Here is a 57,671-nt window from a genome sequence, read left to right on the forward strand (position 1 = left end):
AGTCATGAATAACTCCTCAATAGATGTATTTTCCACCTATCGAGGTGTCCGGGGAAATTAGACCACTGCAGATCGTCCTCAGTCGAACTCCGGTTTTGAAAAGCACAAAGATCGGCCCCCTTTCCCCTTTCCCCTCTACCCTTGGCACTTCCTGAGCCGACCTCAGATTTTGAAAAGCACATAGATCTGCTCCCTTTCCCCCTCTACCCCCTTGGGGAGAGGGTTGGGGTGAGGGGGATGGATCTCAAGCCGACTACAAAACCCAATCCCAGCGCACAAACAAAAAAGCCCTGATCTTTCGATCAGGGCTTTTTCACATCTACGCAAATTTACAGGCCGTTGGCAGCCTTGAACTCGCGACGACGACGGTGCAGCACCGGCTCGGTATAACCGTTCGGCTGTTTGGTGCCTTCGATCACCAGTTCGACCGCCGCCTGGAAGGCGATGTTGCTGTCGAAGTCCGGTGCCAGCGGACGGTACAGCGGGTCGTTGGCGTTCTGACGGTCCACCACCGGCGCCATGCGCTTGAGGCTTTCCATCACTTGCGCTTCGGTGACCACACCGTGGCGCAGCCAGTTGGCGATGTGCTGGCTGGAGATACGCAGCGTGGCACGGTCTTCCATCAGGCCGACGTCATTGATGTCCGGCACTTTCGAGCAGCCCACGCCTTGGTCGATCCAGCGCACCACATAACCGAGAATGCCCTGGGCGTTGTTGTCCAGTTCGTTCTTGATCTGCTCCGGCGTCCAGTTCGGGTTGACCGCCAGCGGAATGGTCAGGATGTCGTCTACCGAAGCGCGAGCACGTTTGGCCAGTTCGGCCTGACGGGCGGACACATCAACCTTGTGGTAGTGCAGCGCGTGCAGCGCAGCCGCAGTCGGCGACGGCACCCAAGCGGTGTTGGCACCGGCCATTGGGTGAGCGATTTTCTGCTCAAGCATCGCGGCCATCAGGTCGGGCATCGCCCACATGCCTTTACCGATTTGCGCGCGACCTTGCAGGCCGGTGCTCAGACCGATATCGACGTTCCAGTTTTCGTAAGCGCCGATCCACTTTTCAGCCTTCATGTCGGCCTTGCGTACCACCGGGCCGGCTTCCATGGAGGTGTGGATTTCGTCGCCAGTGCGGTCGAGGAAACCGGTGTTGATGAACACCACGCGCTCGCTGGCTGCCTTGATGCACGCCTTGAGGTTGACCGTGGTGCGGCGCTCCTCGTCCATGATCCCGACTTTCAGGGTGTTGCGCGCAAGGCCCAGGACGTCTTCGATGCGACCGAACAGCTCGTTGGTGAACGCCGCTTCTTCCGGGCCGTGCATCTTCGGTTTAACGATGTAGACCGAGCCGGTGCGGGTGTTACGACGCGAGGTGTTGCCGTTGAGGTTGTGCATCGCCGCCAGACAAGTGACCAGACCGTCGAGGATGCCTTCCGGCACTTCGTTGCCTTGACTGTCGAGGATCGCGTCGATGGTCATCAGGTGACCGACGTTGCGCACGAACAACAGCGAACGGCCATGCAGAGTTACTTCACCGCCATTCGGCGCGGTGTAGGTGCGATCCGGGTTCATGGTGCGGGTAAAGGTCTGGCCGCCCTTGGACACGGATTCCGAGAGGTCGCCCTTCATCAGGCCGAGCCAGTTGCGGTAAATCACCACTTTGTCGTCGGCATCGACGGCAGCCACGGAGTCTTCGCAGTCCATGATGGTGGTCAGGGCCGCTTCCATCAGGATGTCTTTGACGCCGGCGGCGTCGGTCTGGCCGACCGGGGTGCTGGCGTCGACCTGGATTTCGAAATGCAGGCCGTTGTGTTTCAGCAGGATGGCGATTGGCGCATTGGCGTCGCCCTGGAAACCGATCAGTTGCGCGTCGTCGCGCAGGCCACTGTTGCTGCCGCCCTTGAGGGTGACCAGCAGTTTGCCGTCAGCGATTTTGTAGGCGGTCGAATCGACATGGGAGCCAGCAGCCAATGGCGCAGCTTCGTCGAGGAACGCACGGGCGAAGGCGATGACTTTGTCGCCACGCACCTTGTTGTAGCCTTTGCCTTTTTCCGCGCCACCGTCTTCGCTGATCGCGTCGGTGCCGTAGAGGGCGTCGTACAGCGAACCCCAGCGGGCGTTCGAGGCATTGAGAGCGAAGCGGGCGTTCATCACCGGTACAACAAGTTGTGGGCCGGCGGTGCGAGCGATTTCGTCATCGACGTTTTGCGTCGTTGCCTGGAAATCAGCCGCTTCTGGCAGCAGATAACCGATTTCCTGCAGGAACGCTTTGTAGGCTACGGCGTCGTGCGCCTGACCGGCGCGTTCCTGGTGCCAGGCATCAATGCGAGCCTGGAAGTCATCGCGTTTGGCGAGTAGGGCTTTGTTCTTCGGCGCCAGGTCATGAATGACCTTGTCGGCACCTTCCCAGAATTTGTCGGCGGTGAGGCCGGTACCGGGAATGGCTTCGTTGTTCACGAAGTCGAACAGGACTTTGGCGACCTGCAGGCCACCGACTTGAACGTGTTCAGTCATTGCTTGCCTCACTCTGCTCAGCTATTTCGCTTTTCAGCTCTTCAATTTGACAATGAAGCCTCTGGCCATTTAAACCACAAACCTGCCGACCAGTACATGCCATTGCTGGCGGCTGGGCTGGGACCAATCAACGGCTTGGGGCCTTGCTGACGGGGCTTTCAGGGTTGCGAACAGGCCTTGGGCAGACATCGATTTAGCGTTATGTAGTGCGCGCTGCGGCATACTACATGATGAGTTGCGCTTGTGAAAATCAGACTAATTACGTCGTTCTGCGACCTCATGTCGCATTGCGGTCACATCGCGGAACGGGATGTTCTCAAAAAACCATTGGATTGTTCCAGCTAAATATAAAAAGTTGTACACATAAATGGTATTTGGCTGCTATGGCGCCGGTTTATGTGGGAGCGAGCCTGCTCGCGAAAGCGTCGGTCGCCTCAACGCAAAATCGACCCTTGCCTATACTTGCCCTTCTACAACAAAAGTCATGACAAGAGGGCTGCGCCATGGACCATCTCGTACTCACCGTATTCGCCCCGGACAAACCCGGGCAGGTCGAGCACATCGCCCAATGCATCGCCGAACACGGTGGTAACTGGCTGGAAAGCCGCATGTCGCGGATGGCCGGGCAGTTCGCCGGGATTCTTCGCGTGGGGGTGCCGGCAGAGGCTTACGACGAATTAGTCGATGCCTTACAAGCGCTGTCGGCTCACGGCATCCGCGTGCTGATTGCCGAGAGCGGCATCGAGCAGTCCTGCACCTGGAAACCGATTGCCATGGAATTGGTCGGCAACGATCGGCCCGGCATCGTCCGCGACATCACCCGGCTGTTGAGTGAACAGGGCGTCAACCTTGAGCGGTTGGTGACTGAAGTGCGTCCGGCACCGATGAGCAGCGAGCCGCTGTTTCACGCCGAAGCGATTCTCGCGGTGCCGCTGACCCTGTCGCTGGATGTATTGCAGTCGCGGCTGGAAACCCTGGCCGATGATTTGATGGTCGAACTGGTGTTACGCACAGACGTTTAAGCCCTGAGCGGGTTATCCAGTTTTAACGTGCACCTGCCTGTGGATAACCTGTAGAGACCGGGCGCAGCGCCACGCCGGCCGGGGCTTGTGTGAAACTGATCAAAAAACCGCCAACATTCAGTGACTTGCGCACAAACGGCGGGGATCACGCTGTGGATAACCTTGGGAAGGAACGATGCAGGCCACGAGAACCGTGGCCTGTGAGGGTTTGTGTGTTTTTTGATCAGCTGCGTCGACGCAAACTGATCACCGCATCGACGCTGTAAACGGCCAGACCGGCCCAGATGAAGATGAACGCGATCAACGTGCTCGACGACAAGTGTTCGCCGAACAGCAGCACCGCTTGCAGCAGCACCAGGGTCGGCGCCAGGTATTGCAGGAAACCGATGGTGGTGTAGGGCAGGTGTCGGGTGGCGGCGTTGAAGCACACCAGTGGCACCAGCGTCACCGGGCCGGCCGCTACCAGCCACCAGGCTTGCGAGGTGGTCCAGAACTCGGGCTGCGCACTGGTGGCGGTCTGGTTGAACAGCAGCCAGGCCAGCGCTATCGGCACCAGCATCCAGGTTTCCACCACCAGCCCCGGCAATGCCTTGACCGGCGCCTGCTTGCGGATCAAGCCGTAGAAGCCGAACGTCAGCGCCAGCACCAGCGACACCCACGGCAGACTGCCGACCTGCCACACCTGTTGCGCCACACCAACCGCCGCCAGGCCGACCGCGAGCCACTGCATGCGGCGCAGGCGTTCGCCGAGAATCAACATCCCCAACAGCACGTTTACCAACGGGTTGATGTAGTAACCGAGGCTCGCCTCCAGCATGCGTCCGTTATTCACCGACCATACGTAGGTCAGCCAGTTGGCCGCGATCAATGTGCCGCTCAGGGCCAGAATCGCCAGGCGTTTGGGGTTGTCGAGCAGTTCGCGCAACCAGCCCGGGTGTTTCCACACCATCAGCAACAGCGCACCGAACAGCGCCGACCACAGCACCCGATGGATGATGATTTCGACGGCCGGCACTTCGGCGATGGCTTTGAAGTAGATCGGGAACAGGCCCCAGATGATGTAGGCACTCAGGCCCAGAATGTACCCGCGACGCGGGTTGGCGGCTTGCATGCAGAATCCTTGCTTAGGCAACTAACAAAGGAGGGATTGTAAGGAGGTTGTATAGATGTGTCGTGTCAGAAAGCGAAAAGATCGCAGCCTTCGGCAGCTCCTACAGGGGAATGCGATCCATGCAGGAGCTGCCGAAGGCTGCGATCTTTTGATCTTTAATTCAGAACAACTTCAAAGGTTCTTCGTTAAGCGCTGATAGCTGCTCACGCAACGCCAGCACCTGATCGCCCCAATAACGCTCGGTGCCGAACCACGGAAAGCTGTGCGGGAACGCCGGGTCGTCCCAGCGCCGCGCGAGCCAGGCGCTGTAATGCATCAGGCGCAACGCGCGCAATGGTTCGATCAGCGCCAGTTCGCGCGGGTCGAAGTCATGGAATTCGTTGTAGCCGTCCATCAGTTCCGACAACTGCCCCAGGCATTCCTGACGATCACCGGCGAGCATCATCCAGATGTCCTGCACCGCCGGGCCCATGCGGCAGTCGTCGAGGTCGACGATGTGGAACATCTCGTCGCGGCACATCATGTTGCCGGGGTGGCAGTCGCCGTGCATGCGGATGTTCTGGTGCGGTGTGTTGGCGTAAGCATCTTCCACGCGTTTAAGCAGGTCGCGGGCGACGGACTCGTAGGCCGGCAGCAGGCTTTTCGGAATGAAATTGCCTTCGAGCAAAGTATTCAGCGAAGCGTGGCCGAAGTTCTGCACAGCGAGGGCTTCACGATGTTCGAACGGCTTGGTCGCACCGACCGCGTGAATACGTCCGAGTAACTGACCGAGGCGATACAGTTGATCGAGATTGCCCGGCTCCGGCGCGCGGCCGCCGCGACGCGGGAACAGGGTGAAACGGAAACCGGCGTGTTCGTGCAGGGTTTCGCCGTTGTGGATCAGCGGCGCCACCACCGGGATTTCGACGTCGGCCAGTTCAAAGGTGAATTGGTGTTCTTCGAGTATGGCCTCGTTGGTCCAGCGTTGCGGGCGGTAGAACTTGGCGATCAGCGGTTCGGAGTCTTCGATGCCGACCTGATAGACGCGGTTTTCGTAGCTGTTGAGCGCCAGAATGCGCGCATCACTGAGGAAGCCGATGCTTTCAACGGCATCGAGCACGAGGTCGGGGGTGAGGGTTTCAAACGGGTGGGCCATGCTGACTCCTGCGCGCAGCAGGCTGCCGCGTCCGGCCCAGCATGGTAGCGCAGATGGCAGCGGGGGAGGTGGTTGGTGTCTTCGCTAAAGCCATCGCGAGCAGGCTCACTCCCACATTAGGAAAGCGATCCCCCTGTGGGAGCGAGCCTGCTCGCGAAAGCGGTTTATCAGGCGCCGACGATCCCGCCATCCTCGCGGGTAATCGCCATCACCGAAGATCGCGGCTTGCCATTCGGCAAATGCTCAGGGAAGGTCGAACCACCGTTCTCTCCCGGATGCTGAATCCCGACAAACAGGGTTTTCTGATCCGGCGAGAAGCTGATCCCCGTCACTTCACAACCAATCGGCCCGACCATGAAGCGGCGGATCTCACCGGTCTTCGGATCGGCGCAAAGCATTTGGTTATTGCCCATCCCGGCAAAGTCGCCGGCGTTGCTCGAATCACCGTCAGTGAGAATCCACAGGCGCCCGGCCTTGTCGAAGCCCAGACCATCCGGGCTGTTGAACATGTTCTGCGGGGTGATATTCGACGAGCCGCCCTTCGGCGTCCCGGCATGCACGCCCGGATTGCCGGCGACCACGAACAGGTCCCAGGCAAAGGTCTTCGACGCGTGATCGTCGCGGTCGGTGCGCCAGCGCAGGATCTGCCCGTAGACGTTCTTCTCGCGCGGGTTTGGTCCGCCTACCGGCTGACCGTCTTCGCCGCGCTTGGCATTGTTGGTCAGGGTGCAATAGACCTGGCCGTCTTTAGGACTGACGACGATCCACTCCGGACGGTCCATGCGCGTCGCGCCAACGACGCTGGCGGCGAGGCGCGCATGGATCAGCACTTCGGCCTGATCGGCGAAGCCGCTGCTGGCGTCGATGCCGTTCTTGCCGTGGGTCAGTTCGATCCACTGGCCCTGGCCTTTCGGGTGATCAGGGTTGCCGTCGCCGGCATCGAACCTGGCCACGTACAAGGTGCCGTGATCGAGGATGTCGCGGTTGGCCTTGGCGTTGCGATGGTTGATGCGATCGCGGCTGACGAATTTGTAGATGAACTCGCCACGCTCGTCGTCGCCCATGTACACCACGGCGCGACCGTCGTCGGTCTCGGCGAGGGCGGCGTTCTCATGCTTGAAGCGGCCCAGCGCCGTACGTTTGACCGGGGTCGATTGCGGGTCGAACGGATCGATCTCGACCACCCAGCCGTGACGGTTGAGTTCGTTGGGGTTCTTCGCCATGTCGAAGCGTGGGTCGTACGGGTGCCAGTTGATCTCCCGGCTGGCGACCGAGACGCCGTAGCGCTTTTGCGCCGGGTCGAACTGCTGCTGGGCATTGCTGCTGCCGAAGCAGTCGGTGAAGTTTTCTTCGCAGGTCAGGTAAGTGCCCCACGGGGTTTTGCCGTTGGCGCAGTTCTGGAAGGTGCCGAGGACTTTCTTGCCGTGTTTGTCGGCGGCGGTTTTCATCAAGTCGTGACCGGCCGCCGGGCCGCTGATGCGCAGCGGCGAGTTGCCGTGAATCCGGCGGTTGTAGCGCGAGCCCTGGACGAACTGCCACTGACCGTTCTTGCGCTGCACTTCAATCACCGACACGCCCTCGCAGGCCAGTGCCTTGCGCACGTCTTCGGCCGATTGCGGCATGCCGCCATGCGGGTAGAGGTAGCGGTAGTTGGTGTATTCGTTGTTGATTGCCATCAACGCGCGGTTGCGGTCGTCGGGGAAGGCGAACAGGCTCATGCCGTCGTTGTTGTCGCCGAACTGCACTTCCTGGGCGGCGGCGGTGCCGTTGCCGCTCGGGTCGAAGGCCGGGCCGTTCTTGTGCAGGGGCTGGCCCCAACTGATCAGCACCGAAGACTTGTAGCCTTTGGGCAGGCTGATCACATCAGTGGTCGCCGCCGGAATGCTTTCGAAACCGAGCAGACGGCTGTTGCCGGCGCTGACGCCAGTGGCCAGCGCGCTGCGGCTCAACAGGCTACCGCCGAGGAACATCGCCGCGCCGCACAGCGCGCCGGCGCCGATGAAACCGCGACGGCTGAGGCCGACCATTTTTTCCAGGTCTGTGGATTGGTTTTCTTCTAATAGGCTCACATCAGGCTCCCTGCATGGTTTTGGCAGCCACCTTAATGAGCGTCGATGACGCTTTCGTTGCAGCGCCCGATTACAGCGGTGTGCCGATCAGCACATTGGACGGCGAAAACTGCACCTGCACCGGTTGTGCGACGCCCAGCCCGCGAGTGCGCAGGTCCAGCGGTTCCGCCAGGGCACAGAGGGTATGGCCGTTGGGCAGGGTAATGCGCACTTCGCTCGGGCCATCCTCTGCGTCGAGAATCGCTTCGATGATGCCGCTGAGAAGATTGTGACCAGACGTTGCAGGCTGCTCGTTGCTGAGCAATTCCAGCCAACCGGCCTTGATCAGCGCCACCACTTCGGTGCCGGCTTGCAGCTCCAGGTGCACGGTGCTGTCGTGGGTGATCTGCGCGTCGAGGCACAGCCCTTCGGCCAGTTCGAGGCGGATCAGGTCATTGCGGCCCTGCGCTTTGATCGCCACGACCTTGCCGTGCAACTGATTGCGCGCACTGGTTCTGAGCATCAAACGACCGAGCAGATCGAGGTCGCTGGCGTCTTCCGCTGCCTCCAGCACCTGGGCCTGCAAGGCTTGCAGTTTTTGGTACAAGCGCAACACGCGCTCGCCTTCGCTGGAGAGTTTCGCGCCGCCGCCACCCTTGCCACCGACGGCGCGTTCGACCAATGGTTTTTGCGCCAGGTTGTTCAGCTCATCGATGGCGTCCCACGCCGCTTTGTAGCTCAGACCAGCGCTTTTCGCCGCGCGGGTGATCGAGCCCTGTTCGGCGATGTGTTGCAGCAAGGCGATGCGCTGCGGACGGCGGACGATGTGCTGGGAGAGCAGGGAAGGCATGGACATGGATGGATGCTTTTTTGCTGTGGCGGTGAGGAAGGAAGTTGGCCGCTTGCAACGGGAGAGTCAAGCCTGACGCAGAACCCTGTGGGAGCGAGCCTGCTCGCGAAAGCGCAGTGTCTGCCGACATTAGTGTTGAATGTGCTGGCCTCTTCGCGAGCAGGCTCGCTCCCACATGAGGATCGCGCTGACCTCAGCTACCGGGTTTCGGCGTGCGGGCCAGGCAATAGACATCAACCCGCGCCGCCCCGGCGTTCATCAGCAACCGGGCGATTGCCTCGGCGGTGGCACCCGTAGTCAGCACATCATCGATCAACGCCAGATGCCGGCCTTTCACATCGGAGTCGGGTATCAGGCTGAAGGCATTGCGCAGATTACCTTTACGCGCCTTGGCATCGAGAACCTGCTGGGCGTCGGTATCCTTGGTTCGTCGCAAAAGCTGTTCTTCGCAGGGCAGATCCAGCGACTGACTCAACCAGCGCGCCAACATTGCGGCCTGGTTAAACCCGCGTTGGCGCAGACGTTTGTTCGCCAGCGGCACCGGCAACAACACATCAGGCCTCGGCAAGCCCTCATCGAAGCGATGTTGCAGGTATTGCCCGAGAACGTCGGCGAGCAGGTGGCCAAACGGCCATTTTGCGTTGTGTTTAAAGCGCGTAATCAAACTGTCGACCGGGAAACCATAGCGCCACGGCACTACCACCTGTTCGAACGCCGGCGGCTCTAGCAGGCACTCGCCACAGGTCAGGGCGGCGGCGCAGAGTGGCAGGGCGCAGGTCTGGCAGTGGTCGCCGAGCCACGGCAAATCAGTTTCGCAGGCCACACACATTGGCATTTCTGCTTCTGCCGGCTCATCGCAAAGCAAGCAGCTCTGTACATTATTTAAACAGATGTAAACCTGTCCTTCGTATCGAGGTTGACAGCGCATGACTCTTCCTTAAATATGCGGAACATCCGTGTCGCGCCTGTGGGTATTCCATTCCCGCAGCCGCCAGCCAAGCATAACCAAGGAACTCCCCATGAGCGCGAGCACCACTGCCACCCTGCGTCACGACTGGTCTCTGGCCGAAGTCAAAGCACTCTTCGTACAGCCATTCAACGACTTGCTGTTCCAGGCGCAGACGGTGCACCGCGCACATTTCAACGCCAACCGCGTTCAGGTTTCGACCCTGCTGTCGATCAAGACCGGCGCCTGCCCGGAAGACTGCAAGTACTGCCCGCAGTCCGGTCACTACAACACCGGTCTTGAAAAAGAAAAGCTGATGGAAGTGCAGAAGGTCCTCGAAGAGGCTGCACGCGCCAAGGCCATCGGCTCGACACGTTTCTGCATGGGCGCGGCGTGGAAGCATCCGTCGGCGAAAGACATGCCGTACGTGCTGAAAATGGTTGAAGGCGTAAAGGCCATGGGCCTGGAAACCTGCATGACCCTTGGTCGTCTCGACCAGGATCAGACCGAAGCACTGGCCAAGGCCGGTCTCGATTACTACAACCACAACCTCGACACGTCGCCCGAGTTCTACGGCAGCATCATCACCACCCGTACTTACAGCGAACGTCTGCAAACGCTGGCCTATGTGCGTGAATCGGGGATGAAGATCTGCTCCGGCGGCATCCTTGGCATGGGCGAGTCGCTGGATGACCGCGCCAATCTGCTGATCCAGTTGGCCAATCTGCCGGAGCATCCGGAATCGGTGCCGATCAACATGTTGGTGAAGGTCGCCGGTACGCCTTTGGAAAACGCCGAAGACGTCGACCCGTTCGACTTCATCCGCATGCTCGCCGTGGCCCGCATCCTCATGCCGCAATCCCACGTGCGCCTGTCCGCCGGCCGCGAAGCGATGAACGAGCAGATGCAGGCCCTGGCCTTCTTCGCCGGCGCCAACTCGATTTTCTACGGCGACAAGTTGCTGACCACCGCCAACCCGCAGGCCGACAAGGACATGCAGCTGTTTGCGCGTTTGGGTATTCAACCGGAAGCCCGTGAAGAGCATTCCGATGAGGTGCATCAGGCGGCGATCGAGCAGGCGCTGGTGGAGCAGAAGAGTAGCGAGCAGTTCTATAACGCTGCCGTCTGATCGCCATACGGATTCCATGTAGGAGCTGCCGAAGGCTGCGATCTTTTGATCTTGTCTTTTAAAAAAACAACATCAAAAGATCGCAGCCTTCGGCAGCTCCTACACAGTCATTTTTCAGATGTGAGGCCTGCATGTCTTTCGATCTCGCCGCACGCCTTGCTGCCCGTCGTGCCGAAAACCTCTATCGCCAGCGGCCGCTGCTCGAATCCCCGCAGGGGCCGCAAGTGGTGGTCGACGGCCAACCGTTGCTCGCCTTCTGCAATAACGATTACCTCGGTCTGGCCAATCACCCGCAAGTGATCGAAGCCTGGCGCGCCGGCGCTGAGCGCTGGGGCGTCGGTGGCGGTGCCTCGCATCTGGTGATCGGCCACAGCGGTCCGCATCACGCACTGGAAGAAGCACTGGCTGATCTAACCGGGCGCCCGCGTGCGCTGCTGTTCACCACCGGCTACATGGCCAATCTCGGCGCGGTCACGGCGCTGGTCGGGCAGGGCGACACGGTGCTGGAAGATCGCCTCAACCACGCTTCACTGCTCGACGCAGGGCTGTTGTCCGGCGCGCGTTTCAATCGTTATCTGCACAACGACGCAGTGAGTCTGGGCAAACGTCTGGAGAAAGCTACCGGTAATACACTGGTAGTCACTGACGGTGTGTTCAGCATGGACGGCGATCTCGCTGACCTGCCGGCGCTGGCCCGTGAAGCCAAGGCCAAAGGCGCGTGGTTGATGGTCGATGACGCTCACGGTTTCGGCCCACTGGGTGCGAACGGCGGGGGCATCGTCGAGCATTTCGGTTTGAATCAGGAGGACGTGCCGGTGCTGGTCGGCACCCTCGGCAAAGCGTTTGGCACGGCGGGGGCATTTGTTGCCGGCAGCGAAGAGCTGATCGAGAGCCTGATCCAGTTCGCCCGTCCGTACATCTACACCACCAGCCAGCCACCGGCGCTGGCCTGCGCGACCCTGAGAAGTCTGCAGTTGCTGCGCACTGAACACTGGCGCCGTGAACATCTGCAGACCTTGATTCGCCAATTCCGCCAGGGCGCCGAGCAGATCGGTCTGGAGTTGATGGACAGCTTCACGCCGATCCAGCCGATCATGATCGGCGATGCCGGCCGCGCGGTGCGGTTGTCGCAAATGTTGCGCGAGCGCGGGCTGATGGTCACCGCGATTCGTCCGCCGACCGTGCCCGCCGGCAGCGCGCGCTTGCGTGTGACCCTGACCGCCGCCCACAGCGAGGCGCAGGTGCAGCTATTGTTAGAGGGACTGGCCGATTGCTTTGCCCAACTGTCGTCGGAGCCAAGCCATGCGTAATCGCCTGATTCTGCTGCCCGGCTGGGGCCTCGGCGTGTCGCCGATGGAACCTCTGGCCGCCGCTTTGCAAGGACTCGACGAACATCTGAAGGTTGAAATCGAGCCATTGCCAGAGCTGGATTCCAGCGACCTGCAAGACTGGCTGGATGAACTCGATGAACGCATTCCTCAAGACGTCTGGCTGGGTGGCTGGTCCCTGGGCGGCATGCTCGCGTCCGAATTGGCGGCGCGCCGTGGTGAGCGTTGCTGCGGTTTGCTGACACTGGCGAGCAATCCTTCCTTCGTTGCCCATGAGCAGTGGCCGAACGCGATGCTGGGCGAGACCTTCGATGCATTTCTCGCCGGTTGTCAGGCCGATCCACGGATGACCCTCAAACGGTTTTCGCTGCTCTGTGCTCAAGGTGCGCAGGACCCGCGCGGGTTGTCGCGGTTGATGGCGGGCGGCGCGCCGAATACCGCGCCGTCGGCGTTGATGGCGGGATTGGAATTGCTTGCGCAAATGGACACTCGCGAAGCGCTGCAGGCTTTTCGTGGCCCGCAGTTTCATTTGTTCGCCGGACAGGACGCTCTGGTCCCGGCGGAAGCGGCGGGGGCGTTGTTCGCCCTGTTGCCGGATATCGAAATTGGCCTGATCGAACAGGCCAGCCATGCCTTTCTTCTGGAAGACCCCCACGGACTGGCGGGCGCTATCCAGGCTTTTCTCCATGAGTGCGGTGATGACTGATTTGTCTCTAGTGCTGCCTGGCGGCTTGCCTGACAAGCGTCAGGTCGCGGCCTCTTTTTCTCGCGCGGCGGCCAGTTACGACAGCGTCGCCGAGTTGCAACGTGATGTTGGTACACAGTTGGTTGAGCGTTTGCCGCAGGAATTTGTGCCTGCGCGTTGGCTGGATCTGGGTTGTGGCACGGGATATTTCACCCGCGCGTTGGCTTCGCGGTTTGCCGAGGGTCACGGTCTGGCGCTGGACATTGCCGAGGGCATGCTGACTCACGCACGGCCACTGGGCGGCGCCGAACATTTCATCGCCGGTGATGCGGAGCGGCTGCCGTTGCAGGATTCGACCTGCGACCTGATTTTCTCCAGCCTCGCCGTGCAGTGGTGCGCGGACTTCGACACGGTGCTCAGCGAAGCCTTTCGCGTACTGAAACCGGGTGGGATTCTTGCGTTTGCTAGTCTTTGTGTCGGGACGTTGTTCGAGTTGCGCGACAGCTGGCGGCAGGTCGACGGGCTGGTGCACGTCAACCGCTTCCGCGAGTTCGCCCGTTATGAGCAACTGTGTGCGGCCAGTGGCTTGCGTACGTTGAGCCTGGAGAATCAGCCTCACGTGTTGCATTACCCGGATGTGCGCAGCCTGACCCATGAATTGAAGGCCTTGGGTGCGCACAATCTGAATCCCGGGCGGCCGGGCGGTTTGACCGGGCGCGCGCGGATTCTCGGGCTGGTCGATGCTTACGAGCAGTTCCGTGAGGCGTCGGGGTTGCCGGCGACTTATCAGGTGGTCTACGCCGTGTTGGAGAAACCCGTATGAGCACAGCCTATTTCATCACCGGCACGGACACCGATGTCGGCAAGACCACGGTGGCCGCCGGGCTGCTGCATGCGGCGCGTTCGGCGGGGCTGAGTACTGCGGCGGGCAAACCGGTGGCGTCCGGATGTGACGTCACGCCCAAGGGGTTGCGCAATGCCGATGCGCTGGCGCTTTTGGCTGAGTGTTCTTTGCCGCTGACTTATCAACAGGTCAATCCGGTGGCGTTCGAGCCGGCGATTGCTCCGCATCTGGCGGCGCGCGAAGCGGGTGTGGCGCTGACCGTACAATCGTTGCTGGCGCCGATGCGCGAGATTCTGGCGATGAATGCCGATTTCACCTTGATCGAAGGCGCGGGTGGCTGGCGCGTGCCGTTGGCGGATCAGGACAATCTGTCGGATCTGGCAATTGCGTTGAAGCTGCCGGTGATTCTGGTGGTGGGCGTGCGGCTGGGATGTATCAGTCATGCCTTGCTGACGGCCGAGGCGATTGCCCGTGATGGGCTGCAACTGGCCGGGTGGGTGGCGAATATCATCGATCCGAAGACTTCGCGGCTGGAGGAGAACCTCGCCACATTGGCCGAGCGGATTCCGGCGCCGTGCCTGGGGCGCGTGCCGAAGCTCAAGGCCTTGACCGCAGAGGCGGTGGCGGATCATTTACAGCTGGATCTGCTCGACTAAGCTTTTCTCTATGGGCAGGCACTGTGCCATTAGTGTTTTTGACGGGTGTTTTTCTGGCGCCTCTGGTTCAATGGCGCCATTGATCCTTCCCAAGGATGAGAACTGTTATGGAAATCTCCGGTAACACAGCTTTTTATGCAGGTCTGAGCTCGATTCAGAGCGGGCAGAACCGCGTCGATCAGGCCGCCAGCCAGATTGCCAACAACACCATTGAGCGTTCGGTCACCAGCCAATCTTCGGAAGCGCAGGTTGATCGTCTGCGCGGCGTTGACCGCAGCCAGCAAATGGATCTGGGCAGCGACATGGTTCAAATGGCTCAAGGCAAATTTCAAGTGGAACTGGGCGTGAAAGTCGCCAAAGCTTCCGACGAAATGCTCGGTACGATCATCGACACCTTCGCCTGATTTTTCGCCAACTGCATTCTGAACGCCGCGCTTTGTCGCGGCGTTTTTCGTTGTAAGTCCTTCTCCCTCAACTAATCTTTTTTCAGCGCCCGTGGCTCGTTCGAGCGCATGGCGGTTTGCTGTGTCCGACGTTTGAAAATTCTGATGACGAACGGCAAAAGATCGACGCTTGACAAGATTTCAGCGTAAACGTATGTTTCAAACAACTGTTTGACCGTCACAACAAATCAACACGGTCGTTCATTCCCGGTTACATCAGCAGAGGTTTATCGCTATGCCTGACTACAAGGCCCCCTTGCGTGATATTCGCTTCGTTCGTGACGAACTGCTCGGCTACGAAGCGCACTATCAGAGCCTTCCGGCTTGCGCAGACGCAACTCCGGACATGGTTGACGCCATTCTCGAAGAAGGCGCCAAGTTTTGTGAGCAGGTACTGGCGCCGCTGAACCGCGTGGGCGACCTCGAAGGTTGCACCTGGAGCGAGTCCGGCGTGAAAACCCCGACCGGCTTCAAAGAGGCTTACAAGCAATTCGTTGAAGGTGGCTGGCCAAGCCTCGCTCACGACGTTGAGCACGGCGGCCAAGGCTTGCCTGAATCGCTGGGTCTGGCAGTGAGCGAAATGGTTGGCGAAGCCAACTGGTCGTGGGGCATGTACCCAGGCCTGTCGCACGGCGCGATGAACACCATCTCCGAGCACGGCACCCCTGAGCAGCAAGAAGCCTATCTGACCAAACTGGTTTCCGGTGAATGGACCGGCACCATGTGCCTGACCGAACCGCACTGCGGCACCGACCTGGGCATGTTGCGCACCAAGGCCGAACCTCAGGCTGATGGTTCCTACAAAGTTTCCGGCACCAAGATCTTCATCTCGGCCGGCGAACACGACATGGCCGATAACATCGTCCACATCGTGCTGGCACGCCTGCCGGATGCACCGGCTGGCACCAAAGGCATCTCGCTGTTCATCGTTCCAAAGTTCCTGCCGAACGCCGATGGCACCGTCGGTGCACGCAACGCAGTGAGCTGCGGTTCGCTGGAACACAAGATGGGCATCCACGGCAACGCCACCTGCGTGATGAACTTCGACGGCGCTACCGGTTTCCTGATCGGCCCGGCGAACAAAGGCCTGAACTGCATGTTCACCTTTATGAACACCGCTCGCCTGGGTACCGCGCTGCAAGGTCTGGCCCACGCCGAAATCGGGTTCCAGGGTGGCCTGAAATACGCTCGCGATCGTCTGCAGATGCGCTCCCTGACTGGCCCGAAAGCGCCGGACAAAGCCGCTGACCCGATCATCGTGCACCCAGACGTACGCCGCATGCTGTTGACCATGAAGGCGTTCGCCGAAGGTAACCGTGCGATGGTGTACTTCACCGCCAAACAGGTCGACATCGTCAAATACGGCGTCGATGAAGAAGAGAAAAAGAAAGCCGACGCACTGCTGGCCTTCATGACTCCGATCGCCAAGGCGTTCATGACCGAAGTCGGTTTCGAAGCCGCCAACCACGGCGTACAGATCTACGGCGGTCATGGTTTCATCGCCGAATGGGGCATGGAACAGAACGTTCGCGACAGCCGCATTTCGATGCTGTACGAAGGCACCACCGGTATCCAGGCTCTCGACCTGCTCGGCCGTAAAGTGTTGATGACGCAAGGCGAGGCTCTGAAAGGCTTCACCAAGATTGTCCACAAGTTCTGCCAGAACAACGAAGGCAACGAAGCGGTTAAAGAGTTCGTCGCACCGCTGGCTGCCATCAACAAGGAATGGGGCGAGCTGACCATGAAGGTTGGTATGGCTGCCATGAAAGATCGCGAAGAAGTCGGCGCGGCCTCCGTGGACTACCTGATGTACTCCGGTTATGCCTGCCTGGCTTACTTCTGGGCCGACATGGCACGTCTGGCAGCTGAAAAGCTGGCAGAAGGCACTGGCGACGCAGCGTTCTACACCGCCAAGCTGCAAACCGCGCGCTTCTACTTCCAGCGCATCCTGCCACGTACTCGTACCCACGTGGCCACCATGCTGTCGGGCGCCAACAACCTGATGGACATGAAAGAAGAAGACTTCGCACTGGGCTACTAAGCTTTAGCGCCGTCTCATGAAAACCGCTGCTCCTGTTAGGGGGCAGCGGTTTTTTTGTTGGTGAATCGCTCAGATAGTCGGGCTTCCGGCCGTTAAAGAGACAGTGTGTGATCTGGATCACATTGTGTGGGCTTGGTCGCACTTTGCGGGCACAATGCCATCTCTTTGCTATGACGGGTCGGAGCTTTACCCTTGCCGCGTTCTTCCGCTGTACGTTTCAGCCATTTCCTGCCATCACTGCTGTTGTTACTTGCGGGGTTGGCGGCTGCGTACGTCAAAGACCTCAGTGTGTTCTTCACTTCGCTGTTCAACGTGTTGCCGACGTTGGTGCTGTTGTTGGGCGGTGCGTATTGCGCGGTTTACCGACGTCAGCGCGAACTGTTTCTGATGCTCACGGTGTACATCGCCTACTTTCTGCTCGACACCCAGACCGACTATTACCGCGACAACGGCAAGGTCCGCGAAGACGCTGCGGTGGTGTTTCATCTCGTGTGTCTGCTGTTGCCGTTATTGTTCGGCCTGTTCGCCGCATGGCAGGAGCGCACCCACCTGTTTCAGGACATGGTCGCGCGGTTTGCTGTGTTGCTGGCCTTCGGCAGCGTGGCGTTGGGGCTTGAGCAAAGTTACCCCCAGGCATTGCTGATCTGGCTGTCGGAGATCCGCTGGCCGGCGCTGCACGGCGCGTGGATGAGTTTGATTCAGTTGTCCTATCCGGTGTTTATCTCGGCGTTCCTGCTCTTGGCCTGGCAGTACTGGCGCAACCCGCGCCCGCTGCACGCGGCGCAGCTGGTCGGCCTGCTCGGCGTGTTCTGGATGCTGCCGAAAACCTTCATTCTGCCGTTCACACTCAACATCATGTGCAGCCAGGTGATGTTGATGATCGCCGCGGCGGTTGCGCACGAGGCTTATCAAATGGCCTTCCGCGATGAGCTCACTGGTCTGCCGGGCCGTCGCGCGCTCAATGAACGCATGCAGCGCTTGGGTCGCAACTATGTATTGGCGATGAGCGACGTCGATCACTTCAAGAAATTCAACGACACCCATGGTCACGATGTCGGTGACCAGGTGTTGCGTTTGGTCGCCAGCAAGCTGTCGAAAATCGGCGGCGGCGGTAGGGCATATCGCTATGGCGGTGAGGAATTCGCTTTGGTGTTTGCAGGCAAAACCCTTGAGGAGTGCATGCCGCACCTTGAGGTGATCCGCGAATCGATTGCTTCCTACAACATTCAACTGCGCAATCAGGAAAATCGCCCGCAGGATGACCAACAAGGTCGGCAGCGCCGCGCCGGCTCCGGTGCCTCCAGCGTTTCCGTCACGGTGAGCATTGGCGTTGCCGAACGAGTGGAGCAGCGCAACCCGGAACAAGTGCTCAAGTCTGCCGACGAGGCGCTCTACGCCGCGAAAGGCGCGGGGCGTAACTGCGTGATGGCGTACGGACAAAACCGCCGTGGCGCGGTGCGCATGGACGCTGCCGCAGGTTGAGTGATAACGGCGCATTCAGCGTCTGCACAATGATTGTGGGGTGTGGTGTCCGGCAGTAGGTTGAAGAAATCTGCTGACGGAGAAGCCACCATGCCTGAGTACAAAGCTCCCCTGCGCGACATGCGCTTTCTGATCGACCACGTTTTCGACTTCCACAGCAACTACGCCGCCCTCGGCGCGCACGACGCCAGCCCGGACATGATCAACGCGATCCTCGAAGAGGGCGCGAAGTTCTGCGAGAACGTTCTGGCGCCACTCAATCGCAGCGGTGACGAAGAGGGCTGCCATTTCGACAACGGTGTGGTGACAACGCCTACAGGCTTCAAGCAAGCCTTCGCACAATACGTCGAAGGCGGCTGGCACGGTCTGGCGGCAGATCCGACTTACGGCGGCCAAGGCCTGCCCAGTTCGCTGGGGCTGGTGATCAGCGAGATGGTTGGCTCGAGCAATACGTCCTGGGGCATGTACCCAGGCCTGACCCACGGCGCGATGTCGGCGATCCATGCCCATGGCAGCGCCGAGCAGAAAGACACCTACCTGAGCAAACTCACTGCCGGCCAATGGACCGGCACCATGTGCCTGACCGAAGCCCATTGCGGCACTGACCTGGGGATCATCAAGACCCGCGCCGTGCCCCAGGCCGACGGCAGTTATGCGGTCACCGGCAGCAAGATTTTCATTTCTGCCGGCGAGCACGACATGAGCGACAACATCATCCATCTGGTGCTGGCCAAACTGCCGGATGCGCCGGCCGGGACCAAAGGCATTTCGCTGTTTATCGTGCCGAAGTTCCTGCCGGACGCTGCCGGTGAGGCGGGCGTGCGCAACGATGTGTCCTGCGGTTCGATCGAACACAAAATGGGCATCAAGGCCTCGGCCACCTGCGTGCTCAATTTCGACGGTGCCAAGGGCTACCTGATCGGCGAGCCGAACAAGGGCCTCAACTGCATGTTCACCATGATGAACCACGCACGCCTCGGCACCGGCATGCAGGGTTTGTGTCTGGGCGAAGCGAGCTTCCAGGGCGCGATCAAATACGCCAACGACCGCCTGCAGATGCGCGCGCTGACCGGCGCCAAAGCCCCGGATAAACCTGCCGATCCGATCATCGTCCACCCGGACGTGCGGCGCATGCTGCTGACCATGAAGGCCTTCAACGAGGGCAACCGTGCGCTGACCTATTTCACCGCACAATTGCTCGATGTCGCGCATCTGAGCAGCGATGCCGAGGCGCGTCAGGAGGCCGACGACCTGTTGGCGTTCCTCACGCCGATCTGCAAGGCGTTCATGACCGACACCGGCCTGGAAGTGACCAACCACGGCATGCAGGTGTTCGGTGGCCACGGCTTCATTCGTGAATGGGGCATGGAGCAACTGGTTCGCGATTGCCGGATTGCGCCGATCTACGAAGGCACCAACGGCATTCAGGCGCTGGACCTGTTAGGTCGCAAGGTTCTCGGCAGTCAGGGCAAGTTGTTGCGCGGCTTCACCAAAATCGTCCATAAGTTCTGCGCGGCCAACGCCGAACACCCGCAACTGGGCAGTTTCGTTGCGCAGCTCAACGAGCTCAATCAGCAGTGGGGCGACCTGACCATGAAGGTCGGCATGGCGGCGATGAAAAACCCGGATGAAGTGGGCGCGGCATCGGTGGATTATCTGATGTACAGCGGTTACATCATCCTTGGCTATCTCTGGCTGCGCATGGCACTGGTGGCGCAGACGCAACTGGAGGCGGGCGAGGGTGAGGCGGATTACCTGCGGGGTAAATTGGCGACGTGCGAATTTTACTTCAAGCGCCTGTTGCCGCGTACGGCAGCGCATCGGGCGGCGATTGAGGCAGGTAGTGATTGCCTGATGAGACTGCCTGCCGAAATGTTTGCGCTTTAAGGAAGATCAAAAGATCGCAGCCTGCGACAGCTCCTGCACGGGATCGAGTTTTACCTGTAGGCGCTGGCGAAGGCTGCGATCTTTTTCTGGTGACTAAAAATAACAAATCGGTCACCGGTTGACCCTATGTGTCGCAAAAGTTGTTGAGGTACACTCAGGCTCAACGAAAACATCATTCCACGAATCACCTGTTTAGATCTTGCGAGGTTTGCCATGGCTGACTACAAAGCGCCGCTGCGCGATATGCGCTTCGTCCTCAATGAAGTGTTCGAGGTCGCCAAACTCTGGGCTGAACTGCCAGCACTGGCCGAGACTGTCGACGCCGAAACCGTTGAAGCCATTCTCGAAGAGGCCGGCAAGGTCACCAGCAAAAGCATCGCGCCACTGAGCCGTGCCGCTGACGAGGAAGGCTGCCACTGGGCAGACGGTGCCGTGACTACCCCGGCCGGTTTCCCACAGGCTTATCAGACTTACGCTGAAGGCGGTTGGGTCGGTGTCGGCGGTGATCCGGCCTACGGCGGCATGGGCATGCCCAAAGCCGTATCGGCGCAGGTTGAAGAAATGGTCAACTCCGCCAGCCTGTCCTTCGGTCTGTACCCGATGCTGACCGCCGGCGCCTGCCTGTCGATCAACGCTCACGCCAGCGAAGAGCTGAAAGCTGCGTACCTGCCGAACATGTACGCCGGTGTCTGGGCAGGCTCCATGTGCCTGACCGAGCCGCACGCCGGTACTGACCTGGGGATTATCCGTACCAAGGCCGAGCCTCAGGCCGACGGTTCCTACAAGGTAAGCGGCACCAAGATCTTCATCACCGGTGGCGAGCACGACCTGACCGAAAACATCATTCACCTGGTATTGGCCAAACTGCCGGACGCCCCAGCAGGCCCGAAAGGCATTTCGCTGTTCCTGGTGCCAAAGTTCATGGTCAATGCCGACGGCACCCTGGGCGCGCGCAACCCGGCGAACTGCGGTTCGATCGAACACAAAATGGGCATCCAGGCGTCCGCGACCTGCGTGATGAACTTCGACGAAGCCGTGGGTTATCTGGTCGGCGAGCCGAACAAAGGCCTGGCCGCGATGTTTACCATGATGAACTACGAGCGTTTGGGCGTGGGCATCCAAGGTCTGGCCACCGGCGAGCGCTCCTACCAGAACGCCATCGAGTACGCCCGTGACCGTCTGCAAAGCCGTTCGCCAACCGGCGCACAGAACAAAGACAAAGCCGCTGACCCGATCATCGTCCACCCGGACGTACGGCGCATGCTGTTGACCATGAAAGCCTCGAACGAGGGCGGCCGTGCGTTCTCCACCTACGTGGCGATGCAACTCGACACCGCCAAGTTCAGCGAAGACGCCACCACCCGCAAGCGTGCGGAAGACCTGGTCGCGTTGCTGACACCTGTGGCCAAAGCGTTCCTCACCGACCTGGGTCTGGAAACCACCGTACACGGCCAGCAAATTTTCGGCGGCCATGGCTACATCCGCGAGTGGGGCCAGGAGCAACTGGTGCGTGACGTGCGCATCACCCAGATCTACGAAGGCACCAACGGCATTCAGGCGCTGGATCTGGTCGGTCGCAAGATCGTCGGCAGCGGTGGCGCGTTCTACAAGCTGTTTGCCGACGAGATCCGCCATTTCACCGCGACGGCCAGCGCCGATCTGGGTGAATTCACCAAGCCGCTGAACGCCGCCGTCGACACCCTCGATGAGCTGACCTCATGGTTGCTGGACCGGGCGAAAACCAATCCGAACGAAATCGGCGCGGCGTCGGTCGAATATTTGCAAGCATTCGGATACACGGCGTATGCCTACATGTGGGCATTGATGGCCAGAGCTTCGCTGGGCAAAGAAGCGCAAGACGATTTCTATGCCAGCAAGCTGGGCACCGCGCGCTTCTACTTCGCCCGTTTGCTGCCGCGTATTCACTCGTTGAGTGCGTCGGTGAAGGCCGGTAGCGAGTCGCTGTTCCTGCTGGATGCGGCGCAGTTCTGATGCGATGACGTCATGTAAGCATTCTCTTACGTGACGTGCTGCTGTTCTCCCATAGGCGTAGATTGGATCCACAGCTAATCTACATTTCATGGACGTCGCGCAGGAAGCGCAAAGCAACAACACGGACACGTAGGATTCTGCCAGGGTGGCGGAGTGAAATGGATGTCAGGGAAACAGTCTGCAAAGCCCCGCTTCGGCGGGGTTTTCTTTTGCCTGAAGAAAAGTGTTCAGGCCAGTGGATCCAGCGCCGGTCTCACCTCACGCTCCATCACTTCTTCGAGCAGCGTCCGCAGTAACGCCAAAGACGCCTGCTGGCGTTGCACATCACGACACACAAGACCCACCTTCAGCGGCACCCGTGGTTCGCTCAGCGGTTTCCACAGCAGATCCTGATCGTCGTACTCCTTTTGCGAACGCCCCGGTAGCACCGTCGCCAGTTTGGTATGCGGCAGGCTGTCGAGAATCCCCACCATATTGTTCAACTCGGCCTGCACCTGCGGACGTCGTCCGAGGTTTGTCAGTTGCGCCTGCCAGATCTGGCGGATCTGAAACTCCTCGCCCAGCAGTAACATCGGCAGCTCGGCAGCCTGGCGCATCGAGACTTTCTTGAATTCACGCAGCGGATGATCCGCCGGGATGACCAGCGTCAGCTCGTCTTCGTAGAGCATCACGCCGTGCAGGCCGGGTTGGCGCGGCGGCAGGTAACTGATGCCAATGTCCAAAGAACCATTGAGCAGCCGCCGTTCGATCTCAAGTCCGGTCAATTCATAGATCTGCACCACCAGATGTGGCTGTGCCTTGCGCACCCGCTCAAGCATTTGCGGCACCAGACTGGTGTGAACCGTTTGCAGCACGCCGATCGCCAGCGTGCGCAAGGCCTGGCCCTTGAAGTTGCCCAACGCCTCACGCGCCCGCTGCAATCCGTCGAGCAGCGGCAGGGCGTGGTTGTACAAGGTGTGCGCGGCGAGGGTCGGCAGCAGGCGCTTGCTGCTGCGTTCGAACAGGGTGACATCGAGGTTCTGCTCGAGTTGGCGGATCTGCTGCGACAGTGCCGGTTGCGAGATCGACAGCCGTTCAGCGGCGCGCCCGACATGGCCTTCTTCGTAGACCGCGACGAAATAACGCAGTTGTTTGAAATCCATAAGTAACGCTTATCGAAAATGCTGGGAAATCGAAATGGCCCGCAAGCCTCCATCAGCCTAGTCTAACCGCATTCACAAGGCTTACAGGGCCAGAAAGCGCGATGAATAGCGTTCGCTTCGACAGTGTTTGCATAGGCAGTTCAAAACACCTTCAACGAGGTGTTTTTCAATGAATCTGTTCAGTCTGCGGCGTCAGGCGCCGAGTCTTGATGACCTCGCCTTTGAGGTTGATCCTTCTGATATCAACGAAAATCTGGGCACCGAACGCCTGATGCCCAGCGTCGAACGGCCGCAACAGGTGTTCGTGCGTGGTCAGGGCTCCTGGTTGTGGGACAGCAATGACCGCGCGTACCTCGACTTTTCCCAGGCCGGTGGCGCCAACAGCCTTGGGCACAGCCCTTCGGCATTGGTCAAAGTCATCAGCAGTCAGGCACAGGCACTGATCAATCCCGGTTTCAATCTGCACAATCGCGGCATGCTCAGCCTCGCCGAACGTCTGTGTGCCAGCACCTCCAGCGATCAGGCCTATCTGCTTAACAGCGGCAGCGAAGCCTGTGAGGCGGCGATCAAACTGGCGCGCAAATGGGGCCAAATGCATCGTGGCGGCGCTTCGCGCATCATTGTGGCGAAGCAGGGTTGCCATGGCCGCAGTCTGGCGACGATTTCCGCGTCGGACAGTTGCAATCTGCACAACCGTTTCGCGCCGTTGCTGCCGGGTTTCGATCTGGTGCCGTTCAATGACTTGCCGGCGCTCCACGCGACGGTCGATGCGCAAACCGTGGCGATCATGCTTGAGCCGATCCAGAGCGACGCCGGGGTGGTGCCGGCGACCGAGCATTACCTCAAAGGTGTTGAGCGGTTGTGCCGTGAATTGGGCATTTTGCTGATTCTGGACGAAGTACAAACCGGCATCGGCCGTTGTGGCACTTTGCTTGCCGAACAGTCCTACGGCGTACGCGCCGATATCGTTGTGCTCGGCAAAGGCCTCGGCGGCGGCGTGCCCTTGGCGGCGCTGCTGGCGCGGGGCAAGGCGTGTTGTTTCGACGCGGGTGAACTGGGCGGCACGCATCACGGCAATGCGCTGATGACAGCGGCTGGCCTGGTGGTGCTCGACAGCGTGTACGACCGCAGCTTCCTGCAGCAGGTCAACGATAATGGCCAGCATCTGCGCGAAGGCCTGGCACGATTGGCGCACCGCTACGACCACGGCGAACTGCGCGGCCAAGGCCTGTTCTACGGACTGACCCTGTCGGACGATTCCGCCGAGGCCGTGGTCCACGCCGCCCTGCACGAAGGCCTGCTGCTCAACGCCCCGCAAGCCAACTGTCTGCGCTTCACCCCGGCGCTGACCGTCAGCAAAACCAATATCGACGAAATGCTCCTGCGCCTGGGCCGCGCATTCTCGCGAGTGCGCACCGCGCAACTGCAATGCCGCAAAGGGATTGCCGTCTGAGCTGAAGTTTCCTACCCGTTTTCCAGAACCGTCTCGCGGTATAACGCACGCCCTACGCCTGATTTTTTTGGCGTAGGGCGTTTTTTTGTGAGGTGGTGGCGATCAAATGGCAGTTGCACTGAACCCTGACGAACGGTGCGGGTCGATTAGCTTGTATGGCTCATGTGAGCCAACCCCCATTCAGGAGCTGACCTATGGACTTCATTCGCATCATCATCGCCATTCTGTTGCCGCCGCTGGGTGTGTTTCTGCAGGTCGGGTTTGGCGGGGCGTTCTGGTTGAACATTCTGCTGACGCTGTGCGGGTACATTCCGGGGATCGTGCATGCGGTGTATATCATTGCCAAGCGCTGAGTGTGGCTGTGCTCTATAAATAGCCTTCGCGAGCAGGCTCGCTCCCACATTTGATCGTGTTATCAACACAAAAAACCTGTGGGAGCTAGCCTGCTAGCGAATCGGGCGCCGCAGATTTCAGTCTGCGAGCCCCATCACTCGTCGATAGAATTTCCATTCCTGTTCCAGCGCATGCGCCTGATTGGCGGCGCGGCGGAAGCCGTGGCGTTCGTCGGGGTAGTAATGTGCTTCGACAGCGATGCCGTTCTGCTCCAGCGCCGTGACCATGTCGCGGGTCTGTTGCGGCACGACCACGGCGTCCAGTTCACCCTGAAAGAAGATCACCGGCACGCGGATGTTGCTCGCGTGCAGCAAGGGGGTGCGGGCGGCGTAGCGTTCGGCGTCTTGCTCGGGATCGCCGATCAGCCAGTCCAGATAATCACCCTCGAATTTATGTGTTGCCCGAGCCAATGCAACCGGGTCGCTGACGCCGTACAAACTCGCTCCAGCGCGGAAGACTTGCTTGAACGCCAGCGCACATAACGTGGTGTAGCCACCTGCGCTGCCGCCACGAATGAATGCGCGATCACCGTCGATCAAACCCTGGCCGGCGAGATGACTCACCACGGCGCAAGCATCCTCGACATCCACCTCGCCCCAGCTCAGATGCAAGGCCTGCCGATATTCGCGGCCATAACCGCTGCTGCCGCGATAGTTGAGATCGGCGACGGCAAAGCCGCGTTGCGTCCAGTACTGGATGCGTGGATCGAGCATCGGGTAGCAGGCCGATGTCGGGCCACCGTGGATGAACACCACCAGTGGTGGGTTTGTCTCGCCGCTCATGGCCGGATAAAAGAACCCGTGTGCTTCGCTTGAACCGCTTGGATAACGCAGTGTTTGCGGGCGGCTGATGCGATCTGCGGGCAAGGGCGCTACGCCACCGGCCAGTACGTTCACTTTGCGCGTCGCCCGATCAATGGCGATGACCGCTGCAGGGCTGATCGGCGAGGCGGCAATGCAGTAGATAAATTGTGCATCCAAAGCGAGATGACGGAAGCGGCTGTAGTCGCCGGTGAAGTCTTCATCACCGAGGGTCAGGCGACCAAAACCGCCTTCGCTCCAACTGGCGATAAACGAATCGCCAACCGGTAACCAGGTGCAGCCGCCCAGTTGCCACGGCGCGGGCGCATGATCGGCCGGCGCAGCGGGCATGGGTTTCAAACCGTCGGCAGTCTCTAGCCACGGTTGCCAGAATCCACCGCGATCGGTCAGGCAATACAGGCGACCTTCGGCATCGAAGCGCGGTTGTTGAATGGATTCTTCAAGCTCAGCACCGGCAATGCATCGCGGCGCATTAAAAGCGCCATCATTTGAACGCTTGGCCACCATCAACCGGGTCGACGTCCACGGCTGATGTGGTCGACTCCACTCGATCCACGCCAAGCGCTGGCCATCCGGGCTGAGGGTTGGCGCCGCATAAAAATCCGCGCCCTCAGCCAACAAATGCCGCACACCGTCAGTCAGATCAATCGCTATGAGTCGATGTTGATCCTGTTGTTCTTCCACCGCCAGAACCTGGCCAAAAGCAAAATGGAGATCGCCATAACGGCACTCTCCCGACGTCAGCGCCTCTGGCTCACCACTCAGCGTCTGGTGATACAACTGCTGATCCGCCTCAGCAACGAAAACCACCCCATCGGGCGTCAGACAAAAAGCACCACCGCCATATTCGTACACGCGACTGCGCACGCTGAAGCCATCGGGTGTCAGACACTTCGCCACGCCATCACGCCAATGCCAGATCCGGCACGCGGCATCTTCCGGGCGGTATTCATTCCAGAACAGCCCGTTGGCACCGAGTTGCAGTTCGGCGAAATCCATGCCGGCAGCGACGGCTTGCGAGGCGCTGAAAGGCTCAGCCCTTGGCGATGAGGCGCGAGTTTCGTTCATTGCGGAAGGCCAGTTGTTCGATGGTTTGAGTGGCAGTCTCGGCTTCTTCGCGGGCCTTGAGGATCACGCCGTGATGTTCGGACTTGCTGCACACCGGGTCGGCATTGCTCGCATCACCGGTGAGCATGAACGCCTGACAGCGGCAGCCGCCGAAGTCTTTTTCTTTCTCGTCGCAGGAGCGGCACGGCTCGGGCATCCAGTCGTAACCACGGAAGCGGTTGAAGCCGAACGAGTCGTACCAGATGTGCTGCATGCTGTGATCGCGCACATTGGGGAATTGCACCGGCAACTGTCGGGCGCCATGACAGGGCAGGGCGGTGCCATCCGGGGTGACCGTCAGAAAAATACTGCCCCAGCCGTTCATGCAGGCTTTCGGGCGTTCTTCGTAGTAGTCCGGGGTGACGAAAATCAGTTTGCACGGATGCCCTTCGGCTTCCAGTTTCGCCCGATATTCGTTGGTGACGCGTTCAGCGCGCACCAGTTGTTCCTTGGTCGGCAGCAGGCCGACCCGATTGAGCTGCGCCCAACCGTAAAACTGGCAGGTGGCGAGTTCGACAAAGTCGGCCTCAAGCGCAATGCACAGCTCGATAATGCGGTCGATCTTGTCGATGTTGTGCCGGTGGGTGACGAAGTTCAGCACCATCGGATAGCCGTGGGCCTTTACTGCGCGAGCCATTTCCAGCTTTTGCGCGAAGGCCTTTTTAGAGCCAGCGAGCAGGTTGTTCACTTGCTCGTCGCTGGCCTGGAAGCTGATCTGGATGTGATCCAGGCCGGCCTTCTTGAAGTCGCTGATTTTCTGTTCAGTCAGGCCGATGCCGGAGGTGATCAGGTTGGTGTAGAAACCCAACTGCCGCGCCTCGCGGATCAGCTCGGCCAGGTCCTGACGCACCAGCGGCTCGCCGCCGGAAAAGCCCAGTTGCGCCGCGCCCATCTCCCGCGCTTCGCGGAACACTTTGATCCACTGCTCGGTGCTCAGCTCTTTGCCCTGCTCGGCGAAATCCAGCGGATTGGAGCAGTACGGGCATTGCAGCGGGCAGCGGTAGGTCAGCTCGGCGAGCAGCCACAGAGGCAGGCCAACTTCCGGTTTCGCCGGCAGATCAGGCAAGGGTGATCCAGTGCTGGCCACGGGCAACCTCCATGAATTGCTCGATGTCGTCACCGAGTTCGGGCACGCCGGGGAACTGCTGACCGAGTTCGGCGATGATAGCGGCGACATCACGTTCGCCGTCAATCAAACCGCCGATGAATGCGGCCGTTTTATTGAGCTTGATCATGCCCTCGGGGTACAGCAGCACGTGGCCTTTCTGTGCCGGTTCGAACTGGAAGCGGTAGCCGGGACGCCAGGTTGGGACTTTGCTGCGGTCGAAACTCATAAGGTGATTCCTTTATGCCAGACGCGTTGTTCGGTCACGCTGTGATACGGCGGTCGGTTCAGTTCGTAGGCCATGCTCATGGCATCGAGCATGCTCCAAAGAATGTCCAGTTTGAACTGGAGAATTTCCAGCATGCGCTCCTGGCCTTCGCGGGTCTTGTAGTGCTCAAGCGTGATCGCCAGACCATGCTCGACATCACGCCGCGCCTGACCGAGGCGGGTGCGGAAGTATTCGTAACCGGCCGGGTCAATCCACGGGTAATGCTGCGGCCAACTGTCGAGGCGCGACTGGTGGATCTGCGGCGCGAACAGTTCGGTCAGCGAGCTGCTGGCGGCTTCCTGCCAACTGGCGCGACGGGCGAAGTTGACGTAGGCATCGACAGCGAAACGCACACCAGGCAGCACCAGCTCCTGGGAGCGCAGTTGATCCGGGTCGAGACCGACCGCTTGACCGAGGCGCAGCCAGGCTTCGATACCGCCATCCTCACCGGGAGCGCCGTCGTGGTCGAGCAAGCGTTGAATCCACTCGCGGCGGATTTCCCGGTCGGGGCAGTTGGCGAGGATCGCTGAGTCCTTCAGGGGGATGTTCACCTGATAGTAGAAGCGGTTGGCGACCCAGCCCTGAATCTGCTCACGGGTGGCGCGGCCTTCGTACATCGCCACGTGGTAGGGGTGGTAGATGTGGTAGTACGCGCCTTTGGCGCGCAGGGCCGCTTCGAATTCGGCGGGGGACAGCGGTTGGTCGGTCATTGCGGTTCTCCGGGGAACAACCGTTGAAATCTTTGGTGTCTATTCGGACGTCATCGCTGGCAAGCCCCCCACAGTTTTTGTGTACGCCACAGAACCCTGTGGGAGCTGGCTTGCCAGCGATGGGGCCATCAGTTACAGCACAATACTCATGCCATCGAACGCCACTTCAACATTACGCCGCGCCAGTTCCGCGCGCTCCGGCGAATCCTCATCAAGAATCGGATTGGTGTTGTTGATGTGGATAAGTACTTTGCGCTGCTCAGGCAGTTGCTCCAGCACTTCGAGCATGCCGCCAGGCCCGTTCTGCGCCAGGTGGCCCATCTCGCGACCGGTGCGGGTGCCGACGCCACGACGCTGCATTTCATCGTCATCCCACATCGTGCCGTCCACCAGCAGGCAATCGCTGCCGGCCATGATCTCCAGCAATGGTGCATCGACCTTGCCCAGGCCCGGCGCGTAGAACAATTTGCCGCCGGTGTTCAGGTCTTCAACAATCAAACCGATGTTGTCGCCCGGGTGCGGGTCGAAGCGGTGCGGCGAGTACGGCGGTGCGGCGCTGCGCAAGGGCAGCGGGGTGAAACGCAGGTTCGGGCACGCGGCCACGGTGAAGCTTTGGTCGAGTTCGATTCGGTTCCAGTTCAAACCGCCATTCCAGTGGGTGAGCATCTTGAACAGCGGGAAACCGGTGCTGAGGTCTTGGTGAACCATGTCCGTGCACCAGACCTGATGCGGGCAGCCTTCGCGCAGGCTGAGCAGGCCGGTGGTGTGGTCGATCTGGCTGTCCATCAGGATGATCGCGCTGATGCCGGTATCACGCAGAGCGCGGCCCGGTTGCATCGGGGCGAAGCTTTGCAGCTGCGCGCGAATGTCTGGCGAGGCGTTGCACAGCACCCAGTTCACGCCGTCATCGGAAATCGCGATGGACGATTGGGTGCGGGCCTTGGCATTCAGGCTGCCGTCGCGAAAACCTGCGCAATTGACGCAGTTGCAGTTCCACTGCGGAAAACCGCCACCGGCGGCCGAACCCAGAATCTGGACGAACATGAACGCTCCATCATTTCAACGCGGAAAATAAAACGCCCCGGCGAGCCGAGGCGTTGCACTGCAATTCTACGTAAGCAGAACTCAGCGGCTGGCGAAGTACATGGTGACTTCGAAGCCGATACGCAGGTCGGTGTAAGCCGGTTTAGTCCAGGACATAGGGTGTCTCCTCAGGTTGGGTGGGATAGCGCTGTCCATAGGTATAGTCCACGGCAGCGCGAAGATGTTCCAAGTAGTTAGGCGGCTATGTTACTCAAAATTTCACAGGGTTTGCCCGTGAATATTCGAGAAAGCTCCTTGCAGCCTCGGTAATGATCAATTTGTCGTTTGCCATGGGGTGCCGGGCGCGGGGTCGCTGGCGAGACAGAGCCAGCCACCTTCGGCGTTGATCAAGCGCTGCGCAGCGTTATACAAAGCCTGGCGCTGGAGTTGGCCGATGGCGGCGAGCAATCGCTCAAGATAATCCGACGAGTGGCCAGCGAGTCTTGCCTGCCAGAGCAGTTCGGCAGCGTCTTTGCTGGACAGATTGGCAACGTCGAATTGATCCGCGAGGTTTTGCCGCTGCTGGTTGAGGCTGGCCTCATCAAGCCGTTCGATCAGCGTGGGCATACCGTTGAAGTACTGTTGAATGTGCTCAAACAACTCCGCAGTTCTGGCACCCGGGGATTGCACGCCAAACAGAAGAGCGGTTTGGCCATTCATCTGGCGAAGCGCACTGAAAACCGCATAGCCCAATTGCAATTCGACGCGCAGGCGCTGGTAGAACGGCGTCTGGCACACCTGCGCCAACAGTCGCCACGCTGCTTCGTCGGCGATGTCGTGACTGGCGGCCGGACAGAACAGCAGCACGGCGTGTTCGCTGGAGGCGGTATCGACATGGCGCCAGTGTTTTTGCGCGGTGATCGTCGCCGCTACTGCCAGCTGGTTGTCCGGGATTCCGGGAACCCGGCTCAGGGCCAGGCCCATGGCGGATTGAGTCTGTTGGTTCAGTCCCAACGCGAGGCCGTCCCAGTGCGAAGTTGTCCACAGGCGTTTGGCGTCGTCGCTGGTTTTAGATGATTCCTGCGTCTGTTCCGGCAGCGCTTTAAGCAACTGGCGAATGGGAATCAGCGGCTGTTCCTGCTCACTACGCGGCGAATTGGCGTCAACGTGCGTCAGGCATTTCAGCGCATGCTCAAGGACGCTGGGCATTGGCTCCTGCAGGCCGGTGAGCTTGAGCAGCCATTGATTGTTGGCAGCATTGAACGACAATTCGACCCCGGCCTCACGGGCATCTTGCTGCGTTTGCCGAAGGCTGCGTTGCAGGCGCGATTGCAGATCAGCACTGGCGGCGGCCTCGACCTGCCAACGCAGGTAAATCGCACCGTCTTCGCCGTTGTCCGGCAGCGCCTGACTGAACTGCATCGGCGATCGTTCGCGCCGGCCGCGCGAACGATCCTGAGCAAACGTGCGCAGGCCGCGGTGAGCGCTGGTCTGGCCACGGATCAGGCCCGCATTGGCAAGCGGTTCGCTGGCGCGCAGGAATGGATTGGCAGCGGGTAAGCGCCAGTGGGCGCTGAAGTTATCCACAACGCCAATTTCACGGAGCAAATGTTGGAGGGCGCAGACGCCGCTATCGGACAGACCCCTCTCTTGTTGCTCGCAGTCGAGTCTTGCCAGTTGCAGAGCGCCGCTGACTTGCTGCAGGCGCTGAAGCAGGGCTGCGTATTGCGCACGCAGCGGCGTCCAGTCCTGTTGCGCGAAGAAGCTCAGCCAATCCGAAACGTGCTCGCCAATCGCGCTCATTGATTTGGCGGGAGCGGTGAACTGCAGATGCAGCAAGGCTTGTCCGGCAAAGCAATACAGCGGTGCGGCTTTCAGATCATCCGCCAGATGCTGTTCCTGCAGATGTGCCAGCAACCCACCGGGCTTGGCGCTGTTCAGCCAATGGCAGAGGAATGTCATTGCCTCACCGGAAGACTCCGGCAAATCTTCAAAAGCAAATAACAGATTGCAGTGTCGCTCACCGACCTGTTGATAACTTTTCACCGCTAACGGCGGGGGCGCAGCCTGCGTAATTTTATCCCCAACCGGCAACGTCGCTGCGAACTGCTCGGCCAGCGCGTGCAGCTCTTCAAGGCTCTGCGGCCCCACCAGGCTCAGGGTCATTTGCCCGGTTTGATAGAACTGCTGGTGGAAATCCTTCAACGCCTGTTGAAACACCGGCGACTCCACTTTCAGGCTGTCCCGATTCCCCGCATGAAATCCGCGCAACGGGTGCTCTGCCGGTAGACCCTCATACAACGCAAACTGTTGCTGAGCCGCAGGATCCTGTGACCAAGCGACAAATTCCGCCTGCAGCACTTCCCGTTCCCGCAATTGATCGTCCGGATTCATACGCGGCCTGGTGAGCATGTCTGACAGACGCTGCAGCCCGGCGCTGAACGAACACGTCGGCAGTTCGAAGAAAAAGTCAGTGGTGCGTTCGCGAGTGCTGGCATTCACCTGGCCACCGTGCCGCTGTACGTAGGCCATCAACCCTTCGTCCGCTGGAAAACGCTCAGTGCCGAGAAACAGCAAATGCTCAAGGAAATGCGCCAGCCCCGGCCACGCCAATGGCACGTCATGGCTACCGGCAGCCACCCGCAGGGCAGCGGCACTGCGCTTGAGGCCTGGCGCATGACGCAGGGTCACGCACAAGCCATTGGCCAGGGTTTCGGTATAAGGGCGGGGGTGAGTCGGCGCAGGCATGGGCACTTCCAGAACAGTGAAGTGCCCATGCTAGCGGATTAGCGCTTGTTCAGCGCGCCGTAAAGCTCCGGGCGGCGGTCGCTGAGGTAGCGATTGGCCGCGCGTGAATCGATCATCAACTGCCGATCCAGTTCGCCGACAATCAACGCTTCGTCCAGACCCGCCTGGGCGATGCGGCTGCCGTCCGGCGCGGCGATGCTGCTTTGCCCACAGTAATGGATCTCGCCTTCATGGCCGCAGTAGTTGGCGTAGGCCACGTAGCACTGGTTTTCGAAAGCCCGGGAACGCACGGTGACGTCGGCGACGAAATCAAATGGAATCATGTTCGCCGTCGGCACCAGAATCAGCTCGGCGCCGTCGAGGGCCAGGCGTCGGGTGTTTTCCGGGAATTCCAGGTCGTAGCAGATCAGGAAACCGAGTTTCCAGCCGTTCAATTCAACCACCGGAAAATCGCCTTCGCCGGGGCTGAACATCGAGCGGTCAAGATCACCGAACAGATGCGTCTTGCGGTAGTTGCACAGGCGTTCACCGTTGGCGTCGATCAACTGCACGGCGTTGTAGATCTGCCCGTCCGCCGTCCGTTCTGGATAGCCATAGACAATCGCCAGACCGGCTGATTTGGCGATGCGGCCGATCTGTTGCGCCCATTCCCCGTTGTAGACCTCGGCCAAGGTGCTGACCGCTTCGGCGCCAATGTTGTAGCCGGTCATGAACATCTCCGGCAGCACCAGCAGATCGGCGCCCTTGGCCTCCATCGCCACTTGATGCAGGCGTTGCAGGTTGGCGGCGGGGTCCAGGGGCAGCGGTGGACATTGATAAAGGGCTACACGCATCAGGGATTCCTCTTACTCGGGCAGGGCGATAGGGCCGATGTCTTTGAACACATCACCCGGGCCCGGGTTCGCTTTATGTGTCGAACCGCCGAAATGCTTCATGATCCCCCACACCGCGTTGAGCGACGTCTGCACCGCGCCTTCAACCCACGCGGGTGTCCACGACACATCGTCACCGGCGATGAAAATCCCGCGCTGCTCGGCGGGCATCTCGTCCTGCATGAAGTGCGCGTACATGCGCTGGTTGTAGCGGTAGTGGCCGGGCAGGGCGCCCTTGAACGCACCGAGGAAGTACGGATCGGCTTCCCACGACACGGTGATCGGATCGCCGATGATGCGCGCGGCGATGTCGACTTTCGGGTAGATCTTTTTCAACGCGTTCAACGCCAGCTCAACGCGCTTTTCCACCGGGTGCGGGAGCATCTTCAGCGCGTCGCTCATCCACGAGTACGACAGGCAGATCACCCCCGGTTTGTCGTCGCCGTTGTCGAACAGATAGGTGCCACGGGTCAGGCGATCAGTGAGGGTCATGCTCATCAGGTCGCGGCCGGTTTCCGGGTCTTTGTCTTTCCAGAATGGCCGGTCGACCATCACGAAAGTCTTCGACGACTGCATGTAGCGGGTGCGGTCGAGGGCCATCCACATCTTCTGCGAGAACAGGGTTTCGTCACATTCGATCTGGGTAGTCAGCAGCCAGCTCTGGCAAGTGGTCAGCACCGCGGCGTATTCGCGGGTGTCGCCGTTATTGTCGGTGACCGCGAAACGGCCATCCGGCGCGTGAGCAATCTTCTTCACGCCGGAACGCGGCGCGCCACGGTGCAGCGATTTCAGGCTGGTGCCTTCAGGCCAGTGCACACAGCGTTCCGGCACATGCCGCCAGATGCCTTGCGGCACTTGCTCGACGCCGCCGACTACAAGGTGCTGGTGATCGTCGCAGTTGGTCATCACCACGCGGAAGATTTCCAGCATCGAGTTGGGGAAGTCCGAATCCCAGCCGCCGGTGCCGAAACCGACCTGCCCGAACACTTCGCGGTGATGGAACGACAGTTTGGCGAAGGCCTCGGACGTGGCGACGAAGTCGTAAAAGGTGCGGTCGTCCCACAGCGGCACCAAGGTATTCCACAGCTCTTTCAGGCGTGGCACATCGCGATCGCGGATGGCTTGCTGGATATCGGCGAACTGCGAGCCGGCTTCCAGTGCGTCCGCCCAGGCGTCAGCCACTTCCTGAAACAGTGCAGGAAGATCCTTCAGGCTTTGTGCGTAATGGGTTTTGCCTTCCAGGTCGATCACGGTGCTGCCGGAGGCCGGCGTCAGCGGGTTCGGGAAAGGTTTGGTTTCCAGGCCGAGCTTGTCGACGTAGTGATAGAACGCGGTGGAGGACACCGGGAAACGCATGCCACCCAGTTCCGCGACGATGCCGTCAGTGCCGTTGAACGCCTGCGAACGCAGACGCCCGCCAAGCTTCGAAGCCTCGTAAACCACCGGTTTCAGGCCGAGCTTCATCAGCTCGTAAGCCGCTACCAAGCCGGCGATGCCAGCGCCGACGATCGCCACTTCGGCGCCGTGATTGTGCTCAGGAATGCTGCCGAGGCCGGCCGGGTGTTCAATCCAGTCGTCGAACGCGAACGGAAAGTCCGGACCGAAAATGGTGACTGGTTTCTTACCGTCTGCAGGATGGCGATTGTTCTTGTTCATGGCGGACCTTGCTGGCGACCCGACGCAGGATGCGCGTCTGAGTATAGGAAAAGATGCCAGCCATTCTAGGGAGCGTAGAACACGTTAATAAGACGCAAAGTGCCGTCGTTTTGCCAAATTAGCGATCAATATGACGAGCGGATACTGCATACCGATCAGAATGTGGGAGCGAGCCTGCTCGCGAAGAGGCCCTGAAACTCGCCCGAGAAGCCCGATCAAAACCTTAAACCGGCTGCCCCCGATCAATCTTGCTGCTCAAAATAATCGACGTGGTCGTCTTCTCCACCCCGTCCACACTGCCAATCTGATCGAGCAACTGGTCCAGTTGCTCCGGCGAATCCGTACGCAACCACGCCACATAATCAAATTCGCCACTCACCGCACACAACTGCTGCACCTGTGCCATTGCACTCAACCGACGCAACACCTCTTTGCCCGAGCGCGGCTGCACCTTGATCCCGACATACGCCTGCAACCCACCATCGACCACTCGCTGGCCGAGACGCACGCCATAACCGGTGATCACTTTGGCTTTTTCCAGCCGCGCCAGACGCGACGTCACGGTGGTGCGCGCAATGCCCAATTGCCGGGCGAGCATGGCCACGCTCTCACGGGCATTGATCTGCAGGGCTGCGATCAGCTGACGGTCGATTTCATCAAGCACGGGCGGGCGGATGTCTGGCAAGGGTGGCTCCATTGGCGCGGATCGGTGGTTGGCGAATGTTACAGGCTCAATCGTGGGGACGCTTGCAGGCGATGATTGGATTCTCACCTGAGTGTCGACGTTATTGTTCTGCTGAAATCTGGCCGTTCATTCGCGCCTGTGTTGCCTACGCCAATACCTCGGCAAACGCCTCTCGGAACCGGCGCATGTCATCGTCCGTGCCGACACTCACCCGAACCCAGGTCGGCCATTCTTTCCATACGCGACCGACATGCACACGACGCTCGGCGAGTGCCTTGACCACTTCACTCGCCGGGCGTCTGACGTCGATCATGAAGCAATTGGCCTGGGACGCCGTGCAGCGAAAACCGCGCGCATCCAGCCACGCGACGGTTTCCTCGCGCAGGCGCGTATTGTTGTGTTTCCGTTGGCTCAACAGCGACGCGTCTTCAAGGCTGGCAATTGCTCCCAACAGGGACGATGCGGCCGGGACGTTGTAGTTGCCGAACACCTCCAGTTGTTCCAACAGGGCTGGGTTGCCCACGGCGATCCCGAGCCTTGCGCCGGCCATGCCGTAGATTTTCGAAAAGGTACGCAGCACCAGCAGGTCGGGGTGATCCTTGACCAGGGGAATGCACGTCGTGGCCTGTGAGAAGTCGATGTAAGCCTCATCGACCAACAGAATCGAGCCTTTGGGTTTGTCTTTCAGAGCACGTTCGATATCGCGGCGGGCCGTGAGAGTGCCGGTCGGATTGTTCGGGTTGCAGATGTAGATCAAACCGGGCCGAGGGTCGGCAGCCAGCATGCGCGACAGGTCGTGGGCGTGCTCGGCGTTCAGTGGCACTTCGTGGACGGTGACTTTCCTGCCATGAGCCGTCTGGGCGGGATCTTCGTAGGACGGCGCGGCGACCACCAGGCTGCCCTGCTGCGTGAAGGCATGCACGGCATGCTGCAAGGCCTGTTTGGAGCCGCAATACGTCTGGACGAAATCCTCGGAAATGCCTTGCTGGCGGGCAAACAGTGCATTGAGTCGGTACTGGATCTTGTAGGGATAACGCCCCGACAGGGCGATACCTTCCTGCATCGCGAGCCGGGCTGCCGCTGAGGGGCCCCAAGGACTTTCGTTGAAGTTGATCAGCACGTCATCAGAAGTTGCCGTTGTCGAGGCGGTTTCAATGTGAGCCTGTGCCCATGGGTTGTGAGCCAGCAGGGGCAGGGTCGCGGCGAATCCAACGAATGAGCGTCGAGTAACATCAACCATGAAAACTCCCTTTTCGGATCATCAGATTCACCACGGCGGTGTGGCCCGGATACTGAGGTAACGAACTGGTTAATGGTTGATTTACCGTTGTGCAGTCCCACCACGGTATGCCCTGTTCGGTCCTGAAAGAGGAGTGAGCCTGTTTTCGGGCACAAGGCCTTGTCAGCTGGGCTTTTCAGGGCGTAGTGGCTTTTTCAAGAGAGACGGGTAAAGGCTTTATTATCCGGTGAGCAAACTGCATCACACGACGTTCAATGAGTTGATAACTGATGAACGATACGAGAATGACTGCACTATACGACAGGGTCCAGAACAGTACGGCACTCCACGTACCTGCACTGGCGTAACCGAGCATGCTCCAGACGCGACCGCAGACACTTAGCGTGAGAATGTGCGAGAGATACATTGAATAGGAGATGTCGCCGAAAAACGCGAGCATCCGGGGGGCGCGTTTTCTGCTTATGAATTCTTGCAAGGCACAAGCCAGCAATAAGAGCGCATAGCCACCACCCACTAGAAAAGCTCTTTCCAGCGATATCGCCTGAATGACATCCGCACTGCCCACTGTTTCACCGAGAAAAGCGTAAAGCAGACTGGTAATTCCCGAAGCTGCCAGTAATACCGGCAATAGCTTTTTCAAGGCGGGACGATGCACAACCTTCAGATAAGCGATAGCCGCCAGCGCGCCGAGAATGAACTCTATGGAAAATTCGTGAGTGATAATCCGCAGGTAAGGTGCGCCAGTCGCGGGAATGAAAAAAGACGCGAAGACAATCGCAAGTAACCAGGCCATCAACGAAACCGAAACATATTTTATTTGCAGCTGCAGTATTAAGGCGAACACCAGATAAAACCATAATTCATGCGTCAGCGACCAGGCAACCATCACCAGGGGCGCTGATTCTTCTGGTAGTAATAGAAAGGAAGAAAGGAGATTTGAATCGCCGTTCTGAGAGTTATTTACCATCTCGGGCTTGATAGTGAAAACGAGTAGTACTGCAAAAAAATAAACCCAATAAGTTGGGTAGATTCGGAAAAAACGCCCCTTGAGAAAGTTTAATGTCTCGCCTCGGAAACCAAACTTGTTGCGGAAGGCGATAATCATCACGAATCCGCTGAGTGCAAAAAAGAGATCAACGCCTGTTTGTCCGTATACAAAAAAATCGGGAGTGATCGAATCGCCTTGAATATATTTTGCATTTATGAACATAGAGTGGAATGCGACAACCAGAAGAGCAGCCAAGCCCCTGGCAGCCTGTAGCGAAGAAAGTTTATGCACGCGATTTCGTTCCTTGATCGGGAGGTACATCCTGTTCCGGCATTTGGTATTAATGCATCCTTTGATGCAAGCACGATGTGCAGGCCGGGTCGTTTCTCTATGCGGTAGTTGAAATCTAAAAGCTGCAACGCTACGGCGGATTCTGGGCATAGCGGTTTGAGCTGCTCCCGCGCCAGAAACGCGAAAGCCGCGCATTGCGCGGCTTTCAATTTGGTGGGCCCACACGGACTTGAACCGTGGACCAAAGGATTATGAGTCCTCTGCTCTAACCAACTGAGCTATAGGCCCTCAGTAGGTCGCGGATTATAGCGACGGTTTCTCGGCTGTGCTATCCGAAAAATCCGATACGGTTACATGAAGAAACGTTGCCGCAAATTCTTCCGGCGGCAGCGGCAGGCTGACGATGTAGCCCTGGATCTGTTCACAGCCCTCGGCGGCGAGAAATTGTTGTTGCGCCTGGGTTTCCACACCCTCGGCGATAACCGTGAATTGCATGCTCCGGCCCAGCGCGATGATGGCCCGCACAATGGCTGCATCGTGGGGGTCGTCGGGCAGTCCGCGGACAAACGACTGGTCGATTTTGAGGATGTCCAGTGGCAGGCGTTTGAGGTAACTGAGCGAAGAGTATCCGGTGCCGAAGTCATCGATCGCCAATTGAACGCCGAGGTGTTTGAGTTGGTGCAGCACCGCCAGCGCCTCTTCGGCCTGACTCATGATGAAATTCTCGGTAATTTCCAGTTGCAGTAAATCCGGCTGCAGGCGGTTGTCGTTGAGCAACTGCTCAATGCGTACGAGCAGATTCGGCTGCCGCAGTTGCGCGCCGGCGAGGTTTACTGACAGCGGACCGAGGCTGTCATAGACCTGACTCCATTCGAACATTTGCCGGCACGCCGTTTCGAGCACCCAGTCACCGATCTGCAGGATCATGCCGTTCTCTTCGGCCAGCGGAATGAAGTGCTCAGGCGGCACGTCGCCGAAGGTCGGGTGACGCCAGCGGATCAGCGCTTCGGCTCCGACCAGACGATGATCGTCGAGGCTGATTTTCGGTTGGTAGTAGAGGAACAGTTCATCGCGCTCGATGGCCCGGCGCAGTTCGTGCTCAAGCGCAATACGCTCGCTGGCCTGGGCGGTGAGGTCGCGAGTGTAGCTCTCGACGCGGTTTCGGCCTTTGGCCTTGGAACGGTACATCGCCGCGTCGGCGTTTTTCACCAGCGTGGCGACATCGCAGCCGTCCCTCGGATAGAGACTGGTGCCGATGCTGGCGCTGATGAAGAACTCATGCTCGCCGGCCTGGAACGGTGCTCCGAAGCAATTGAGCAGTTTGGTGGCGATGTTGTCGGCGTCGCTGGCCTGTTGCAGGCCGGGCAGCAGGATGATGAATTCGTCACCGCCCAGACGCGCCACGGTATCGATGTCGCGCAACTGCTCTTTGAGGCGCACGGCGATGCCCTTGAGCAGCAGGTCGCCGACCGGGTGGCCGAGGCTGTCATTGATGTGTTTGAAACGGTCAAGATCGAGAAACAGCACGGCGCCCTGACCGCCATTTTCCTGCTGACTGTTCAGCGCCATCAGCAAGCGGTTTTCGAACAGCATGCGGTTTGGCAGACCGGTGAGTGGGTCGTGGTGCGCCTGATAGTCGAGCTTGGCTTGCGCGTGCTTGAGGCTGGAGATGTCGGCAAACACCGCGACAAAGTGGGTAATGAACTTGTCGCGGTTGCGCACGGCGCTGATGGTCAGCCAGCTCGGGTATAACTCGCCATTCTTGCGCCGGTTGGAGATCTCGCCTTGCCAGTGGCCCTCGTCGGTCAACTGGTGCCACATTGCCGCGTAAAAGGCGCTGTCATGCAGGCCTGAGGCGAGCAGACGCGGTGTATGCCCGAGCGCTTCGCTTTCGCTATAGCCGGTGATTTCTGTAAAGGCGCGGTTGACCGCACTGATGTGCTGTTGGGTGTCGGTGATCAGTACGCCTTCAGCGGTACTTTCGAACACGGTGGCGGCCTGTTGCAGTTTTTCCTGCATCAGATGCCGCTCGGTGATGTCGCGGGCGATGGTCAGCATGCAGTCTTCTTCGCCGATCGGCAGCGGACGGCTGGACACTTCGCAGAGGCGGATCTGCCCGTCGCTGCGGCGGATATGGCAGGTGAAGTCACGGACGAAGCCGTCACGATGCAAAAGATCGAGCATCTGTTTGCGTTCATTGAGGTTTACCCAGATCCCCAGATCCAGCGCCGAGCGATCCACCGACATGGCGCTATTGAAACCGGTGATACGGCTGAAGCCTTCGTTGACCTCCAGCAGCAGGCCATCGCTCTGGCGTGACAGCAACAAGCCGTCCGGCGAGGCGTGGAAGGCTTTGGCGAACTTCTCTTCGGAGGTTTGCAGTTGCTGTTGGGTTTCCTTGAGCTGGGAGATGTCACGCACTACGACAACCAGCGCGGGGGTGGTGTCGAGGTCAAACGGCTCGGCGGAAATCAGGCCGGTAAACAGCTGACCATTGTTGCGGCGAAAGGGCATTTCCAGATTGCGAATGCTGCCCGCTTGCAAGCGCTGTAGCAGCCCCGGCCCGACGCCGGGAATCCCCCAGATATTCAGATCGGTCGCGGTTTGCCCCAGGACTTCTTCGGCTTTCAGCCCGATCTGCTCTTCAAACGCTTCGTTAACCTCCAGCAGACAGCCATCGGACAGCCGTGCAATCACCAGAATGTCCGGGCATTGCTGGAACACTGAGGCGAATTTTTGCTCCGACAGCCGCAATGCCTCTTCCGTGCGTTTGATTTCGCTGATGTCGATCATCAAGCCACGCATGACTGGTTCATGACCGTGTTCGATCAGGCTGACGATGTCGCGCACCCACAGGCAGCGGCCATCAGCGGTGATCACGCGATAGTCGACGATGTGATCGCGACCCTGGCGAAGCGCTTCTTTGCAGTAACTCTGCGTACGGGTCAGGTCGGCCGGGTGAATGATGTTGTGCCAAAACCCGGGGATCAACCAGTGTGATTGCGGATAGCCAAGCAAGTCTTCGGCGTGGGGTGAGACATAGCTATAGGTGAAGTCGCTCATCCGCGCTTCCCAGGCGATGGCCGACAGGCTCTCGACCAGGCCGCGATAGTGGTATTCGCTGCTGCGCAGTTCCTGTTCGAGGTCGATGCGGCGGGCGATTTCCGAACTGAGGCGGCGGTTGATGCGGATCACCACGGCGAGAATCGCCACCAACAGCAACAGCCCCGGCAGACCGTAGATCAGCAGATCCGACCAGAATGTCCGATGATCAAGGACGTTACCGACCCAATGTTCCTGAATGCTGCTGATTTCATCAGGGCTCATGTCCGCGAGGACTTTGTCGAGAATTCCCACCAGCACCTTGTTGTCACGGGGCACGGCCATCGCCAGTTGGTAGCGATACGGGGTTTCGCCGCTGACGTACAGGCCGTCGAGCTTGAGTTGGCGCAGGCTCCAGACGCTGGACGCGAGGTCGCCGACGACGGCGTCCACTTCGTCGGTCGCCAGCGCCTGCAATGCCGAGCTGACGTTGGGCATGGCCACCAGATTCAGATCGGGATGGTGAGTGCGCAGCAGTTCGTGGGGCGCGTAGTTCTCCACCACGGCGATCTTCAAACCATACAGGTCGTCGAGCTTGCGCGGTTGCGCGCCGCCGATGTGGGCGAGAATGACGATCGGAAAATCAAGATAAGGGCGGGTGAACGACAGGTAGGTCTGGCGCTCGGGGGTGGACATGATGCCGGGCAGAAGGTCGATCTTGCCCTGTTTGACCTGCTCCAGCACCAGCGTCCAGCTCACCGGTTCGATGGGGGTCAGTTTGATCGCCAGGCGTTGGCGAATCACGTCGATATAGTCCGCCGCCAGACCCTGATAACGGTTCTGGTCATCGCGAAACTCAAAGGGCGGCCACGATGCATCGACACCCAGGTGCAAGTCCGGGTGAGCCGCCAGCCAGCTACGTTCTTCATCGGTGAGAGTCAGCGCGTCAGCCGTTGCGGTCCAGATCATCAGTGACAGCAAAAAAAGCACGGACGCCAATCTGGGCATAACGCTCTCGTTATGGCTCGGGGATGATTGTTTCGAGTGTAGACGGGGTATGCGGGGGAGGAGGGCTGCGAAGGATTTAATCTGCCATATAAACAAAACCCCCGGCCTGGGCCGGGGGTTCTGGTATCACTCGTCGAGGAAGGAGCGCAGATGCTCGCTTCGCGTCGGGTGGCGCAGCTTGCGCAGCGCCTTGGCTTCGATCTGACGGATCCGCTCACGCGTTACGTCAAACTGTTTGCCCACTTCTTCGAGCGTATGGTCGGTGTTCATGTCGATACCGAAACGCATGCGCAGTACTTTGGCTTCACGGGCAGTAAGGCCGGACAGCACTTCGCGAGTCGCTTCTTTCAGGCTCTCAACAGTGGCGACATCGATTGGCGACTGCATGGTCGAGTCTTCGATGAAGTCACCCAGATGGGAGTCTTCGTCATCACCGATCGGGGTTTCCATGGAGATCGGCTCTTTAGCGATCTTCAATACCTTGCGGATCTTGTCCTCAGGCATTTCCATGCGTTCGCCCAGCTCTTCCGGGGTCGGTTCGCGACCCATTTCCTGCAACATCTGCCGGGAAATACGGTTGAGCTTGTTGATCGTCTCGATCATGTGCACCGGAATACGGATGGTGCGGGCCTGGTCGGCGATCGAGCGAGTGATCGCCTGACGGATCCACCAGGTGGCATAAGTCGAGAACTTGTAACCGCGACGGTATTCGAACTTGTCCACCGCTTTCATCAGGCCGATGTTGCCTTCCTGGATCAGATCGAGGAATTGCAGGCCGCGGTTGGTGTACTTCTTGGCGATCGAGATCACCAGACGCAGGTTGGCTTCAACCATCTCTTTCTTCGCGCGGCGGGCCTTGGCCTCACCGATCGACATGCGACGGTTGATGTCCTTGATTTCTGCGATGGTCAGACCGGTTTCGGTTTCCAGCGCGATCAGTTTCTGCTGGCAACGAATGATGTCCGGTTGTACGCGACCAATGGCTTCAGCGTATTTGCTTTTGCCTTTGGCCAGGGCGTCGGACCAGCTTTCGTCGACTTCATTGCCCGGGAACTGACGCAGGAAATCGGCGCGTGGCATACGTGCATCCCGTACGCACAGTTGCATGATCGCGCGCTCTTGCTGACGCAGACGATCCAGGGCACTGCGAACACGCTCGACCAGGCCTTCGAATTGCTTCGGTACCAGTTTGATCGGCATGAACAGCTCGGCCAGTGCGAGCAACTCGGCAATCGCTGCCTTGTTGTTGCGACCGTGCTTTTTCAGGGCCTTGCGGGTGATTTCCATCTGGTCAGCCACGGCGCCGAAGCGCTGGGCAGCGATGACCGGATCCGGACCGCTTTCGGCTTCTTCTTCGTCGTCGGAAGATTCGGCTTCATCGTCGTCGGTGTCGTCGTCGGCTTTCGCTGCTTTCGCTTCGATCGGCGGCGGCACTTCGGCAGGCGGCGCAATGCCGTCATCCGGGTCGATATAACCGCTCAGGACGTCGGACAGGCGACCACCTTCGGTGGTGACGCGGGTGTACTCGGAGAGAATGTGGTCAACCGTGCCAGGGAAGTGCGCGATTGCGCTCATCACTTCACGGATGCCCTCTTCGATACGTTTGGCGATTTCGATTTCGCCTTCACGAGTCAGAAGCTCGACCGTACCCATTTCACGCATGTACATGCGCACAGGGTCAGTGGTGCGACCGATATCGGTCTCCACCGCTGCCAACGCAGCGGCTGCTTCTTCCGCAGCGGCCTCGTCGGTATCGGCGTCGGCCAACATAAGGGCGTCCGCATCCGGAGCACTCTCGTGTACGGGGATCCCCATGTCGTTAATCATGCGGATGATGTCTTCCACCTGCTCAGGATCTGAAATATCCTCGGGCAGGTGGTCGTTGACCTCGGCGTAAGTCAGATACTTCTGCTCACGACCCAGTTTGATCAACTCAATAATACGAGACTGCTGTTGCGCTTTTCCGGACATAACACCCTATCCACTGAAGGTCTTGGCGGGCAAAAAACAAGCCGAGGATTATACCTGAGCTATGACCTCACGCGCCAGTTGAGGTCGGGTTTGATGCGGAAACATTGCGACTTAGTAGGTCGCGCAGTTGATTTTTCTCTTCGATACTCAGTTCGCTTTGACGCGCTTTCCTGAGCAACTGTTCCAGATTTCGCTCGCGTTGGCGGGCTGACAAGCTAGTAATGGTGTCGAAAAACTGTTGTTCAAGGTTATCGCCGTCAATCAGCCACTCCTTTTCTGCCAGTGCCTTGAGCAAGCGTCCCTGTTCGGTGCCGTGCCATCGCGCGATCAACTGAAATGAGTTTAGCTTGGGATTCTTCTGTACGGCTTCGAGCAGCGCCACAAGCAACTGGGCGTTGGTCTGATTTTCGTCCGCAATGTGCCCGGCATCTTCGACGCGTTCGGCCAGTTGCGGGTGATGAAGCAGTGTGCGCAGGGCGGTCAGGGTCGGCGACTCTACGCCAATCGGTGTGCGCGGGCGCTGCTGGTCGCGATCACCGCCACGTTTGCCGTTCTTGTCCCAGGGCTTTTTGTCCCACTTCTTGCCGCCAGCGCCGGGCTTCTTCGGTGTCCACTCCTGCTGCGGCACATACATGTCCTGTGCCTGCGGCTGATGGTAGTCGCTGTAGTCCGGCATTGCGTCGTAATCGATGCCCGGATCGTAGGCAGGCGGCGCTTCCTGCGGTGCATTTTGTGCGAGCTGACTGACGGTTTCACTGCTCAGGCCGGTGATTTCGGTCAGGCGCTGACGCATCAGAATCCTCAGGTTGGCACCCGGAACCTTGTCGATCAGCGGTGCGGCGAGGGTGGCCAGATGGGCCTTGCCTTCGAGCGACCGCGGATCGGCCTCTTCGGTCAGTTGCTGGAAGAAATAATCCGCCAGCGGCTGAGCGTGCTGATTGATCCGGGCCTTGAAGGCATCAGTGCCTTCGGCGCGCACCAAGGTATCCGGGTCTTCGCCTTCGGGCAGAAACAGGAAGCGTGCGCGGCGCCCGTCCTGCAGGCTTGAAAGCGTGGCTTCCAAGGCGCGCCAGGCGGCATTACGGCCGGCCTGGTCGCCGTCGAAGCAGAACAATACGTTCGGTACGACGCGGAACAGGCGCTTCATGTGTTCTTCGCTGGTCGCGGTGCCCAGCGTCGCGACGGCGTTCTTCAGCCCCTGCTGAGCGAGGGCGATGACGTCCATGTAGCCTTCGACGACGATGATTTCGTCGAGGTTGCGGTTGTTCTTGCGTGCTTCATAGAGGCCGTAGAGTTCCTGGCCTTTATGGAATACCGGGGTTTCCGGTGAGTTCAGGTATTTCGGCTTGTCGTCGCCGAGCACGCGGCCGCCGAAAGCGATGATGCGCCCACGGGTGTCGCGGATCGGGAACATCACGCGATCGCGGAAGCGGTCATAGCGTTTGCCGGTTTCGGCGTTCTCGATCAGCAGGCCGGCGTCGATCATGGCCTTCTGCTGCAAAGTGTCGCTGCTCAAGTGCTTGAACAGGTTGTCCCAGCCCGGCGGCGCGAAGCCGAGACCGAAATCCCGGGCGATCTCGCCAGTCAAGCCGCGGCCCTTGAGGTAATCCACTGCGGCTTTGCGTGCCGGATGGCTCTTGAGGGCCTGCCGGTAAAAGTCGGCGGCGGCAGTGAGCAGTGGATACAGCGGCGAATCGGTCGGCTGCCGTGGCTTGCGCTCGCGGCCGCTTTCTTCGCGGGGGATTTCCATGCCGGCAGCTTTGGCCAGATCTTCGACAGCCTGGGGGAAATCCAGGTTGTCGTGATCCATGAGAAAGCCGAGGGCATTGCCGCCGGCACCGCAGCCGAAGCAGTAATAGAACTGCTTGTCGGGGCTGACGCTGAAGGACGGGGTTTTCTCTTTGTGAAACGGGCAGCAGGCGGTGTAGTTTTTGCCGGCCTTCTTCAATTGCACGCGCGAACTGACCACGTCGACGATGTCGGTGCGGTTCAGCAGGTCGTCAATGAAGCTCTGGGGAATCAGCCCGGCCATGGCGTTCTCATCGTCTGCGCTGTAATAAGTCCGATGCGAAAGGCTGCCGGACGCGGGTCATTGTTTGAAGCGCGCAAAATGTGCGGCTCGACCAGTGTCGTCTGCGTAATCGCTGTCGGGAAGTGTATCTGCCGAAAATCCACTGACGTTAGTACTCATCAGTCGTCGACTATTTGAAAGTGTTGCGCTGAATCCGCTGACGGCCGGTTCAGGGCCTCGGATAGCTCAATAAAGCGGGCACGCATGCAGGTGCCTTGGGCTGATCGTCGTAAGAGGAATCAGTGGGTGTGCTCGTCAGTAGCCTTGAAAGGCTCGTCAGAAAAGACGTGCACCGCTGGCAAAAGAGCCAGGTCTGACGCGTGAAGCAGATTTGTCTCGGTCGCGTGTGCGGCTTCGACGGTGAAGCATCAAGCGTTTTACGCAAATGCCATTAGCCCGGCTGAGAGCCGGGCTTAGGCAAGAAGCTTGCTACGAACGTCTGTATATTAGTACAGACGAACGGCGCGGCGCTGTTCGCGCTGAACTTTCTTGGCGTGACGCTTAACAGCGGCTGCTGCTTTGCGCTTACGCTCAGAAGTTGGCTTCTCGTAAAATTCGCGGCTACGAACTTCAGCCAGTACACCGGCTTTTTCGCAGGAGCGCTTGAAACGACGCAGAGCTACGTCGAAGGGTTCGTTCTCTTTAACTTTGACGGCTGGCATCCAGAGCTACCTTCATTCATTACCGGGGTCAACATCCTCGCGGCAAAAGAGCACTTGAAGACGTCGGTTTTTAAGGGTTGCGGATGTTAACCCCTCATCGCTCGGAATGCAAAGCCTCTGATCGAAAACCGCTGGTCGGGGCATCACGTGGCGACTATTATGCGCGCCTTCGAATTCAGCCTAAACAAGGCGCAAACCCATGCTAGTACTGGGATTAGAAACCTCCTGCGACGAAACCGGTGTCGCATTATATGACAGCGAACGCGGCCTGCTGGCCGATGCACTGTTTAGCCAGATCGACCTGCACCGCGCTTATGGTGGCGTAGTGCCGGAGCTGGCCTCGCGTGACCATGTCAAACGCATGCTGCCCTTGATTCGTCAGGTGTTGGCCGAGGCCGACTGCGTGCCGACCGAGATCGATGCGATCGCCTATACCGCTGGCCCCGGCCTGGTTGGCGCGTTGCTGGTCGGTGCCTCCTGCGCTCAGGCGCTGGCGTTTGCCTGGGGCATTCCGGCGCTCGGCGTGCACCACATGGAAGGCCACTTGCTGGCGCCGATGCTGGAGCCAAAACCACCGGAATTCCCGTTCGTCGCTTTGTTGGTCTCCGGCGGTCATACGCAGTTGGTTCAGGTCGATGGCATCGGCCAATACAGCCTGCTCGGCGAGACGCTCGACGATGCCGCCGGCGAAGCGTTCGACAAGACCGCGAAGATGATGGGCCTCAATTACCCGGGCGGGCCGGAAATCGCCAAGCTGGCAGAGAAGGGCGTCGCAGGACGTTTTACCTTTCCGCGTCCGATGTGTGATCGTCCGGGCCTGGATTTCAGCTTCAGCGGCTTGAAAACCTTCGCCCTCAATACCTGGCAGCAATGCGTCAGCGCCGGGGACGACAGCGAGCAAGCCCGTTGCGACATCGCGCTGGCGTTCCAGCAGGCCGTGGTGGAGACTTTGACCATCAAGTGCAAGCGTGCCCTGAAACAGGCCGGCATGAAGCGTCTGGTGATTGCGGGCGGCGTCAGCGCCAACAAGGCGTTGCGTGTTTCCCTGGAAAAGATGCTCGGCGACATGAAGGGCGATGTGTTTTACGCGCGTCCGGAGTTCTGCACCGACAATGGCGCGATGATCGCCTTCGCCGGTTGCCAGCGTTTGCAGGCCGGCCAGCAGGAAAGTCTGGCGATCAGCGTGCAGGCGCGCTGGCCGATGGAGCAATTGTCGGCGTTGTGATGAGCGGCACTCATCGACGATATTTAAAAATGCCGTTCGCGCCCGGCAAACAGGTCGCGTAGATTGCCGCGGTGGCGCCAGACGATGAGCAAGGTCAGTGCGCTCATCGGCAATAACGCTTCAGGTTCCTGCCAGGCGAGCAAGGGCAGGGTCAGCGGCGTGGCAATCAGCGCCGCCAGTGAGCTGGTGCGGGTCAGGTAGAACGTCAGCAGCCAGGCGCACACGGCCAGCAGCGCGGCGGGCGGATACAGGCCCAGCAGCATGCCGGCGGCGGTGGCGACACCCTTGCCGCCGCGGAAGCGGAAATACAGCGGGAACAGGTGACCGATCACGGCGCAGACGCCGATCCACGCCTGATCCTGCAGCGAAAGGCCCACAGCCGAGGCGATCAGCACCGGCACAAGGCCTTTGCACAGATCACCCAGCAAGGTCAGGATCGCCAGTTTGCGACCGGCCAGGCGCAGCATGTTGGTGGCGCCGGCATTGCCCGAGCCACTCATTCGCGGATCCGGGTTTCCGGTCAGGCGGCTGAGCAAAATGGCGAAGGACAGCGAGCCGAGCAGGTAGGCGAGAGTCGCCAGTAACCAAAACATGCTAACTATTCCGGGCGAGGACGCCCTGATTCTAACGGCGCATTGCGCCCTTGTCGTGCAGCGGAGAGAAGTGCTTGGACAGAGTGTTTATCGAGGGCCTGGAAGTCGACACCGTGATCGGTGCCTACGACTGGGAGCGCGGCATCCGCCAGTGTCTGCGACTTGATCTGAGCTTCGCCTGGGACAATCGCCCGGCCGCCGCCGGAGATGACCTGACCCTGGCGCTCGACTACGCCAGCGTATCCACGCGGATTCAGGCGTTTGCCGAGCAAGCGCAGTTTCAGTTGGTCGAGACCTTCGCCGAGCGTCTGGTTGAAGTGCTGATGAGCGAATTCAAGATCACTTGGGTACGCCTGAAGCTGACCAAGCCCGGCGCCGTTCCGGCTGCCAAGGGTGGTGTGGGCGTGGAGATCGAGCGCGGATGTCGCTGACTCAGGTCTACCTCGGGCTCGGTAGCAATATCGAGCGCGAAAGTCATTTGCGCGCCGGGCTCGACGCTTTGGCGACATTTCTGGTGGATATCCGCTGTTCGGCGGTGTTCGAAAGCGCGCCTGTGGGGATCAAAAGCGGGCCGTTCTTCAACTTTGTGGTGTCGGCGTATACCGACCTGCCGTTGATCGAGCTGGACCGGCGCTTGAAATTCATCGAGGCGGATAACGGTCGCTATGCACCGGATCGCAAGGGCTTGCCGCTGGATATCGACGTGCTGCTGTATGGCGATCTGGTGGGGAATTTCGACGGTCTGGTCTTGCCGCGTGCGGAAATTCTGAAAAATGCTTTTGTGTTGTGGCCGTTGTCGTTGATTGCGCCGGATCGCGTGCATCCGGGCGTGGGAAAAAGCTTCGCGACATTGTGGGCTGAAGCGCAGATTGATCAGGTGCTGGCGCCGGTGGCGTTCGAGTGGCGTGGCGCGCAACTGACCCCGCAGAATCTTTAAGGCAAAAGATCGCAGCCTGCGGCAGATCCTACAGAGAAACGCATATTCCCGTGTAGGAGCTGCCGCAGGCTGCGATCTTTGGATCTTGCTTCAGGCGTTCTCTTTGTAGGCTTTCAACGCCTTGAGCCGTTCACGCTTCAGCGCTTCGCCCAGTTCCGGGCCTTTGAATCCCTTCTCCAGCAACGGCTGCACCGCAACTTCGCGCGCAGCCTTCGCCGCGCCACGCAAGTAATCCGCCTGTGGATAATTTCTCTGCTCCAGCCCCTTGCGTCCGCGGGCATCCATTTCGCACGCGGCGATGAACTCTTCAAACCGCTGCGGTCGGCGATACACGTCAAAACTCTGCAGCAGTTCCAGCAGCGTCGAAGCTTTCAGCTCCAGCGCGCGGTGGCCATGGGTGTGGTACTGGCCGACCAGCAACGCCAGTTCCTGGCAATCCTTCGGCGCCTTGAAGCGTTCGCTGACTGCTTTGATCAGCTTCAACCCGGTGTGTTCATGGGCGATGTGCCGCGGCCACTCTGCTTGCGGGGTCAGGCCTTTGCCGAGGTCGTGCAGCAGACAGGCCCAACGAACCGTCAGCGGTTGTTTGTGCAGCGCTGATTGTTCCAGCACGCTGAGGGTGTGCAGGCCGGTATCGATTTCCGGGTGATGCGCTTCCGGTTGTGGCACACCGAAAAGTGCGTCGACTTCCGGCATCAGTACTTTCAGCGCGCCGCAGTCGCGCAGCACCTGAATGAACACCTGCGGCTGATCTTCCATCAGTGCTCGGGAGATTTCTTTCCAGTTGCGTTCGGCGGTCAGCGCTTCCAGTTCGCCGGACTCGCTGAGCTTTCGCATCAATTCCAGCGTCTCCGGCGCGACAGTAAAGCCCAGCCCGGCATAACGCGCAGCGAAACGGGCAACGCGCAGTACACGGAGGGGATCTTCGGCGAACGCCGGAGAAACGTGGCGCAGGATCCGGGCTTCCAGGTCGCGCTGGCCATGATAGGGATCGGTCAGATTGTGTTGATCGTCCTCGGCCATGGCGTTGATGGTCAGGTCGCGGCGAATCAGGTCTTCTTCGAGCGTCACTTCGGGGCTGGCGTGAAAGGTGAAGCCGCCATAGCCGCGTCCGCTCTTGCGTTCCGTGCGGGCGAGGGCGTACTCCTCGCCGCTTTTGGGATGAAGAAACACCGGGAAATCCGCGCCAACCGGGCGATAACCCTGGGCGAGCATTTCGTCCGTGGTGGCACCGACCACCACCCAATCGATGTCCGTGACCGGTTTGCCCAGCAAGCGGTCACGTACGGCACCGCCAACCTTGAAAATCTGCATAAAAAACCTCCGTTAGCCCGACAGGATAACCCTTGCGTCAGACTTCCGGAGGCCAGATCCCGATCAAAGATGAATCACGGCAAGATCAAGCCGACCGTAATCGCCTTCGCTGTGTTCGCTGCGCGGCGGAACGTGATGGGTTTTCATGATCTGGTCGCCTTGCAGGGTTTCCAGATGAATATCGAAGCCCCACAAACGATGCAGGTGTTTAAGCACCTCTTCAGTGGAATCACCCAGCGGTTTGCGGTCGTGCTGCTGGTGACGCAGGGTCAGTGAGCGGTCGCCGCGCCGATCGATGCTGTAAATCTGCACGTTCGGTTCACGGTTGCCGAGGTTGTATTGCGCCGCCAGGGTTTCGCGGATGATCCGGTAACCGGGTTCATCGTGGATGGCCGGCACCAGCAGATCGTCCTTCTGGTCATCATCGAGAATACTGAACAGTTTCAGGTCGCGGATCACTTTCGGTGACAGGTACTGCAGGATGAAACTCTCATCCTTGAAGCTGCTCATGGCGAACTTGATGGTCGACAGCCAGTCGGTCCCGGCGATTTCCGGGAACCAGCGACGATCCTCTTCGGTAGGTTCTTCGCACATGCGCCGGATGTCGCGATACATCGCAAAACCAAGCGCGTAGGGGTTGATGCCGTTGTAGTAGGGGCTATCGAAACCCGGCTGGAACACCACGCTGGTGTGCGAAGTCAGGAACTCCATCATGAAGCCGTCAGTAACCAGCCCTTCGTCATACAGGTCGTTCATCAGCGTGTAATGCCAGAACGTTGCCCAGCCTTCATTCATTACTTGGGTCTGGCGTTGTGGATAGAAATACTGGGCGATCTTGCGCACGATCCGCACGATCTCGCGCTGCCACGGTTCCAGCAACGGCGCGTGTTTCTCGATGAAATACAGGATGTTTTCCTGCGGCTCTGCCGGGAAGCGGGCATTGTCCTTGTCGCTGTACTTGTCCGCACCTTTGGGAATGGTGCGCCACAGATCGTTGATCTGCTTCTGCATGTGTTCTTCGCGATCCTTTTGCCGGCGGCGTTCTTCTTCGGCGGAGATCGGGTAAGGACGCTTGTAGCGGTCGACGCCGTAGTTCATCAGCGCATGGCAGGAGTCGAGCAGATCTTCCACCGCATCGATGCCGTGGCGCTCCTCGCACTGCATGATGTACTGCTTGGCAAACACCAGGTAATCGATGATAGAACTCGCGTCGGTCCAGGTGCGGAACAGGTAATTGCCCTTGAAGAAACTGTTGTGGCCGTAGCAGGCATGCGCCACTACCAGCGCCTGCATGCAGATGGTGTTTTCCTCCATTAGATAGGCGATGCACGGGTCGGAGTTGATCACGATTTCGTAGGCCAGGCCCATCTGCCCACGGCTGTAGGATTTTTCAGTGCTGAGGAAGTGTTTGCCGTAGGACCAGTGGTGGTAACCCAGCGGCATGCCCACCGAGGCATAGGCGTCCATCATCTGCTCGGCGGTAATCACTTCGATCTGATTGGGGTAGGTATCCAGCGCATAGCGGGCCGCGATCCGGGCGATCTCGCGGTCGTAGGTCTGGATCAGCTCGAACGTCCATTCGGAGCCGGTGGAAATGGGTTGGCGCTTCTGCTCTTTGGCGGTCATGTCACTAACCTGCGCTGGAAGAGTTCACGGAAGACCGGATAGATATCCCCGGCCGAGACCAGTTGCTGCTGGGCAAAAGTGTCAGAGAAGGCTTCGGCGATGCGTTCGTATTCGTACCACAAGGCCTGATGTTCGCGCGGGGTGATCTCCACATAAGTGTAGTACTGCACAAACGGCATGATCTGGTTGATCAGGATGTCACGGCAGATCGGCGAGTCATCGTTCCAGTTGTCGCCGTCGGAAGCCTGCGCCGCGTAGATGTTCCACTCGTTGCTCGGATAGCGCTCGGCCATGATTTCCTGCATCAGTTTCAGGGCGCTGGAAACGATGGTGCCGCCGGTTTCCCGTGAATAGAAAAACTCCTCTTCGTCGACTTCCCGGGCGCTGGTGTGATGGCGGATGAACACCACGTCGATTTTGTCGTAGTTCCGTTTCAGGAACAGATACAACAGGATGAAAAAGCGCTTGGCGATGTCCTTGGTCGCCTGGGTCATGGAGCCGGAGACGTCCATCAGGCAGAACATCACCGCTTTTGAGCTCGGATTCGGTTGTTTGATCAGCAGGTTGTATTTCAAGTCAAAAGTGTCGAGGAACGGCACGCGATGAATGCGCGCGCTGAGTTTCTCCATTTCTGCCTCGAGTTCCTGAATATCGCCGAAGTTGTCCGGTTCTTCGCGTCTCAGGCGTTCAAGTTCGGCTTTGACTTCGCGCAGTTTCGCCCGGCTGCTGCCGGACAGGGCAATGCGCCTTGCGTGGGCTGAACGCAGGGTACGGATGATGTTGATCCGCGACGGGTTACCCTCGTTGCTGATTCCCGCACGTACGGTTTTGAAGGTGTCGGTGCCGCTCAGGTTGCGTTTGACCAGATTCGGCAGTTCGAGGTCTTCGAACATGAACTCGAGGAATTCTTCCTGGGTGATCTGGAAGACGAATTCGTCCATGCCCTCGCCGGAGTTGCCGGCCTTGCCCGGACCACGTCCGCCACCTCCTCCCGGCGGGCGGGCGATGTGTTCGCCGGCGGTGAATTCCTTGTTGCCGGGATGCACAACAGTCTGCTTGCCGCCGCGACCATGGTGAAGCACCGGTTCGTCGATGTCGCGACCGGGAATACTGATCTGTTCGCCGTGCTCCATATCGGTAATGGAGCGCCGGCTGACCGCCTCTTCGACAGCCTTTTTGATGTGGTCACGGTAACGCCGCAGGAAACGCTGGCGGTTTACCGTGCTCTTGTTCTTGCCATTGAGACGTCGGTCGATCACATAGCTCATAGACCCCTCCGGGGAGCTTCAAGTCATAAGCCTCAAGCTGCAAGTGAAAGCTTTCCCGTTCCCGAAACCGGTCTCTGCTGTTCTCTTGCAGCTTGTCGCTAGAGGCTTGCAGCTGCTTTACTGCGATTTGCGGACCCGTAGGTACCATTCGGAAAGAAGCCGTACCTGTTTGTCGGTGTAGCCGCGTTCGACCATTCGAGTGACGAAGTCGTTGTGCTTTTGCTGATCCTCTTTGCTGGCCTTGGCATTGAAACTGATGACTGGCAGCAGGTCCTCGGTGTTCGAGAACATTTTCTTCTCGATGACCACCCGCAGTTTTTCGTAGCTGAGCCAGGTCGGGTTCTTGCCGTTGTTGTTGGCCCGTGCGCGCAATACGAAGTTGACGATCTCGTTGCGGAAATCCTTCGGATTGCTGATGCCGGCCGGTTTTTCGATTTTTTCCAGTTCTTCGTTGAGCGCGACGCGGTTGAGGATCTCGCCGGTTTCCGGATCGCGGTATTCCTGATCCTGAATCCAGAAGTCCGCGTACAGCACGTAGCGGTCGAAGATGTTCTGGCCGTACTCGCTGTAAGACTCGAGGTACGCGGTCTGGATCTCCTTGCCGATGAATTCGATATAACGCGGTGCCAGGTATTCCTTCAGATAGCGCAAATAGCGTTCGCGCGTCTCGGCCTGGAACTGTTCCTGTTCGATCTGCTGTTCCAGCACATAGAGCAGGTGCACCGGGTTGGCGGCGATTTCATGCGGGTCGAAGTTGAACACCTTGGAGAGAATCTTGAACGCAAACCGGGTCGACAGGCCGTTCATGCCTTCGTCGACGCCTGCCGAGTCGCGGTATTCCTGAATCGACTTGGCCTTCGGATCGGTGTCCTTGAGGTTTTCGCCGTCGTAGACGCGCATCTTCGAATAGATGTTGGAGTTTTCCGGCTCCTTGAGGCGTGACAGCACCGTGAACTGCGCGAGCATTTTCAAGGTGTCAGGCGCGCAATGGGCCTTGGCCAGCGAGCTGTTGAACAGCAGTTTGTCGTAAATCTTCACTTCGTCACTGACGCGCAGGCAATACGGCACTTTGACGATGTAGATCCGGTCGATGAACGCTTCGTTGTTCTTGTTGTTGCGGAAAGTGTGCCATTCCGATTCGTTGGAGTGGGCGAGGAGGATCCCGGTGAACGGAATCGCCCCGAGGCCTTCGGTACTGTTGTAGTTGCCTTCCTGCGTCGCGGTCAGCAATGGGTGCAGCACCTTGATCGGTGCCTTGAACATTTCGACGAATTCCATCAGGCCCTGGTTGGCCCGGCACAGCGCACCGGAGTAGCTGTAGGCGTCGGCGTCGTTCTGTGGGTATTCCTCAAGTTTGCGGATGTCGACTTTACCGACCAGTGCGGAAATGTCCTGGTTGTTCTCGTCGCCCGGTTCGGTCTTGGCCACGGCGATCTGGTTGAGGATCGACGGGTAGAGTTTGACCACGCGGAACTGGCTGATGTCGCCGCCAAATTCGGCCAGGCGCTTGGTCGCCCATGGCGACATGATGGTGTTCAGGTAGCGCCGTGGAATGCCGAAGTCTTCCTCGAGGATCGCGCCATCTTCAGTGGCGTTGAACAGACCCAGAGGCGATTCGAATACCGGCGAGCCCTTGATCGCATAGAAGGGCACTTTTTCGATCAATTGTTTCAGCTTCTCGGCCAGGGACGATTTACCGCCACCGACGGGGCCGAGCAGATAGAGGATTTGTTTCTTCTCTTCCAGGCCTTGGGCGGCGTGGCGGAAATACGAGACGATCTGGTCGATGCATTCTTCCATCCCGTGGAAGTCTTCAAAGGCCGGATAGCGACGGATCACCTTGTTGGAGAAGATGCGTGACAGCCTCGAATTGGTCGAGGTGTCGAGCAGTTCCGGCTCACCGATGGCCAGTAACAGACGCTCGGCGGCGGAAACGTAGGCGCTACGGTCTTTCTTGCACAGCTCCAGGTACTCTTGCAGCGAGAGTTCTTCCTGGCGTGTGGACTCGAAGCGTTGTTGGAAGTGGCTAAAGATACTCATGACGTCACCTCGCTCGATACGTGGAGCCGACGCCGGATCACTCAGTCGATGCTGGCAAACAACTGTTGTGGCAGCTGTTTGTTTACCCCCCAGAACACTTTCACGATCGACAATCGCGAAAGTCACTCCCGATGACCCGTGCGCCGGTGTACCGGCTCTCCCCTGTTTTGGATGGCCTGGGCTTAAGGATAGTTGGGAATTCGGGAGGTAAAGGCGAGATACGTAATTATGTGTGGCAAGACCGTTCGTCTGCCGGCGCAGGCCCACGTCAGCCGGGGCCTGCGCGTGACAAAAAAAATTATTCGGCGGTGCCTTGCGCGGTTTCTGAGGGATACGTCGTACGCCACAACTCAAAGCCGCCGTCCATGCTGTAGACGTCGGAGAAGCCCTGGCTGATCAGGTACGCCGCGGCACCCTGGCTGGAATTGCCGTGGTAGCAGACGACTACAGTTGGCGCATCGAGGTCGGCACCTTGAATGAAAGCGTGCAGCGAGTGATTGTCCAGATGCTTTGAGCCACTGATGTGCAGCGCGGCAAAAGTGGCCGGGTCGCGAACGTCGACGACAACGGCACCTTGCTCACGCAGGGCCTGGGCCTGTTCCGGGGGGATTCGTTTGAATTCGCTCATGGCGGGTTCCTGTTGCTCGGCTGAAAGCGCAGTCTAACGCGGTGTGCTGACTGGCGAAGTTTCGGGGATAAGTGGTGCGACGGTCGGGGCGAGGCCGCCGTGTTCATCGCATTTGCACGACACGCGCTCACCGCTGTCGACGTTCATCAGGGTCAGGCTGCCGCCCCAGACACAACCGGTGTCCAGCGCCGAGATACCTGGCTCATGGATATTCCCTTCAAGCGCCGCCCAGTGGCCGAAGATGATGCGCAGGCCTTTGGTCTTGCGCTCCTTGTGCTGAAACCAGGGTTTGTAGCCGGGCGGGGCAGTGTCGAGGCCTTCCTTGCTCTTGAGGTCGAGTTTGCCTTCGGCGGTGCAGAAGCGCATGCGCGTGAAATAGTTGGTGATCACACGAAGGCGGGCCACGCCTTTGAGATCGTTGTCCCATTTCGCTGGCTCGTTGCCATACATGCCGTCGAGGTAGGCGAGCAGCATGTTGTCGTCTCGCAGGGCCGTCTGGACTTCATCAGCGCACTTCAAGGCGCGGCGTAACGACCACTGCGGTGGAATGCCAGCGTGGACCATGGCGACATCGCGCTGCTCGTCGTAGTGCATGAGCTTTTGTTGACGCACCCATTCCAGCAGTTCGGCACTGTCCGGTGCTTCGAGAATCTCGCGCAGGGTATCGGACTTTTTCAA

General features: G+C 59.4%; 46 protein-coding genes and 1 tRNA gene (1 of these 47 running past the window's edge). 16 read left to right on the plus strand and 31 right to left on the minus strand.

Annotated features, from left to right (window positions below; all coding sequences use genetic code 11):
* Positions 1–329 precede the first annotated feature (329 nt).
* On the minus strand, positions 330–2,507 hold the full coding sequence (locus M9827_RS25320) for a malate synthase G (protein WP_250607877.1): 2,178 nt from the start codon (positions 2,505–2,507) through the stop codon (positions 330–332).
* Positions 2,508–3,010: 503 nt separating this feature from the next.
* Here M9827_RS25320 and M9827_RS25325 point away from each other — a divergent pair.
* Positions 3,011–3,529 (plus strand): glycine cleavage system transcriptional repressor, encoded by a 519-nt coding sequence (locus tag M9827_RS25325; protein WP_250607879.1) that lies wholly within the window; start codon positions 3,011–3,013, stop codon positions 3,527–3,529.
* 223 nt (positions 3,530–3,752) lie between these two features.
* Here M9827_RS25325 and rarD read toward each other — a convergent pair whose 3' ends face one another.
* The 5 genes from rarD to M9827_RS25350 all read right to left on the minus strand — a co-directional run bounded on the left by rarD (position 3,753) and on the right by M9827_RS25350 (position 9,601).
* Positions 3,753–4,640, minus strand: a complete 888-nt coding sequence (rarD, locus tag M9827_RS25330; RefSeq protein ID WP_250607881.1) for an EamA family transporter RarD — start codon at positions 4,638–4,640, stop codon at positions 3,753–3,755.
* Positions 4,641–4,800: 160 nt separating this feature from the next.
* Positions 4,801–5,775: a serine/threonine protein kinase gene (locus M9827_RS25335; protein ID WP_110720743.1), complete on the minus strand. Its 975-nt coding sequence runs from the start codon at positions 5,773–5,775 to the stop codon at positions 4,801–4,803.
* A gap of 167 nt (positions 5,776–5,942) precedes the next feature.
* The gene (locus tag M9827_RS25340) at positions 5,943–7,844 is read right to left on the minus strand and encodes a PhoX family protein (protein WP_250607883.1); all 1,902 of its coding nucleotides are present in this window, start codon (positions 7,842–7,844) and stop codon (positions 5,943–5,945) included.
* 70 nt (positions 7,845–7,914) lie between these two features.
* A complete protein-coding gene (locus tag M9827_RS25345) occupies positions 7,915–8,679 on the minus strand; it encodes a TOBE domain-containing protein (protein ID WP_250607885.1) in 765 nt (254 codons plus the stop codon).
* A 187-nt stretch (positions 8,680–8,866) separates the two neighbouring features.
* The gene (locus tag M9827_RS25350; RefSeq protein ID WP_250607887.1) at positions 8,867–9,601 is read right to left on the minus strand and encodes a ComFC family protein; all 735 of its coding nucleotides are present in this window, start codon (positions 9,599–9,601) and stop codon (positions 8,867–8,869) included.
* A 91-nt stretch (positions 9,602–9,692) separates the two neighbouring features.
* Here M9827_RS25350 and bioB point away from each other — a divergent pair, with 91 nt between their 5' ends.
* The 10 genes from bioB (at position 9,693) to M9827_RS25400 (ending at position 22,106) form a co-directional block, all read left to right on the plus strand.
* Positions 9,693–10,748: a biotin synthase BioB gene (gene bioB, locus M9827_RS25355; RefSeq protein WP_007910031.1), complete on the plus strand. Its 1,056-nt coding sequence runs from the start codon at positions 9,693–9,695 to the stop codon at positions 10,746–10,748.
* A 131-nt stretch (positions 10,749–10,879) separates the two neighbouring features.
* Positions 10,880–12,058, plus strand: coding sequence for an 8-amino-7-oxononanoate synthase (gene bioF / locus M9827_RS25360; protein WP_250607889.1), 1,179 nt, complete (start codon positions 10,880–10,882; stop codon positions 12,056–12,058).
* Positions 12,051–12,782 (plus strand): alpha/beta fold hydrolase, encoded by a 732-nt coding sequence (locus M9827_RS25365; RefSeq protein ID WP_250607891.1) that lies wholly within the window; start codon positions 12,051–12,053, stop codon positions 12,780–12,782. The genes bioF and M9827_RS25365 overlap by 8 nt, the downstream gene beginning before the upstream one ends.
* Positions 12,775–13,584: a malonyl-ACP O-methyltransferase BioC gene (bioC, locus tag M9827_RS25370; protein ID WP_250607893.1), complete on the plus strand. Its 810-nt coding sequence runs from the start codon at positions 12,775–12,777 to the stop codon at positions 13,582–13,584. Before M9827_RS25365 ends, bioC begins: the two co-directional genes overlap by 8 nt.
* A complete protein-coding gene (gene bioD / locus M9827_RS25375) occupies positions 13,581–14,261 on the plus strand; it encodes a dethiobiotin synthase (RefSeq protein ID WP_250607895.1) in 681 nt (226 codons plus the stop codon). Before bioC ends, bioD begins: the two co-directional genes overlap by 4 nt.
* A 107-nt stretch (positions 14,262–14,368) precedes the next feature.
* Complete coding sequence (locus M9827_RS25380; protein ID WP_093429944.1) at positions 14,369–14,665, plus strand: pyrroloquinoline quinone biosynthesis protein PqqE; 297 nt, start codon at positions 14,369–14,371, stop codon at positions 14,663–14,665.
* Between the two features lie 274 nt (positions 14,666–14,939).
* Positions 14,940–16,745 carry a phenylacyl-CoA dehydrogenase gene (locus tag M9827_RS25385; protein ID WP_250607897.1) on the plus strand — a complete coding sequence of 602 codons (1,806 nt, stop codon included), beginning with the start codon at positions 14,940–14,942 and terminating at the stop codon, positions 16,743–16,745.
* Between the two features lie 192 nt (positions 16,746–16,937).
* Positions 16,938–18,227, plus strand: coding sequence for a GGDEF domain-containing protein (locus M9827_RS25390; protein WP_250607899.1), 1,290 nt, complete (start codon positions 16,938–16,940; stop codon positions 18,225–18,227).
* Positions 18,228–18,317: 90 nt separating this feature from the next.
* Entirely contained in the window at positions 18,318–20,114 is a 1,797-nt protein-coding gene (locus M9827_RS25395) for an acyl-CoA dehydrogenase C-terminal domain-containing protein (protein WP_250607901.1), read from the plus strand.
* Between the two features lie 213 nt (positions 20,115–20,327).
* Positions 20,328–22,106, plus strand: coding sequence for an acyl-CoA dehydrogenase C-terminal domain-containing protein (locus M9827_RS25400; protein ID WP_250607903.1), 1,779 nt, complete (start codon positions 20,328–20,330; stop codon positions 22,104–22,106).
* A 227-nt stretch (positions 22,107–22,333) separates the two neighbouring features.
* Here the strand turns inward: M9827_RS25400 and M9827_RS25405 are convergent, their stop codons facing one another.
* Entirely contained in the window at positions 22,334–23,248 is a 915-nt protein-coding gene (locus M9827_RS25405) for a LysR family transcriptional regulator (protein WP_250607904.1), read from the minus strand.
* Positions 23,249–23,417: 169 nt separating this feature from the next.
* On the opposite strand from M9827_RS25405, the gene M9827_RS25410 reads away from it, so the two are divergent.
* Positions 23,418–24,701, plus strand: coding sequence for an aspartate aminotransferase family protein (locus tag M9827_RS25410; protein WP_250607906.1), 1,284 nt, complete (start codon positions 23,418–23,420; stop codon positions 24,699–24,701).
* Positions 24,702–24,895: 194 nt separating this feature from the next.
* A complete protein-coding gene (locus tag M9827_RS25415) occupies positions 24,896–25,054 on the plus strand; it encodes a YqaE/Pmp3 family membrane protein (protein WP_003228885.1) in 159 nt (52 codons plus the stop codon).
* Positions 25,055–25,171: 117 nt separating this feature from the next.
* Here M9827_RS25415 and M9827_RS25420 read toward each other — a convergent pair whose 3' ends face one another.
* The 17 genes from M9827_RS25420 to rpsU form a co-directional block, all read right to left on the minus strand.
* On the minus strand, positions 25,172–26,983 hold the full coding sequence (locus M9827_RS25420) for an alpha/beta hydrolase family protein (RefSeq protein ID WP_250607908.1): 1,812 nt from the start codon (positions 26,981–26,983) through the stop codon (positions 25,172–25,174).
* Positions 26,949–28,109 carry a pyrroloquinoline quinone biosynthesis protein PqqE gene (gene pqqE / locus M9827_RS25425; protein WP_250607910.1) on the minus strand — a complete coding sequence of 387 codons (1,161 nt, stop codon included), beginning with the start codon at positions 28,107–28,109 and terminating at the stop codon, positions 26,949–26,951. The genes M9827_RS25420 and pqqE overlap by 35 nt, the downstream gene beginning before the upstream one ends.
* Positions 28,081–28,356, minus strand: a complete 276-nt coding sequence (pqqD, locus tag M9827_RS25430) for a pyrroloquinoline quinone biosynthesis peptide chaperone PqqD (protein WP_250607912.1) — start codon at positions 28,354–28,356, stop codon at positions 28,081–28,083. The genes pqqE and pqqD overlap by 29 nt, the downstream gene beginning before the upstream one ends.
* A complete protein-coding gene (gene pqqC, locus M9827_RS25435) occupies positions 28,353–29,105 on the minus strand; it encodes a pyrroloquinoline-quinone synthase PqqC (RefSeq protein ID WP_250607914.1) in 753 nt (250 codons plus the stop codon). Before pqqC ends, pqqD begins: the two co-directional genes overlap by 4 nt.
* 132 nt (positions 29,106–29,237) lie before the next feature.
* The gene (pqqB, locus tag M9827_RS25440; RefSeq protein WP_250607916.1) at positions 29,238–30,149 is read right to left on the minus strand and encodes a pyrroloquinoline quinone biosynthesis protein PqqB; all 912 of its coding nucleotides are present in this window, start codon (positions 30,147–30,149) and stop codon (positions 29,238–29,240) included.
* An 81-nt stretch (positions 30,150–30,230) separates the two neighbouring features.
* Entirely contained in the window at positions 30,231–30,305 is a 75-nt protein-coding gene (pqqA, locus tag M9827_RS25445; RefSeq protein ID WP_003422658.1) for a pyrroloquinoline quinone precursor peptide PqqA, read from the minus strand.
* Positions 30,306–30,461: 156 nt separating this feature from the next.
* A complete protein-coding gene (gene pqqF / locus M9827_RS25450) occupies positions 30,462–32,876 on the minus strand; it encodes a pyrroloquinoline quinone biosynthesis protein PqqF (protein WP_250607918.1) in 2,415 nt (804 codons plus the stop codon).
* Positions 32,877–32,914: 38 nt separating this feature from the next.
* The gene (locus M9827_RS25455; RefSeq protein WP_250607920.1) at positions 32,915–33,709 is read right to left on the minus strand and encodes a carbon-nitrogen hydrolase family protein; all 795 of its coding nucleotides are present in this window, start codon (positions 33,707–33,709) and stop codon (positions 32,915–32,917) included.
* Positions 33,710–33,721: 12 nt separating this feature from the next.
* A complete protein-coding gene (locus M9827_RS25460) occupies positions 33,722–35,404 on the minus strand; it encodes a flavin monoamine oxidase family protein (RefSeq protein WP_250607922.1) in 1,683 nt (560 codons plus the stop codon).
* 223 nt (positions 35,405–35,627) lie between these two features.
* Positions 35,628–36,089 carry an Lrp/AsnC family transcriptional regulator gene (locus M9827_RS25465; RefSeq protein WP_007910086.1) on the minus strand — a complete coding sequence of 154 codons (462 nt, stop codon included), beginning with the start codon at positions 36,087–36,089 and terminating at the stop codon, positions 35,628–35,630.
* 145 nt (positions 36,090–36,234) lie between these two features.
* A complete protein-coding gene (gene ptaA / locus M9827_RS25470; protein ID WP_250607924.1) occupies positions 36,235–37,329 on the minus strand; it encodes a pyoverdine biosynthesis transaminase PtaA in 1,095 nt (364 codons plus the stop codon).
* Between the two features lie 175 nt (positions 37,330–37,504).
* Positions 37,505–38,608: an acyltransferase family protein gene (locus M9827_RS25475; protein WP_250607925.1), complete on the minus strand. Its 1,104-nt coding sequence runs from the start codon at positions 38,606–38,608 to the stop codon at positions 37,505–37,507.
* Positions 38,609–38,819: 211 nt separating this feature from the next.
* A tRNA-Ile gene (locus M9827_RS25480) sits at positions 38,820–38,896 on the minus strand.
* Between the two features lie 15 nt (positions 38,897–38,911).
* A complete protein-coding gene (locus M9827_RS25485; protein WP_250607926.1) occupies positions 38,912–42,658 on the minus strand; it encodes a bifunctional diguanylate cyclase/phosphodiesterase in 3,747 nt (1,248 codons plus the stop codon).
* A 126-nt stretch (positions 42,659–42,784) separates the two neighbouring features.
* Positions 42,785–44,629, minus strand: coding sequence for an RNA polymerase sigma factor RpoD (rpoD, locus tag M9827_RS25490; RefSeq protein ID WP_250607927.1), 1,845 nt, complete (start codon positions 44,627–44,629; stop codon positions 42,785–42,787).
* 67 nt (positions 44,630–44,696) lie between these two features.
* A complete protein-coding gene (dnaG, locus tag M9827_RS25495) occupies positions 44,697–46,661 on the minus strand; it encodes a DNA primase (RefSeq protein WP_250607928.1) in 1,965 nt (654 codons plus the stop codon).
* Positions 46,662–47,146: 485 nt separating this feature from the next.
* On the minus strand, positions 47,147–47,362 hold the full coding sequence (gene rpsU / locus M9827_RS25500; protein WP_002551877.1) for a 30S ribosomal protein S21: 216 nt from the start codon (positions 47,360–47,362) through the stop codon (positions 47,147–47,149).
* Positions 47,363–47,561: 199 nt separating this feature from the next.
* Between rpsU and tsaD the strand changes: the two genes are divergently transcribed.
* Positions 47,562–48,587 carry a tRNA (adenosine(37)-N6)-threonylcarbamoyltransferase complex transferase subunit TsaD gene (gene tsaD / locus M9827_RS25505; RefSeq protein ID WP_102356239.1) on the plus strand — a complete coding sequence of 342 codons (1,026 nt, stop codon included), beginning with the start codon at positions 47,562–47,564 and terminating at the stop codon, positions 48,585–48,587.
* Between the two features lie 23 nt (positions 48,588–48,610).
* On the opposite strand, the gene plsY is transcribed toward tsaD, so the two are convergent.
* Positions 48,611–49,180, minus strand: coding sequence for a glycerol-3-phosphate 1-O-acyltransferase PlsY (gene plsY / locus M9827_RS25510; RefSeq protein ID WP_064390790.1), 570 nt, complete (start codon positions 49,178–49,180; stop codon positions 48,611–48,613).
* Positions 49,181–49,254: 74 nt separating this feature from the next.
* Between plsY and folB the strand changes: the two genes are divergently transcribed.
* On the plus strand, positions 49,255–49,611 hold the full coding sequence (gene folB / locus M9827_RS25515; RefSeq protein WP_064390789.1) for a dihydroneopterin aldolase: 357 nt from the start codon (positions 49,255–49,257) through the stop codon (positions 49,609–49,611).
* Positions 49,602–50,117, plus strand: a complete 516-nt coding sequence (gene folK, locus M9827_RS25520; RefSeq protein WP_250607929.1) for a 2-amino-4-hydroxy-6-hydroxymethyldihydropteridine diphosphokinase — start codon at positions 49,602–49,604, stop codon at positions 50,115–50,117. The genes folB and folK overlap by 10 nt, the downstream gene beginning before the upstream one ends.
* 90 nt (positions 50,118–50,207) lie before the next feature.
* Here the strand turns inward: folK and M9827_RS25525 are convergent, their stop codons facing one another.
* The 6 genes from M9827_RS25525 to M9827_RS25550 all read right to left on the minus strand — a co-directional run.
* Entirely contained in the window at positions 50,208–51,431 is a 1,224-nt protein-coding gene (locus tag M9827_RS25525) for a multifunctional CCA addition/repair protein (RefSeq protein ID WP_250607930.1), read from the minus strand.
* A gap of 63 nt (positions 51,432–51,494) precedes the next feature.
* Positions 51,495–53,057: a SpoVR family protein gene (locus tag M9827_RS25530; RefSeq protein WP_123454033.1), complete on the minus strand. Its 1,563-nt coding sequence runs from the start codon at positions 53,055–53,057 to the stop codon at positions 51,495–51,497.
* The gene (locus tag M9827_RS25535; RefSeq protein WP_250607932.1) at positions 53,054–54,325 is read right to left on the minus strand and encodes a YeaH/YhbH family protein; all 1,272 of its coding nucleotides are present in this window, start codon (positions 54,323–54,325) and stop codon (positions 53,054–53,056) included. The genes M9827_RS25530 and M9827_RS25535 overlap by 4 nt, the downstream gene beginning before the upstream one ends.
* A 117-nt stretch (positions 54,326–54,442) precedes the next feature.
* A complete protein-coding gene (locus M9827_RS25540) occupies positions 54,443–56,365 on the minus strand; it encodes a PrkA family serine protein kinase (RefSeq protein WP_007910115.1) in 1,923 nt (640 codons plus the stop codon).
* 298 nt (positions 56,366–56,663) lie between these two features.
* Positions 56,664–56,993, minus strand: a complete 330-nt coding sequence (glpE, locus tag M9827_RS25545) for a thiosulfate sulfurtransferase GlpE (protein WP_123589042.1) — start codon at positions 56,991–56,993, stop codon at positions 56,664–56,666.
* A gap of 33 nt (positions 56,994–57,026) precedes the next feature.
* Positions 57,027–57,671, minus strand: the 3' portion of a protein-coding gene (locus M9827_RS25550; protein WP_250607934.1) for a symmetrical bis(5'-nucleosyl)-tetraphosphatase. The gene runs 237 nt beyond the window's last position; the window shows 645 of its 882 coding nt (coding positions 238–882); its start codon lies off the right edge, out of view; its stop codon occupies positions 57,027–57,029.

The organism is Pseudomonas sp. AKS31 (assembly GCF_023634765.1).
Taxonomy (GTDB): Bacteria; Pseudomonadota; Gammaproteobacteria; order Pseudomonadales; family Pseudomonadaceae; genus Aquipseudomonas.

Excerpts from the sequence above, each read along its gene's own strand:
- M9827_RS25320 (WP_250607877.1), bottom strand. The coding sequence starts at position 2,507 with ATGACTGAACACGTTCAAGTCGGTGGCCTGCAGGTCGCCAAAGTCCTG.
- M9827_RS25325 (WP_250607879.1), top strand. The coding sequence starts at position 3,011 with ATGGACCATCTCGTACTCACCGTATTCGCCCCGGACAAACCCGGGCAG.
- rarD (WP_250607881.1), bottom strand. The coding sequence starts at position 4,640 with ATGCAAGCCGCCAACCCGCGTCGCGGGTACATTCTGGGCCTGAGTGCC.
- M9827_RS25335 (WP_110720743.1), bottom strand. The coding sequence starts at position 5,775 with ATGGCCCACCCGTTTGAAACCCTCACCCCCGACCTCGTGCTCGATGCC.
- M9827_RS25345 (WP_250607885.1), bottom strand. The coding sequence starts at position 8,679 with ATGTCCATGCCTTCCCTGCTCTCCCAGCACATCGTCCGCCGTCCGCAG.
- M9827_RS25350 (WP_250607887.1), bottom strand. The coding sequence starts at position 9,601 with ATGCGCTGTCAACCTCGATACGAAGGACAGGTTTACATCTGTTTAAAT.
- bioB (WP_007910031.1), top strand. The coding sequence starts at position 9,693 with ATGAGCGCGAGCACCACTGCCACCCTGCGTCACGACTGGTCTCTGGCC.
- bioF (WP_250607889.1), top strand. The coding sequence starts at position 10,880 with ATGTCTTTCGATCTCGCCGCACGCCTTGCTGCCCGTCGTGCCGAAAAC.
- M9827_RS25365 (WP_250607891.1), top strand. The coding sequence starts at position 12,051 with ATGCGTAATCGCCTGATTCTGCTGCCCGGCTGGGGCCTCGGCGTGTCG.
- bioC (WP_250607893.1), top strand. The coding sequence starts at position 12,775 with ATGACTGATTTGTCTCTAGTGCTGCCTGGCGGCTTGCCTGACAAGCGT.
- bioD (WP_250607895.1), top strand. The coding sequence starts at position 13,581 with ATGAGCACAGCCTATTTCATCACCGGCACGGACACCGATGTCGGCAAG.
- M9827_RS25380 (WP_093429944.1), top strand. The coding sequence starts at position 14,369 with ATGGAAATCTCCGGTAACACAGCTTTTTATGCAGGTCTGAGCTCGATT.
- M9827_RS25385 (WP_250607897.1), top strand. The coding sequence starts at position 14,940 with ATGCCTGACTACAAGGCCCCCTTGCGTGATATTCGCTTCGTTCGTGAC.
- M9827_RS25395 (WP_250607901.1), top strand. The coding sequence starts at position 18,318 with ATGCCTGAGTACAAAGCTCCCCTGCGCGACATGCGCTTTCTGATCGAC.
- M9827_RS25400 (WP_250607903.1), top strand. The coding sequence starts at position 20,328 with ATGGCTGACTACAAAGCGCCGCTGCGCGATATGCGCTTCGTCCTCAAT.
- M9827_RS25405 (WP_250607904.1), bottom strand. The coding sequence starts at position 23,248 with ATGGATTTCAAACAACTGCGTTATTTCGTCGCGGTCTACGAAGAAGGC.
- M9827_RS25410 (WP_250607906.1), top strand. The coding sequence starts at position 23,418 with ATGAATCTGTTCAGTCTGCGGCGTCAGGCGCCGAGTCTTGATGACCTC.
- M9827_RS25415 (WP_003228885.1), top strand. The coding sequence starts at position 24,896 with ATGGACTTCATTCGCATCATCATCGCCATTCTGTTGCCGCCGCTGGGT.
- M9827_RS25420 (WP_250607908.1), bottom strand. The coding sequence starts at position 26,983 with ATGAACGAAACTCGCGCCTCATCGCCAAGGGCTGAGCCTTTCAGCGCC.
- pqqD (WP_250607912.1), bottom strand. The coding sequence starts at position 28,356 with ATGAGTTTCGACCGCAGCAAAGTCCCAACCTGGCGTCCCGGCTACCGC.
- pqqC (WP_250607914.1), bottom strand. The coding sequence starts at position 29,105 with ATGACCGACCAACCGCTGTCCCCCGCCGAATTCGAAGCGGCCCTGCGC.
- pqqB (WP_250607916.1), bottom strand. The coding sequence starts at position 30,149 with ATGTTCGTCCAGATTCTGGGTTCGGCCGCCGGTGGCGGTTTTCCGCAG.
- pqqF (WP_250607918.1), bottom strand. The coding sequence starts at position 32,876 with ATGCCTGCGCCGACTCACCCCCGCCCTTATACCGAAACCCTGGCCAAT.
- M9827_RS25455 (WP_250607920.1), bottom strand. The coding sequence starts at position 33,709 with ATGCGTGTAGCCCTTTATCAATGTCCACCGCTGCCCCTGGACCCCGCC.
- M9827_RS25460 (WP_250607922.1), bottom strand. The coding sequence starts at position 35,404 with ATGAACAAGAACAATCGCCATCCTGCAGACGGTAAGAAACCAGTCACC.
- ptaA (WP_250607924.1), bottom strand. The coding sequence starts at position 37,329 with ATGGTTGATGTTACTCGACGCTCATTCGTTGGATTCGCCGCGACCCTG.
- M9827_RS25485 (WP_250607926.1), bottom strand. The coding sequence starts at position 42,658 with ATGCCCAGATTGGCGTCCGTGCTTTTTTTGCTGTCACTGATGATCTGG.
- rpoD (WP_250607927.1), bottom strand. The coding sequence starts at position 44,629 with ATGTCCGGAAAAGCGCAACAGCAGTCTCGTATTATTGAGTTGATCAAA.
- dnaG (WP_250607928.1), bottom strand. The coding sequence starts at position 46,661 with ATGGCCGGGCTGATTCCCCAGAGCTTCATTGACGACCTGCTGAACCGC.
- rpsU (WP_002551877.1), bottom strand. The coding sequence starts at position 47,362 with ATGCCAGCCGTCAAAGTTAAAGAGAACGAACCCTTCGACGTAGCTCTG.
- tsaD (WP_102356239.1), top strand. The coding sequence starts at position 47,562 with ATGCTAGTACTGGGATTAGAAACCTCCTGCGACGAAACCGGTGTCGCA.
- plsY (WP_064390790.1), bottom strand. The coding sequence starts at position 49,180 with ATGTTTTGGTTACTGGCGACTCTCGCCTACCTGCTCGGCTCGCTGTCC.
- folK (WP_250607929.1), top strand. The coding sequence starts at position 49,602 with ATGTCGCTGACTCAGGTCTACCTCGGGCTCGGTAGCAATATCGAGCGC.
- M9827_RS25525 (WP_250607930.1), bottom strand. The coding sequence starts at position 51,431 with ATGCAGATTTTCAAGGTTGGCGGTGCCGTACGTGACCGCTTGCTGGGC.
- M9827_RS25530 (WP_123454033.1), bottom strand. The coding sequence starts at position 53,057 with ATGACCGCCAAAGAGCAGAAGCGCCAACCCATTTCCACCGGCTCCGAA.
- M9827_RS25535 (WP_250607932.1), bottom strand. The coding sequence starts at position 54,325 with ATGAGCTATGTGATCGACCGACGTCTCAATGGCAAGAACAAGAGCACG.
- M9827_RS25540 (WP_007910115.1), bottom strand. The coding sequence starts at position 56,365 with ATGAGTATCTTTAGCCACTTCCAACAACGCTTCGAGTCCACACGCCAG.
- glpE (WP_123589042.1), bottom strand. The coding sequence starts at position 56,993 with ATGAGCGAATTCAAACGAATCCCCCCGGAACAGGCCCAGGCCCTGCGT.